Origin of the sequence: Anoxybacillus sp. UARK-01 (assembly GCF_002075365.1) — a bacterium.
Taxonomy (GTDB): Bacteria; Bacillota; Bacilli; order Bacillales; family Anoxybacillaceae; genus Anoxybacteroides; species Anoxybacteroides rupiense.
In genome coordinates, this window is record NZ_NASY01000047.1 from 1 (window position 1) to 57671 (window position 57671).

52 protein-coding genes, 1 other RNA gene and 1 other annotated feature are annotated in these 57671 nt (G+C 43.6%); of the genes, 43 read left to right on the forward strand and 10 right to left on the reverse strand.

Features of this window, described 5'->3' with window-relative positions:
• The first annotated feature begins 1377 nt into the window (after positions 1 to 1377).
• Positions 1378 to 2025: an RHS repeat-associated core domain-containing protein gene (locus B6A27_RS19125; protein ID WP_236631842.1), complete on the forward strand. Its 648-nt coding sequence runs from the start codon at positions 1378 to 1380 to the stop codon at positions 2023 to 2025.
• A 525-nt stretch (positions 2026 to 2550) separates the two neighbouring features.
• Positions 2551 to 2787 (forward strand): hypothetical protein, encoded by a 237-nt coding sequence (locus B6A27_RS19130; RefSeq protein WP_066146151.1) that lies wholly within the window; start codon positions 2551 to 2553, stop codon positions 2785 to 2787.
• A gap of 194 nt (positions 2788 to 2981) precedes the next feature.
• Here B6A27_RS19130 and B6A27_RS12120 read toward each other — a convergent pair whose 3' ends face one another.
• Both B6A27_RS12120 and B6A27_RS12130 read right to left on the reverse strand, forming a co-directional pair.
• A complete protein-coding gene (locus B6A27_RS12120) occupies positions 2982 to 3209 on the reverse strand; it encodes a hypothetical protein (RefSeq protein WP_080862231.1) in 228 nt (75 codons plus the stop codon).
• 747 nt (positions 3210 to 3956) lie between these two features.
• The gene (locus tag B6A27_RS12130; RefSeq protein ID WP_201722562.1) at positions 3957 to 4712 is read right to left on the reverse strand and encodes a MerR family transcriptional regulator; all 756 of its coding nucleotides are present in this window, start codon (positions 4710 to 4712) and stop codon (positions 3957 to 3959) included.
• Positions 4713 to 4891: 179 nt separating this feature from the next.
• On the opposite strand from B6A27_RS12130, the gene uvrA reads away from it, so the two are divergent.
• On the forward strand, positions 4892 to 7345 hold the full coding sequence (uvrA, locus tag B6A27_RS12135) for an excinuclease ABC subunit UvrA (RefSeq protein ID WP_080862232.1): 2454 nt from the start codon (positions 4892 to 4894) through the stop codon (positions 7343 to 7345).
• A gap of 359 nt (positions 7346 to 7704) precedes the next feature.
• Here the strand turns inward: uvrA and B6A27_RS12140 are convergent, their stop codons facing one another.
• The 3 genes from B6A27_RS12140 to B6A27_RS18680 all read right to left on the reverse strand — a co-directional run bounded on the left by B6A27_RS12140 (position 7705) and on the right by B6A27_RS18680 (position 10227).
• Complete coding sequence (locus B6A27_RS12140; RefSeq protein ID WP_044744675.1) at positions 7705 to 8892, reverse strand: efflux RND transporter periplasmic adaptor subunit; 1188 nt, start codon at positions 8890 to 8892, stop codon at positions 7705 to 7707.
• Between the two features lie 29 nt (positions 8893 to 8921).
• Entirely contained in the window at positions 8922 to 9572 is a 651-nt protein-coding gene (locus tag B6A27_RS12145; protein WP_080862233.1) for a hypothetical protein, read from the reverse strand.
• 490 nt (positions 9573 to 10062) lie between these two features.
• Positions 10063 to 10227 carry a hypothetical protein gene (locus B6A27_RS18680; RefSeq protein WP_156450479.1) on the reverse strand — a complete coding sequence of 55 codons (165 nt, stop codon included), beginning with the start codon at positions 10225 to 10227 and terminating at the stop codon, positions 10063 to 10065.
• Between the two features lie 347 nt (positions 10228 to 10574).
• On the opposite strand from B6A27_RS18680, the gene B6A27_RS12150 reads away from it, so the two are divergent.
• Positions 10575 to 11396, forward strand: coding sequence for an undecaprenyl-diphosphate phosphatase (locus B6A27_RS12150; protein ID WP_044744673.1), 822 nt, complete (start codon positions 10575 to 10577; stop codon positions 11394 to 11396).
• Between the two features lie 464 nt (positions 11397 to 11860).
• On the opposite strand, the gene B6A27_RS12155 is transcribed toward B6A27_RS12150, so the two are convergent.
• Positions 11861 to 12400 carry a transcription repressor NadR gene (locus tag B6A27_RS12155; RefSeq protein WP_080862234.1) on the reverse strand — a complete coding sequence of 180 codons (540 nt, stop codon included), beginning with the start codon at positions 12398 to 12400 and terminating at the stop codon, positions 11861 to 11863.
• 5 nt (positions 12401 to 12405) lie between these two features.
• Positions 12406 to 13539 (reverse strand): IscS subfamily cysteine desulfurase, encoded by a 1134-nt coding sequence (locus tag B6A27_RS12160; RefSeq protein ID WP_080862235.1) that lies wholly within the window; start codon positions 13537 to 13539, stop codon positions 12406 to 12408.
• 102 nt (positions 13540 to 13641) lie between these two features.
• Here B6A27_RS12160 and nadB point away from each other — a divergent pair, with 102 nt between their 5' ends.
• From nadB to yajC, 16 genes are all read left to right on the forward strand, one after another.
• On the forward strand, positions 13642 to 15189 hold the full coding sequence (gene nadB, locus B6A27_RS12165; RefSeq protein WP_080862236.1) for an L-aspartate oxidase: 1548 nt from the start codon (positions 13642 to 13644) through the stop codon (positions 15187 to 15189).
• Positions 15186 to 16019: a carboxylating nicotinate-nucleotide diphosphorylase gene (gene nadC, locus B6A27_RS12170; RefSeq protein WP_044744669.1), complete on the forward strand. Its 834-nt coding sequence runs from the start codon at positions 15186 to 15188 to the stop codon at positions 16017 to 16019. The genes nadB and nadC overlap by 4 nt, the downstream gene beginning before the upstream one ends.
• 18 nt (positions 16020 to 16037) lie before the next feature.
• Positions 16038 to 17141: a quinolinate synthase NadA gene (nadA, locus tag B6A27_RS12175; RefSeq protein WP_080862237.1), complete on the forward strand. Its 1104-nt coding sequence runs from the start codon at positions 16038 to 16040 to the stop codon at positions 17139 to 17141.
• Between the two features lie 142 nt (positions 17142 to 17283).
• Complete coding sequence (gene safA / locus B6A27_RS12180; RefSeq protein ID WP_080862238.1) at positions 17284 to 18711, forward strand: SafA/ExsA family spore coat assembly protein; 1428 nt, start codon at positions 17284 to 17286, stop codon at positions 18709 to 18711.
• On the forward strand, positions 18683 to 19627 hold the full coding sequence (locus B6A27_RS12185) for a phosphotransferase (RefSeq protein ID WP_080862239.1): 945 nt from the start codon (positions 18683 to 18685) through the stop codon (positions 19625 to 19627). Before safA ends, B6A27_RS12185 begins: the two co-directional genes overlap by 29 nt.
• A gap of 35 nt (positions 19628 to 19662) precedes the next feature.
• Positions 19663 to 20403 carry an NAD(+) synthase gene (gene nadE, locus B6A27_RS12190; protein ID WP_066146119.1) on the forward strand — a complete coding sequence of 247 codons (741 nt, stop codon included), beginning with the start codon at positions 19663 to 19665 and terminating at the stop codon, positions 20401 to 20403.
• A 260-nt stretch (positions 20404 to 20663) separates the two neighbouring features.
• On the forward strand, positions 20664 to 21377 hold the full coding sequence (locus B6A27_RS12195; RefSeq protein ID WP_080862240.1) for a YhcN/YlaJ family sporulation lipoprotein: 714 nt from the start codon (positions 20664 to 20666) through the stop codon (positions 21375 to 21377).
• Between the two features lie 298 nt (positions 21378 to 21675).
• On the forward strand, positions 21676 to 22413 hold the full coding sequence (locus tag B6A27_RS12205) for a YebC/PmpR family DNA-binding transcriptional regulator (protein WP_080862242.1): 738 nt from the start codon (positions 21676 to 21678) through the stop codon (positions 22411 to 22413).
• 373 nt (positions 22414 to 22786) lie between these two features.
• Positions 22787 to 23797: a DUF3231 family protein gene (locus tag B6A27_RS12210; RefSeq protein ID WP_080862243.1), complete on the forward strand. Its 1011-nt coding sequence runs from the start codon at positions 22787 to 22789 to the stop codon at positions 23795 to 23797.
• 324 nt (positions 23798 to 24121) lie between these two features.
• Complete coding sequence (locus B6A27_RS12215) at positions 24122 to 24604, forward strand: intercompartmental signaling factor BofC (protein WP_080862244.1); 483 nt, start codon at positions 24122 to 24124, stop codon at positions 24602 to 24604.
• A gap of 114 nt (positions 24605 to 24718) precedes the next feature.
• Entirely contained in the window at positions 24719 to 25318 is a 600-nt protein-coding gene (gene ruvA, locus B6A27_RS12220) for a Holliday junction branch migration protein RuvA (protein WP_044744660.1), read from the forward strand.
• A 12-nt stretch (positions 25319 to 25330) separates the two neighbouring features.
• The gene (gene ruvB, locus B6A27_RS12225) at positions 25331 to 26332 is read left to right on the forward strand and encodes a Holliday junction branch migration DNA helicase RuvB (protein ID WP_080862245.1); all 1002 of its coding nucleotides are present in this window, start codon (positions 25331 to 25333) and stop codon (positions 26330 to 26332) included.
• Positions 26329 to 26535: a DUF2905 domain-containing protein gene (locus B6A27_RS12230; RefSeq protein ID WP_044744658.1), complete on the forward strand. Its 207-nt coding sequence runs from the start codon at positions 26329 to 26331 to the stop codon at positions 26533 to 26535. Before ruvB ends, B6A27_RS12230 begins: the two co-directional genes overlap by 4 nt.
• Positions 26536 to 26559: 24 nt before the next feature.
• Positions 26560 to 27591, forward strand: a complete 1032-nt coding sequence (gene queA / locus B6A27_RS12235; RefSeq protein WP_044744657.1) for a tRNA preQ1(34) S-adenosylmethionine ribosyltransferase-isomerase QueA — start codon at positions 26560 to 26562, stop codon at positions 27589 to 27591.
• A gap of 16 nt (positions 27592 to 27607) precedes the next feature.
• Entirely contained in the window at positions 27608 to 28747 is a 1140-nt protein-coding gene (gene tgt / locus B6A27_RS12240; RefSeq protein ID WP_080862246.1) for a tRNA guanosine(34) transglycosylase Tgt, read from the forward strand.
• A 15-nt stretch (positions 28748 to 28762) separates the two neighbouring features.
• Positions 28763 to 29032, forward strand: coding sequence for a preprotein translocase subunit YajC (yajC, locus tag B6A27_RS12245; RefSeq protein WP_080862247.1), 270 nt, complete (start codon positions 28763 to 28765; stop codon positions 29030 to 29032).
• 145 nt (positions 29033 to 29177) lie between these two features.
• Here the strand turns inward: yajC and B6A27_RS12250 are convergent, their stop codons facing one another.
• Positions 29178 to 29561 carry a TIGR04086 family membrane protein gene (locus B6A27_RS12250; RefSeq protein ID WP_044744654.1) on the reverse strand — a complete coding sequence of 128 codons (384 nt, stop codon included), beginning with the start codon at positions 29559 to 29561 and terminating at the stop codon, positions 29178 to 29180.
• A 76-nt stretch (positions 29562 to 29637) separates the two neighbouring features.
• Positions 29638 to 31191: a stage V sporulation protein B gene (gene spoVB, locus B6A27_RS12255; RefSeq protein ID WP_080862248.1), complete on the reverse strand. Its 1554-nt coding sequence runs from the start codon at positions 31189 to 31191 to the stop codon at positions 29638 to 29640.
• Between the two features lie 111 nt (positions 31192 to 31302).
• On the opposite strand from spoVB, the gene B6A27_RS12260 reads away from it, so the two are divergent.
• The 7 genes from B6A27_RS12260 (at position 31303) to dtd (ending at position 40879) form a co-directional block, all read left to right on the forward strand.
• Positions 31303 to 31605 carry a post-transcriptional regulator gene (locus B6A27_RS12260; RefSeq protein ID WP_139788122.1) on the forward strand — a complete coding sequence of 101 codons (303 nt, stop codon included), beginning with the start codon at positions 31303 to 31305 and terminating at the stop codon, positions 31603 to 31605.
• A 106-nt stretch (positions 31606 to 31711) separates the two neighbouring features.
• Complete coding sequence (gene secDF / locus B6A27_RS12265; protein ID WP_080862249.1) at positions 31712 to 33964, forward strand: protein translocase subunit SecDF; 2253 nt, start codon at positions 31712 to 31714, stop codon at positions 33962 to 33964.
• A gap of 107 nt (positions 33965 to 34071) precedes the next feature.
• Positions 34072 to 34968, forward strand: coding sequence for a cation diffusion facilitator family transporter (locus B6A27_RS12270; protein ID WP_236631843.1), 897 nt, complete (start codon positions 34072 to 34074; stop codon positions 34966 to 34968).
• A 226-nt stretch (positions 34969 to 35194) separates the two neighbouring features.
• Positions 35195 to 37552 (forward strand): single-stranded-DNA-specific exonuclease RecJ, encoded by a 2358-nt coding sequence (gene recJ / locus B6A27_RS12275; protein ID WP_080862472.1) that lies wholly within the window; start codon positions 35195 to 35197, stop codon positions 37550 to 37552.
• Positions 37552 to 38064, forward strand: coding sequence for an adenine phosphoribosyltransferase (locus B6A27_RS12280; RefSeq protein ID WP_044744650.1), 513 nt, complete (start codon positions 37552 to 37554; stop codon positions 38062 to 38064). Before recJ ends, B6A27_RS12280 begins: the two co-directional genes overlap by 1 nt.
• A 149-nt stretch (positions 38065 to 38213) precedes the next feature.
• Positions 38214 to 40412 carry a RelA/SpoT family protein gene (locus B6A27_RS12285; protein ID WP_066146097.1) on the forward strand — a complete coding sequence of 733 codons (2199 nt, stop codon included), beginning with the start codon at positions 38214 to 38216 and terminating at the stop codon, positions 40410 to 40412.
• Between the two features lie 14 nt (positions 40413 to 40426).
• Positions 40427 to 40879 (forward strand): D-aminoacyl-tRNA deacylase, encoded by a 453-nt coding sequence (gene dtd / locus B6A27_RS12290; RefSeq protein ID WP_044744648.1) that lies wholly within the window; start codon positions 40427 to 40429, stop codon positions 40877 to 40879.
• Positions 40880 to 41262: 383 nt separating this feature from the next.
• Here the strand turns inward: dtd and B6A27_RS12295 are convergent, their stop codons facing one another.
• A complete protein-coding gene (locus B6A27_RS12295) occupies positions 41263 to 42678 on the reverse strand; it encodes an N-acetylmuramoyl-L-alanine amidase family protein (protein ID WP_139788123.1) in 1416 nt (471 codons plus the stop codon).
• Positions 42679 to 43055: 377 nt separating this feature from the next.
• On the opposite strand from B6A27_RS12295, the gene B6A27_RS18845 reads away from it, so the two are divergent.
• The 16 genes from B6A27_RS18845 to B6A27_RS12370 all read left to right on the forward strand — a co-directional run bounded on the left by B6A27_RS18845 (position 43056) and on the right by B6A27_RS12370 (position 57605).
• Positions 43056 to 43232, forward strand: coding sequence for a hypothetical protein (locus tag B6A27_RS18845; protein WP_044744704.1), 177 nt, complete (start codon positions 43056 to 43058; stop codon positions 43230 to 43232).
• Between the two features lie 64 nt (positions 43233 to 43296).
• Positions 43297 to 43526, forward strand: a binding site (T-box leader).
• 57 nt (positions 43527 to 43583) lie between these two features.
• Positions 43584 to 44861, forward strand: coding sequence for a histidine--tRNA ligase (gene hisS, locus B6A27_RS12305; protein ID WP_080862250.1), 1278 nt, complete (start codon positions 43584 to 43586; stop codon positions 44859 to 44861).
• 12 nt (positions 44862 to 44873) lie between these two features.
• A complete protein-coding gene (gene aspS / locus B6A27_RS12310; protein WP_080862251.1) occupies positions 44874 to 46658 on the forward strand; it encodes an aspartate--tRNA ligase in 1785 nt (594 codons plus the stop codon).
• Positions 46659 to 46708: 50 nt separating this feature from the next.
• Positions 46709 to 46892, forward strand: a non-coding RNA gene (ssrS, locus tag B6A27_RS12315) — 6S RNA.
• Between the two features lie 454 nt (positions 46893 to 47346).
• Complete coding sequence (locus B6A27_RS12320; protein ID WP_044744645.1) at positions 47347 to 48111, forward strand: tRNA threonylcarbamoyladenosine dehydratase; 765 nt, start codon at positions 47347 to 47349, stop codon at positions 48109 to 48111.
• Between the two features lie 18 nt (positions 48112 to 48129).
• Positions 48130 to 48303 (forward strand): hypothetical protein, encoded by a 174-nt coding sequence (locus tag B6A27_RS18685; RefSeq protein ID WP_156450478.1) that lies wholly within the window; start codon positions 48130 to 48132, stop codon positions 48301 to 48303.
• A gap of 89 nt (positions 48304 to 48392) precedes the next feature.
• On the forward strand, positions 48393 to 49265 hold the full coding sequence (locus B6A27_RS12325) for a TetR/AcrR family transcriptional regulator (protein ID WP_066146083.1): 873 nt from the start codon (positions 48393 to 48395) through the stop codon (positions 49263 to 49265).
• 62 nt (positions 49266 to 49327) lie between these two features.
• Complete coding sequence (locus tag B6A27_RS12330; protein WP_044744643.1) at positions 49328 to 50617, forward strand: replication-associated recombination protein A; 1290 nt, start codon at positions 49328 to 49330, stop codon at positions 50615 to 50617.
• Between the two features lie 58 nt (positions 50618 to 50675).
• Positions 50676 to 51314 (forward strand): YczE/YyaS/YitT family protein, encoded by a 639-nt coding sequence (locus B6A27_RS12335; RefSeq protein WP_080862252.1) that lies wholly within the window; start codon positions 50676 to 50678, stop codon positions 51312 to 51314.
• A gap of 10 nt (positions 51315 to 51324) precedes the next feature.
• On the forward strand, positions 51325 to 51741 hold the full coding sequence (gene cymR, locus B6A27_RS12340; protein ID WP_044744641.1) for a cysteine metabolism transcriptional regulator CymR: 417 nt from the start codon (positions 51325 to 51327) through the stop codon (positions 51739 to 51741).
• A gap of 23 nt (positions 51742 to 51764) precedes the next feature.
• Complete coding sequence (locus tag B6A27_RS12345) at positions 51765 to 52910, forward strand: cysteine desulfurase family protein (RefSeq protein ID WP_066146075.1); 1146 nt, start codon at positions 51765 to 51767, stop codon at positions 52908 to 52910.
• Positions 52911 to 52922: 12 nt separating this feature from the next.
• Positions 52923 to 54038 (forward strand): tRNA 2-thiouridine(34) synthase MnmA, encoded by a 1116-nt coding sequence (mnmA, locus tag B6A27_RS12350; RefSeq protein ID WP_080862253.1) that lies wholly within the window; start codon positions 52923 to 52925, stop codon positions 54036 to 54038.
• Positions 54039 to 54114: 76 nt separating this feature from the next.
• The gene (locus B6A27_RS12355) at positions 54115 to 54777 is read left to right on the forward strand and encodes a tetratricopeptide repeat protein (RefSeq protein ID WP_080862254.1); all 663 of its coding nucleotides are present in this window, start codon (positions 54115 to 54117) and stop codon (positions 54775 to 54777) included.
• Between the two features lie 19 nt (positions 54778 to 54796).
• Positions 54797 to 57154, forward strand: coding sequence for an SF1B family DNA helicase RecD2 (recD2, locus tag B6A27_RS12360; protein WP_080862255.1), 2358 nt, complete (start codon positions 54797 to 54799; stop codon positions 57152 to 57154).
• A 103-nt stretch (positions 57155 to 57257) separates the two neighbouring features.
• Positions 57258 to 57449 carry a hypothetical protein gene (locus B6A27_RS12365; protein WP_044744703.1) on the forward strand — a complete coding sequence of 64 codons (192 nt, stop codon included), beginning with the start codon at positions 57258 to 57260 and terminating at the stop codon, positions 57447 to 57449.
• A gap of 21 nt (positions 57450 to 57470) precedes the next feature.
• The gene (locus B6A27_RS12370) at positions 57471 to 57605 is read left to right on the forward strand and encodes a DUF3918 family protein (RefSeq protein WP_183186568.1); all 135 of its coding nucleotides are present in this window, start codon (positions 57471 to 57473) and stop codon (positions 57603 to 57605) included.
• The last annotated feature ends 66 nt before the right edge of the window (positions 57606 to 57671 follow it).

Consider the following 57671-nt stretch of genomic DNA (forward strand, 5'->3'; position numbering starts at 1 on the left):
AATCTGCATTTAAAAAAATAACCAAAGGATATAACTGGACAAAAAAATCTATATTCTACACAAGTTTAGTAGTTCCAAATCTAATATTTAGATATTAGATACTGAATTTGGTTAATATTGTAAATTATTAAGTTGTTTCGGAATAGAATGGTCGTTTTTTGCAATTTTAAACGGGTTTTTGCGAGTTAATGCAGCGAACATCTGGAGTATCGTGCAAAACTCCTTTCTTCAGTTTACAGAAAAAACGTTTAGTGGCTTGACATAGAGCCTCTACGGACAGTTTTCTAGGAGAAGGTACAAGGCACTAATCCCTGTTTTACTAGGCATTGAACCTAACATGCCCACTATTCCATGCAGAGCGGATATATCTAATTTTATTTTAAGGTTATACTCCAAATTAAAGTGATTGACTGACATACAAGGGAAGTAATCTTTAAATTTATATTGCCATGATTTTTGGACGGCCTGTTTTATGCACACTTATAATCTGTTTTTTTATGTTGAGTAAATAAAGAGCCGTTCGAGTATAATCAGTCCCTCATCCAGTACACGAACTTTTGTAAAACTATCTCCTAACCGAGGAAAAGAAGTAATTTGAATTAAGAAAATGGAGTGTTTAATTTTGGGAAACACACTGAGTTCACACAAATGGAAATTGATTTAATTAATAATTTAGTGTGCCATATTACGGTGATTATGGTTAAACTAAGAAATGGTTGAAATGTCCCTTGATTGAAACTTTTAGATTTCAATAAATTAGCCATAAGGATGGTGTGAAAAATGGAGTTCATCTTGATGTCAATCATTTTTATTTTAATAGGGTTGTCTGTAATGTGGCTATCTATTTTTGGATCTAATGTAAAAATTAAAGAGTCTTCCTCTGGAACACCAACAGATGTTTCTGACTTTTTCCTTATGATGATTTATAAACTTTTCCCTCCTATAATTAGAAGGATATTTTTATTTTTGTTAGGATTAGGTATTGTAATTGGATTCATATATTTACTGTTTTTAAAATCCTAGCTAATGGATACGGTTAGGAACATCTAGCAGATTCATCGCTCAACTGTAGAAATCGAACAATCGCCTAAAAGAACATATTGATATGCATATAAACTGAAGTTTTATTTCATACTCTGGTTTTTTGTATACATGTACGGCGAATTGGTTTATTGCAAACCAACTTTGGAAACAGTGATGAGGAGATTCTTTTATTGCAATTTATACAAGTAGGGATGGGGCTTGTCGCTCGTCAATATCATGTAGAATCCCCCAGCTGCGTAAAATGCGGCTGGGGGTGTTTGTAAGGTGAGTACCTGTCACCTAGCTTATGGAATGAAGTAATATACATAGGACATATTGGGCCGCCCGGTCACGATGACGAAAGGCGGAGTCACTTACTACTATCATTTGAACGGCCATGGAGATGTCGTGGCATTGACGGATGCAAGCGGAAATGTCGTCGCGCAATACGAGTATGACGCATGGGGCAATATTGTGTCTAAAACCGGTGCGCTGGCAACAGCGAACCCATACCGTTATGCCGGTTATTATTACGATGAGGAAACCAGGTTATACTACCTAATGGCACGGTATTATGATGCGAATATGGGACGGTTTATTACAAGAGATACGTTCCATGGGTTTGAAAATGAGCCGCAAAGCTTGAATCAGTATGCGTATACGAAAAATAATCCGGTGATGTATATTGACTCAAGTGGGCATTTAAGAATAATAGGAGTGAACTTGGCAGGCTCAATTTTTAATTTTGCTATCGGCGCAGCCGTTGGTGGTGGTACTGGTGCAATCCAAGCCTTTATTATTAAAAAAGGAAAAGAGGCAGCGAAAAGGCTGTTTTATAAAACCGTAGTGTCCCGTCTACAAGCTTGGGGAGCAAATAAATTAGCTTGGATTGTAGGCTTTGCAGTGGGGGTTGCACTTGATTATTTAGATATAGGTACAATGATTGCAAAGGAAATTGACAAGCGGGATAAACATCCTAAAAACGGGTGGATTGATATTTAATGAAAAATTGGATGAAATCTATTACTTTATTTATATGGGGGACTCTTTTTCTATATCTAGTCAATTTCTTTGGTATACCTAAAAACATTTACTATTTTCTAATAGGTGTTCCTTTTGCTACCGGGATTGGTTTACTCATTATATTTCTTTTTGAAAAAAGTGATGATACAAACAAAAAATAATTATATCACTCGTGATACTAGGTGATCGTTAGGAACCTGCCATTTCTCGATATCATGTAGAATCCCTCCAGCTGTAACTGGAGGGGGTTATCGGATGACCATCTGTTTCGAAGCGGGTACCTAGCACCTGTCGAATTAATGTCCAGAAAAAGTGTTCCAACACACCAGACAGGTAGTTATATAGGAAAATTAATCTGAATCTATGTAATAATTTAACGGACATATCGAATCGATTGATCGGATGATATATTTGATTTTAGAGCATTTTTCTTCGAGAATACAGCATAGAAGTGAGTGCCTGTCACTTATCGAACTTGTCTGAAATGCGCTCATCCAAGAGGTAATGAGGAATTCGGAAAAAACGGGAGTGATCGTTGGCGTCGAATCGGTCGTCCATTATGGGTTGAATCTCATCTATTTCCTAAAGGAAATAAGAGTCCCGTTGGGGGCAATCCGATGCGTGCAAAATGGTCCAAACAACTCGGACAATTTGACAGATGAAGAACGAGGCAAAAAAGCACTGGTGATCGCAAAACTGCTCAAAGACGGATGTTTAGCTATTCTCTCATTCTTCACCTAGAGTCCCCGGGAGAATTTCATCAGCCTCTGCTTAGTGAAGGAATGTCGGCACATGGATACCCAGAGACATGAGAGAACTCGTCCTCATCAGCCGCTCAGAGATCCAAAGTGAATTCTCCTTCCACTGGATTGGATATACAAAAATACTCAGTAAATGTGGAGCGCGTTTATGAACGGTTAGAGATTCTATATTACTTAACGCTTTTTTACAAAAAATATGGCAAGCAATATAGGAATGAGAGGATAAAACATCATAAACTTCCAAGCATTCTCTGCGCCCCTGAAATAATAAGCGACAGGAAAAAATAGTAAAGCACTAAATACAAAATGGATTCTCCTGTTTTTCATCAATCCCAACATAAGAAAGAAAACAGAAAACCCCATTAATAACCAAAATAATAACCCTATCCAAAAGAAATCCATTTTCTCCCTCCTTTTTTGAATTGTAACATAAATTTTGGGGAATGAGATCAGTGTTTATCACTTGTCGAATATGATGGAAAATCTCCCTAGCTGTGCAAAATGCGCCTAGAGGGAGAATCGGATGAGTACGTGGCTTGGTTTATGGGATGAAGCCGCTGCCCATAACAACATAAAAGAAGCAGCCACACAAGGATATTCTATAAATCAGTCAAGAAACTTTGAATGGTACGAGCCACAAAATAGATGTAGCATTCAACGATATTGAATAGGCGCTATACTATTGGATGGAAAACAAAATAATGGATAGGTTGATGTCTGATGAAAAAAATTAATCTTTCTTTTTATATGTTTATTTATTTGGAAAAGTATTTACAATTATTTAGATGGTCATTATTTAGAAACCTTACTTGGTATTAATCGACCTAGCCTTTTATATTATGTTGTTGTTTTTCCCGTAGGTTTGGGAAGCGAATTGCTGATCCTTTATTTTTTCATTAAACGTATGTTGGATCCTCGTGATAGAAAAAAATAATCGACTGCTTCACGAGTGTTACTGAGCCATGATTTTACTAAAAATATGGAATGATTGAGCTAGACGCCGAGCGGCAAGCGAATGGCTTGCCGACTGCGGCAGAAAAGCGAGGAAATCAAGCCATGTCAATGGGTTTTTATTGGATCATCAACACACCTGATACTGCATATATTTTCACGAAACATTTTGGAGCCATGGGGAAAAATGACGACTCGTTATTCATACAAGGAACTATTGGTTTTATCATCTTTCTTGATTAGAAATGGCGCTTTTTTGTCAGAAGCAATTTTCGCACATAGCTTATACAAATAATACATTCCGCGCAGTTGTTCCGTAATTAAGTGATCCATATATAAAAGGGAGTCTTTTGCGATTTTTTCTGCTTGGGCAATATTGTTATTGTCAAATTCAGCGATCATTTCTTTGACCGTATCGAGTGAGTAAACGGCTGCGCGTAGTGTGCGAATAATCAATAATTTGCGGATATCGGCACGGCTATATTTTCTGTATCCGTTCTCCTCGTCCCGCTCCGGGATGACCATTCCTTCCTTTTCCCAATGCCTTAGTGTGGAGCTAGGCACTCCCACCACTTTAGCTACTTCCCTGATGGTAAACCAAGCTTGTTTTTTCTTTGGTAAAAATTCATCGCTGTCACTCATTTTTAATGCTTTCAAAACTTGTTCAGCCCGTTGCCTTTCATGGTATAAATTCGCTTGTGCTTCATTGACAAGCCATAGAGCTTCTGTAATTTTGTTTTCATGTAAAAGGGGCATGATTTTTCTGATCAGTTCCATGCCAAATCCCGGATACATCGCGCGAATGCATTCGAAATAGGCGACATGTGTTTCCGTGTAGATTCTATAACCATTTGCTTTCCTCTCAGGGGGAGGGACAAGCCCCCATGATTCATAATGTCGAAGAGCGCTCGTACTAATATTTAATTTGCGGGCAATGTCAATTGGGCGAATCATTTGGATCTCTCCTTCTTTTATGCACATCGATAGAAAGTTTATAAAAAAACATTAAACCATGGATGACGGCTTTTTGTGAAATAAACCTTATTATTTCAATGGTTAATTTATCAAACTTTAGGACTTGCATCAATGTTATATAATGGGGGTGAATTGCCTAAATTAAGGGAGGTATTGATGTGCACGACCATATTATGATAAAGGGTGCGAGAGAAAATAATTTAAAAAACATTTCTGTAAACATCCCCAAAAACAAGCTGGTAGTTTTGACAGGGCCGTCGGGTTCAGGAAAGTCCTCACTGGCGATGGAAACACTGAATCAGGAATGCCAAAGACAATATATGGAATCTTTAGGCATGACCGTTGATTTTATTAAAAAACCGAAAGTGGACTTCATGATTGGATTATCACCGTCCATTAGTATCAGCCAACAAATAACGAATCGAAACCCTCGCTCAACAGTAGGAACAGTGACCGGCATGTACACTTATTTGCGGTTGATCTATGAAAAACTAGGAGAACGCAAATGCCCCAATTGCGAAACAATCATATTACCGATTATAGAAAATGAAGCCAATGTAGATGAAGCATTACAACATGTCACTTGTCCTAACTGCCACAGACAATTGGATAAATTCACCATTTCTCATTTCTCTTTCAACACTCCCCAAGGTGCTTGTCCGACTTGTGATGGATTAGGAAAAGTAAATGACATTCGGGTCGATTTAGTGTTTGATGAGGGGGCAAGCTTAAAGGAACAATGCGTGCGAATATGGAATAGCACTTACGGTGAATATCAGAAGCAAGTATTTAAAGCAGCTTGCGACTATTACGGGATCCAGATAGATGAAGATCTGCCGTTAAAGCATTTTAGCGATGAACAGAGAGCTCTATTGTTTTATGGCGTCGAAAGCAAGGAATTTACAGCTTATTTTCCTGATAAAAAGCCTCCTAAGACGGTGGCGGCGGGAAAATTTGAGGGAGTGCTTACCGGGATGAGAAGGAGATACAACGAAAAAGGCGGCAACTCAGGGGAAGCCCACCTTTTTTATTCACGACAATGTCCCGATTGTGAGGGAAAACGGTTGAAAAAAGAGAGCAGGGAAGTGGTCGTAGCGGGTGTCCCAATTACGGATCTTACCAATATTTCGCTTGAGGAGCTGTTATCGTGGGCCCAATCATTACAGAAAGCGTTATCTAGTGATAAACTGGAAATTGTTGAATCATTTCTGCAAAGTCTCATTGTCAAAATAGAGCGGTTGATCCATGTCGGCTTAGGGTACCTATCCCTTGACAGGCAAACCATCACTCTTTCCGGAGGGGAAGCGCAGCGCTTAAGACTGGCGACCGTCATTGGCTCGGCACTGACCGGTGTACTTTACATTTTAGATGAACCGACTGCGGGACTTCACCCAAGAGATACAAAAGGTCTCGTTCAAGTGATGAAACAGCTGAGAGACTTTGGGAACACGCTTCTGGTCATTGAGCATGATGTGGATGTCATGAAGGAAGCGGATTACATTATTGATATGGGGCCGAGTGCTGGACATCTTGGAGGAGCGGTAGTTGGAGAGGGAACTTTGCTTGAATTAATGGAGCAGGAAGCATCGGTTACCGGCGCCTTTTTACGAAATCGATCAGAACGTAAATGTCAGCGAAGAAAAGGGACTGGCGAGTATTTGACCGTTTATCATGCGCACAAACATAATTTAAAAAATATTACTGTGTCTTTTCCATTAGGCTGCCTTGTTAGTGTGACCGGGGTCTCCGGGTCAGGAAAGTCGACGCTCGTTTTTGATGTTCTGGCGGAAGGGGAAAGCGGTTTTCATCAAGGGTGTGAAAAAATGACCGGTTTTGAAGCAATTGATAAAATGATTACCGTCGGCCAATCGCCGTTAAGCAGGATGAAACGCTCAAATATTGCCACATACACGGACATATTTACACATATTCGCAACCTTTATGCGAATTTGCCGGAAGCCAAAAACAATCACCTAAGTGCAAAAGACTTCTCCTTTAATAGTCCAGGAGGCCGTTGTGAAAATTGCCAAGGAATGGGGATGGTTTCTTTAGTCATGCATTTTCTTCCGGAGCAAGAAGTAGAGTGTCCAGTTTGTCGCGGGAAAAGATTTGAAGAAAAAGTGTTAAAAGCAAAGTATAAAGGATATTCGATTTCTGATATTCTCGACTTATCGATTGAAGAGAGCCTGCCAATATTCGAAGATCATCGAAAAATCTCATCGGTGATTCAATTATTATGTGAAATCGGTCTCGGTTATTTAAAATGGGGGCAATCGCTCACAACGTTGTCCGGGGGAGAAGGGCAGCGTTTGAAATTGGCAAAAGAATTAAAGAACCAAACTACTAATAGGACACTTTTTTTATTGGACGAGCCGACCGTCGGGTTACATCCAGCCGATGTACACAAGCTGCTTGTTTTGCTCCATAAGCTCGTTGATGCGGGAAACACGGTCATCGTTGTGGAACACAATAGCGAAATCATTCGCTCCTCCGATTGGGTGATTGATCTAGGACCAGAAGGAGGGAATGATGGAGGAATGGTGATGGCTGAAGGGACACCTGAGGAAATTGCGAGTAATCCAAACTCTTATACAGGCAGATTTTTGATATAGCAGAGGTGCTTGTCACTTGTCGAAGAAATAAAGATCCTGTTCTGGTTGGTGTTAGGGAATGTTTCTCGCTCAGATAGGTGAGTGAGTTGGTAAGAAATGCGAACAGTGAGTGTTTTTTGACGGGAAATCAATCATAGCCAAAGTAAGCCAGTCATGTATATCGATGAAGAGGTTGGCTTTGCTCTCTTATTTTCAAATGCCTATCGCGAAGTCTTTCACTTCTTAACGGCATGGAGGTGGGAGGTTCATATCCCGGTATATGAAGGGGAAAAAGAGCACGAATCTTTGGATTAAGAAGGAAGAAAAACAGGCCTTTCCTGTGTTTATGGTAGGAAAAGGCCTGTTTTTTAAAACGTATATTAATAGAGCGCACGGAAAAATCCATCAAGGAAGTGCTTAGCAATGACCCATTTAGATAATTGCTTCATCGTTTCCTTTTTTGGTGTTTTCACTTCAAGCGGGACGATGATGTCCATTCCGTGCTTCATCTGTTTCGTTGGATGGGACACAATCGTTTCATTTGGGCGAAGACCGCGTTCAATTTCTTGTTTCTTTCCATGTGAAATTCCAAGTGTTACCTTTCGTTTTTCGAGTTTGCCGCGATGAATCACATAGACAAATGACTTCGTTTTTTCATGCCACACCGCTTCGGCAGGAACAGTCATCGCTCCGTTTTTTTCTTTTGTCACGATTGTGATGTTGACGTGATATCCGAAAGGAAGGGATTTGGGCTGTTCGTTCAACTGCACGGTAAACGGATATTCGCTTTTTTCTTGAAAACTTGTTTCGGTGACTGGAAATTTGCCGATATCCATAATCGTGCCGGTAAAGGCTGCTTTTTCATTTGGAACATGGACCACTGCTTTTTGTCCAACGGCGATTTCTCCGAATCGTTTCTCTTTCACTTTTCCACGGATAACTGCGGAAGGGGAAGCAATGGTGATCAGCGGTTTGGAAGGATGATCGCTGATTTCTTCGACCCAACCGGCTGTTTCACTTTTGACAACGAGCTCCTCTTTTTTCTCTGTTAGTTGGCTCTGTTCTGCCTCGTATTCCTGTATTTTTGATTCGAGCAATGCTTTTTTCTGCTCTGCTTCCCGCGCTTTTTCCTCCCATTGTACCTTCTCCAGACGATCTTCCGTAACCGAAGAGGCCAGCGTTGTATAATAATCGACATCTTCCGAAAGCTGCTCCATTTGTGTGCGAAGTTGTTCTTGTTTGCTTGCGATGCGCTGCAGCTCCCGGTCAATTTCTTCGTTGGCATAACGGATAAGCGGTGTGCCTGCTTGTACTTCTTGTCCGGGTGTGACAAGGATTTCAGCAATGGTGCCGAACTGTGGATGATCGTAAATGAATTTTCGTTCCGCTGGCGCCGTCATGCCGGTCGTGTCAACCGTCTCTTTTATATTGGTTTTGGTTGGTTTGCTCCGTTCGTTCACATAGACTGATTTTGGAATTTTGCTATGCTGATGAAACAAAAGATAAAAGTTTGCCCCTATAATACATAATGCGAGGACGATCAATATATATGGTCTCCAACGTTTCATCCGTTTCCCCTGCCTTTCATTACAATTCACTAAATAGAAAGTTTGTATAAGCTACTAATCATTATGCCGAAAAAGAGATAAACGGCGATCACAATCATCGCAACGCGTTGGACCGGCTTTTCCGTCAAGGAGCGAAGAGCGATGATTTGTATCGATATGGCCCAGATCGAAAAGACGGAAACGGTTCGCAAAAGAGCCCATATAAAGGTGTGTTTCGTGATATAAGGTCCCCACACTCCAAGAGAAAAAGGAGAAAAGAGATTTTTTATCCCGAGAAATAGCTGAAATGGAAAGAGAATCATATTTTCAAGTAAGAAAATAGATAAAATTGCTAGTTGAATGGTGAATAGTTTTAGAAAATGAATATCAAAAAACAAATAAAAAATGATAGAAGAAATGAATAAAAAGAACAGCGGGACGCATATCCCTCCTAAAACATGGCCCAATGCGAATAAAAGCTGAAGAAACGCAAATTGCTCACCTGTGTATTGGTCAAGATATTTAGTCAGTTCCTCTCCATCCATACCAAAATAACCACGAAGCAATGAAAGAATGACATGAAAAAATAAGAGAAGAAAGGCGACAATCGCCACATGTTTTAACCGTTCCGCTTCCCTAAGCTGGGCAAACGCAATTTTCGGCTGAAAAATTTCTTTAAGCGGATTGCTTTTATATACCATCAGTAAATCCCCCATATGTATCAAAGTAGACATAAGCCTATTGTAATATAAAGGTAAAGAATTTGTCATCTAAGGTATTATTTTCAATGGTTTCCTTATGAACATATTTAAAGTATAGATGGGAGAGGCTCGTGAAAAGCCTCCATTATCATTGTTCAATGAACGGGCTAGGATCATTGGAGGAAATTTTTTTATTTTTATCGCTTACTTTTGAAAAATTTAATAAACCCAAGTATAATACCAATAGCCAAAATGATAGTCCCGATTGTTAATGGAATCCATCTTAGCAGCAACGAAATGAAAGAATACGGCTCCTAAAAAATAAAGACTGGTGCTAGAAATAGCATGATATCAAGCGGGGCTTACCATTTTTGTGCCGTTTAAAGGCCGTAGCATTCAGTAACAACAGAATGAAACGGAATGACCAAAAAGAATAAGGCCCATCTTTGTCCATGAAAAAATGAAACATATATAAAAGTTTATTTGAGTATTATAGGTTGATATCGTTTAAAAGCTCTTGTGCAGCTGGAGTGAATCTTTCTTTTAGCGGTGCCATCCAATGAAGCGTGTCACCATTTTCTCGGCGTGACCGAGACAAGTCCGTGACTTGTCTCCGACCGTCGAAAACAGCAATTTCTGCTTGGGAATGGGGCATCTATGCCATCCTTTCGTAGGATAGAGATCTTTCGCAAACGGTGGATTCAGTGTCGAAATCATCATGGAACAAGCCATAGAAAAGATCTAAAAAATGGGTTCCTTAAAATATCATCAAGAATGTTGGACAGAGCAAAAGGAGCTCATTCTTTATTGCGCGCTTATCGACCCCTCTGCTTATGGCGATTTGGGGGCTATGCGTTTTTTGGCGATGAAGGGGGTGCTTTTGCTTTAAGCGTGCCTTGGTGGGCCTATGCGTCTTTAGCATACGGCCGTTTTTATGGGCATTTGTAAGGAAGCGTTCTATAAAAATGAATAAGCAAAATAAAAGGTAAGGAGACTAAATCTATGAGCTTATGGGAACTACTTGTCGGACTTATTTTAGGTGCTGTGGAAGGCCTAACAGAATTTGCCCCTGTTTCTTCAACTGGCCATATGATTATTGTGGATGATATGTGGCTTCGCTCTCAAGATTTTTTAAATGAAAGAGTAGCGAATACCTTTAAAGTTGTCATTCAGCTTGGTTCGATTCTGGCGGTGGTCGTTGTGTTCCGAAATCGATTTATTGAGCTATTAGGGTTGAAAAAAGGGACAAGCGACCGGCCGAACCGGCTTCGCTTAACCCATGTGATTGTTGGATTATTGCCTGCAGGAATTTTGGGTGTTTTATTTGAAGATTATATTGATGAACATTTATTTTCGACAAAGACGGTTTTGATTGGTCTGGTCATTGGGGCCCTATTAATGATTGCCGCGGATTTATTCGGTGGGCGCAAACAAACGGTTGAGACAGTGGATCAGATTACATATAAACAAGCCTTTTTCATTGGGCTAATTCAATGCTTATCGTTGTGGCCTGGATTTTCTCGTTCTGGCTCGACCATATCAGGCGGTGTGCTGCTTGGAATGAGCTACCGGGCGGCGGCCGATTTTACGTTTATTATGGCGGTTCCGATTATGGCAGGGGCGAGTTTTTTGTCTCTCGTAAGCAAATGGAAGTATTTCACCGTAGATGTGATACCATTTTTTATAGTAGGGTTTATTAGCGCTTTTATTTTCGCGTTAATTTCCATAAAGTTTTTCCTTCAATTAATTAATCGCATTCGGTTGATTCCTTTTGCCGTTTATCGAATCGCATTAGCGTGTTTGATCTATATTCTCTATTTTTAACAGATCGAATTGGGAAGCTTCCTATCTCTAAACAGAGTGTAGGGGGGAGAGGTGCTTTTTGTTTTAACACCGTTCTAAACAAGAACGGTGTTTTATTATGGGTGAAAGCTAGCCTGTTGTGGAGATGTTGTGACCGCTAAATAAAACTGAACAGAATTTGATTGATTAAATTGAACAGTTTTTTACCAGTTAGAAGCGTGCACTTTACATGGAGTGGCGTACATGATAGCCTCGTTTCATGCGGCTGATTCTTGTTGTTGCTCGCTTTTTAGGAAATATCTTGTACGCAGAGGCTCCATGTCAAGTGATAGGGATTACGCTGGAATTTCCAGAAAAGTGTTCACTCTTATTTAGCGAAAACTGTTCAATTTTACTTGACGGTTACAGATGTCACTATAAACGATAAAATGAAAAATGGTTGTAGACAAAATCAAAATGGACTTTGCCTACAACCTGATTTCGCATTACGATTCAATTAAAAAACCAGCTTTTTGCAGCGCTTGGCAAGCGGCGTCAAGCTTGGCCAGCGAATCGGCTTCGAGCGTATGAAGATGCGTGCCGTCTGTGAGCTGAAGCAAGTAGGAGGAGTTGGTTTGTTTAATTTTTTGAATGAACTGATCCACTTCTTGACGACTGCTGACCATGACAGAAGCCGTTAAATCGCCGTAGACGGGGTGTTCAATTTTTACATCCTTCATGGTCACTCCATGATCGACAATTAAGTATAGCTCTTCTTTTGTTTGTTCCGGTGTATGGTAGCAGGCTATGGTGCGCGTATAAATTTGGTTAGGAGCCGGCGTTTTTAAGTAGAGATAGCCTTGGCTTGTGGCGATAATCGGTTCGTTACGCGCTTTAAGCAGCGAAATGTCTTGGACGATGACTTGACGGCTGACGTTCGCTTTTGCCGCTAGCTCCGCTCCGGTCAGCGGCAGTCCGCTTTCTTTGAGCCATTTTAAAATCAGCTCTCGCCGCTTCTCCCCTAAAATTTTCTTCTCGGTTTTCATAGGCTCTACTCCTTTCGTTGTTGACAAATGGTTTCCAACACGGTTAAAAGACGGTCTATTTCGTTTAGTGTCGTCCACTTGCCAAATGAAATGCGGACGAATTGCTTCGCTTCATCTTCTTCCTTTCCAATTGCGATCATTGTCCGTGAAGGAGCTTGTTTTCCAACCTGACAAGCACTCCCTGTCGAAATGGCGATGCCGTAGCGGTTGCACTCAAGCATTGCATATTGCCCCTCCATTCCTTGTACTGAAAGACCGAGGATGTTTGGCAAGTGGGCGTCGGGATGTCCTTCAATGGCAACAGGCAGCCGCTTCTCATGAATTCGTGAAATTGTATACTGACGAAGGCGTTCAAGCCGCGCATGTTCATCGGCTAAATGTTCGCAGGCCTGCTGCGCAGCGGTGACAAATGACGCAATGCCTGGCACATTCACAGTTCCAGGGCGAAACCCAAATTCGTGTGTTGCCTGGAGGAAGCAAGAGGTCCATTTGATGCGCGGATCAATATAGACAGCCCCGACCCCTTTAGGGCCATAAATTTTATGCGAGGAGATAGATAAGCTGTCTATCCCCATTTTTTGTACATCCACTTGTATTTTACCAAAGGTTTGTACACAGTCGCTATGAAAGATGACCCCGTGTTTTCGCAAGCGTTTGGCGATCTCTTGAATCGGCTGAATGGTGCCGATTTCGGAGTTTGCATGCTGAATCGAAGCCAAAATTGTTTGCGGAGTGATGGCATTTTCCAACTCAGCCAGATCAATTTGGCCGAAGCGATCTACAGATAAATACGTGACTTCATAGCCTTCCGTTTCAAGCTGTTGAAATAAATGATATAACGATGCGTGCTCGGTTGCTGTTGTAATTAAATGATTTCCTTTATGGCGATGGGCCTCAATCATCGAACGGACGGCAAGAAGATTGGATTCTGTACCGCCGCTTGTAAAATAAAGACCTCTTTCATCGCCGCCGATCAATTCGGCAAGCTGCTGGCGGCAAATGTGCAGAAGCTGGGCTGCGTGGCTGCCGATATCATGTAAGCTACTTGAATTGCCGAAATATGATGAAGCCGCCTTTGTATAAGCGGTTAATGCTTCTTCGCTCATGGGTGTTGTCGCTGCATAATCAAGATAAATCATATAATCATTCCCTCACATTTGGAAAAATAAAAGTCTTGTCATCAGTTTAATTATGTGTCAATATAGGTGTCAAGACAGTAAATAATAACAGGGGGCTTTTGTATGCCACAAGCGGATGTGATTATTGTAGGCGGAGGCCTAGCATCGCTCGTAACGGCTTATCATTTGTTTGAGCATAAAAATGTGATGATTTTCACAAAAGCGAAAAAAGAAGAGAGTAATTCTTGGTTAGCGCAAGGAGGTATCGCTGCTGCTTTGTCTGGCCAAGATCATTGGCATTTTCACTATCAAGACACGATCATTGCTGGAGCAGATCATAATGATGAACGTGCTGTAGAAATTCTCGTTCAGGAAGGCCCGAAACGGCTTTTAGAGCTGGTGGAAACCGGCTTGCAATTCGATACGGATCAAAACGGACATTTTCATTTTGGAAATGAAGGAGCCCATAGCCAGCGGAGAATTTTGCATGCAGGAGGCGATCAGACGGGAAAAGCGATGACCTCGTTTTTAATGGAAAAGCTATACGGCCATGTCACCATAGTGGAAGATGAGCGCGTCATTGATTTGCTTGTCGCTGACGGGCGCTGTATCGGTGTGCGCACGAAAACAGGTGCTTATTATGCGGATGCCGTTGTATTATCAACCGGCGGCTGTGGAAGGCTGTATTCTTTCTCCTCTAATGCTGAAACGGTGACTGGAGATGGTATTGCCTTAGCGTATCGGGCCGGTGCAGCTGTGACGGATATGGAATTTATTCAATTTCACCCCACGATGCTTTATGTGAATGGCAGGGCGGTCGGATTGATTTCTGAAGCTGTGCGGGGAGAAGGGGCGGTACTGGTCACAGAAGATGGGAAAAAATTGATGGAGTCCATCCATCCACAGCAAGATTTAGCGCCAAGAGACGTCGTAGCTCGGGCGATCCATGCCGAAACCGCCAAAGGCGGCCGTGTCTATCTCGACATTTCGATGATTAAAAATTTTGCGGAGCGATTTCCAACAATAGCGAAATTATGCGAGTCTCACGGTGTTGGTTTGCAGGATGGCCGGCTTCCTGTTGTACCAGGCGCTCATTTTTTAATGGGAGGAATCCAAGTTGATTTATCGGGACAAACATCGCTTGCGGGCTTGTATGCAGTCGGAGAAGTGGCTTGTACTGGAGTACATGGCGCTAACCGCTTGGCGAGCAATTCGCTGCTTGAGGGACTGGTGTTTGGCGCTCGTTTAGCTGAAGTGTTGAAGCAACGCGGGAGTGCAGAAAAGGGGCGACGCTTTCCGTTTGTCAAGCCGAATTCGGTTAAAAGCTTTACAGGCTCGTTGCCGGATAAGGGACAAATTCAAGAGATCATGATGCGATATGTAGGGATTGTGAGAGATGAACGAAGCTTAGCGACCGCAAGAAAGTGGCTGGAGCAATTTTCTATTCCGGAGCTTGTCAAGACCGACGTCACTTCATGGACAGAAGAAGAAATCACCGTTGCTTACATGCTCATTACTGGATGGCTGATCACTACCTCAGCGCTTAAGCGTACAGAAAGCCGCGGCGGCCATTACCGTTCGGATTACCCGACAGAGGCCATGCATTGGAAAAAGCGGCGGATTTTACGAACAAAAGAGGAATTTTTCGCGAGAATAGGAGGAACAGCATGAATATCATCAAGCTGCAACAAATGCTGCAACAGTTTTTTTTAGAAGATATTGGCGAACGTGATGTGACTAGCGAGACGATTTTTCCTCATCATCATTTAGCTTCTGGTTCATTTCTTGTTAAGGAAGCCGGTATTTTCTCTGGCGCTGACATTATGAAAACCGCGTACCACCTGCTGGACCCATCGATTAGCGTTACGCTATATAAGCGAGATGGCGAAAAAGTAGATAAAGGAGACGTCATTGCTTCGGTTTCCGGTCCCATTGCTCCGTTATTAACGGGCGAACGTGTCATTTTGAATTTGATTCAGAGAATGAGCGGCATCGCTACCATTACTCATCAGGCGGTGATGACGTTAAATAGCGAATATACGCGCATTTGCGATACGCGCAAAACAACTCCAGGACTTCGAATGCTGGAAAAATATGCGGTCACATGCGGCGGCGGATATAACCATCGCTTTGGTTTATACGATGCGGTGATGATAAAGGATAACCATATTGCCTTTTGCGGCTCTATTACAAAAGCGGTTCATACCGTGCGCCAGCAGCTTGGTCATATGGTTAAAATCGAAGTGGAGACGGAAACGAGGGAACAAGTAATAGAGGCCGTAAAGGCAGGAGCGGACGTCATTATGTTTGATAACCGGACACCAGAAGAAATTAGAGAGTTTGTTCAGCTTGTGCCTTCTGCTATTATTACAGAGGCTTCCGGCGGCATCACCCTTGAAAATCTTGCCGAGTATGGCGATACAGGCGTTGATTATATTTCGTTAGGCTTTTTAACTCATTCTGTGAAAGCGCTCGATATTAGTTTTAATATTGAAGGATAAAAGAGGAGGGAACGAAATATGAACGTATTGGAAATGATGCAAAAACAGGATCATATGCCAGAAGTGTATAAAACGCTTAACGCGGTTGAAATGGAGGAGCGTGTTCGGAAGATTAAGGAGAAAATGGGGGAGAAGCTATTTATCCCTGGACATCATTATCAAAAGGATGAAGTCATTCAGTTTGCGGATGCAACAGGGGATTCTTTACAGCTCGCACAGGTGGCCGCAAAAAATAAGCAAGCAGAATATATTGTTTTTTGCGGTGTTCATTTTATGGCGGAAACGGCGGATATCTTAACAGGAAACCACCAAAAAGTCATTTTGCCGGATATGCGCGCAGGCTGTTCGATGGCCGATATGGCGGATATGGCGCAAGTGGAACGAGCATGGCCGATTTTACAAGAACAGTTTGGCGATACGATTTTGCCGTTAACCTATGTGAACTCGACAGCAGCCATTAAAGCATTTGTAGGGCGAAACGGTGGAGCGACCGTGACTTCTTCGAATGCAGAAAAAATGGTCGCTTGGGCGCTTGGACAAAAAGAGCGGATCTTCTTTTTGCCGGATCAACATTTAGGCAGAAATACGGCATATAAACTTGGCATTGCGCTTAATGAAATGGCGGTTTGGAACCCGTTAACGGACTCGCTTGAGTACGAGGGAGATATCAAGCGAATTAAAGTCATTCTTTGGAAAGGACATTGTTCCGTTCATGAAAATTTTCAAGTGAAGCATATCGACTACATTCGGAAAACAAAACCGGATATGAATATTATTGTCCATCCAGAGTGCAGCTGGGAAGTCGTACAAAAATCAGATTATGCCGGTTCTACTAAATATATTATTGAGATGATTGAAAAAGCTCCTTCTGGGAGCAAATGGGCGATTGGAACGGAAATGAATCTCGTCAACCGGTTAATTCAACAGCATCCTGATAAAGAAATTATTTCTTTGAACCCTTACATGTGTCCATGTTTAACGATGAATCGCATTGATTTGCCACATTTGCTATGGGCGTTGGAATCATTAGAGCAAGGAAATATCATCAATCCAATCACCGTGCCGGTCTCCATTGCCGAAGATGCCGTACAAGCATTAAAGAGAATGTTGGCGCTCGCTTAGACATAACAAGGTCTATATGCAGACCTTGTTATTTTTTTATCATAAATTCATTTTTTGCTTCATAAGTTATGTTGAAGGATGATGATGACAACGTGCCAATGAAATAGAATGATTATTGTTTGAGTGTAGGAGGGGGAACGGAGTGAAAATCCATATTGTGCAAAAAGGAGATACGCTTTGGAAAATCGCGCAAAAATACGGAGTTGATTTTGAGCAGTTAAAGCACTTAAATGGCCAATTAAGCAATCCGGATTTAATTATGCCGGGAATGAAAATTAAAATTCCGACTGCAGGGGTTCCGGTAAAAAAAGAAGCACCAAACAAAGAGTATCCAAAGAAGGAATATCCAAAAAAAGAGTATCCGAACAAAGAACATCCAAAAAAGGAATATCCGAAAAAAGAAGAGCCGGTTCAAGAGCATCCATTTTCCAACGCTAAACCGTTTGCTTCATTCAATTTTGAAGCTGAAATCGCTCCGAACGTGAACATTAATCCGCCTGCTCAAGAAATACCGATAAATGAAGTGCCGAAGCCCAAACCGACAGCACCAATTGAGAAAAAGCCAAAGGAAACTCCGAAAGCGCCGACGGCCAATATTCCGAAAGAACTACCAAAGCAGCCGTCTTATGAGCCACCTAAATCTAATATTGGCGTGAATCAAGCGGCAGAAAAGCATGATCACAAAACACCATTCCAAGCTAATCCATCGATTTCGCCGCAATCAAATGTGAATTATCCAAATCAAATACCGGGCCTGCCGCCGATTCCGCCAAAGCCGGACAACATTTTACCGAATATTATGAAGCCAGATACGGACATAGAGCCATCAGAGAATCAGGAGCATCCATCATACGATCAACATGATCAACCGCCGGAACTGCCGACCATTCCATATGTTCCGATTGCGCAGCCACAACAGCCGACCTACCAGATGCCAGCTTACTTGCCACCTCAAGAGCAAGGCTGCATTCCGGTTACTCCTGTCATGCCAGGTTATGGATTTTATTATCCGCAGGCTCCGGTAGCGCCGATGGCTGCGCCGTTCTCGCAGCCTGCCGCACCATTCTACGGGGAGAGCGGCTCGCATCCGTTTCCTGGAGTACAGGAAAGCATCGAATCGCATGAGTGGGGACCGCCAGCACCGCCGGCTTCATCAGCGAATATACAGCCCAATGCTTCCCCGAACCTTCAGCCTAATGTATCACCTAATGTATCGCCTAATATGAATATGCCGCCTAATGTTCAACCACCTGAAGAACCAATGATGGTATCTCCGCAGCAGATGTCAGGAGGATGTTACACGGTTCCGATGATGCCTTGCTATGGTTGGCCTGTACAAACCTATCAACCAATGTACGGATCAACGGCTCCTGGCTATTATTCGCCGTATCCGCAACAGCAGCCGTCAAGCTTTTCACCATATCCAGCCGCGGCACCAGCTTATCCGTATGCACAAGGGCCGGGACAGCCATCTTATTACCAGTCGCCACAACCTGCCGCTTTCCCACAAAATCCACAACAATTTTTTATGATGCCAGAATATGGGGAAAGCAGCGACTACGAAGAATAGCCATATAGGAGACGGTGAGAGCCATCGTCTCTTTCTTTTGCTTCAAGCGGAATATGGGTTGTGCGTGGAGGAAGCGGCGGCTATTAAGCCACATGTACAAATAATTGATACAAATAAAGGAAAATGGATTGTGAAAAAATATCGCACCTTTTTTGAAGCGTCGCGGCAGCAGATGTTTATTCATTTATTAAAACAGGCAGGCTTTCAAGCCGCCCCCTCTATTACTGGGGTGGCCGTTTCTGAAAATGCCTGTTGGACGCTGCAGGAGTATATTCCGCATTCCAATCCGTTTGTTTTTACAAGCGAGAAAGATCGAAACGAAGGCCTTTGCCTGCTTTATGAGTACCATATTTTTTCGCAGCGTTTGCTGCAGCAGCCGTTTTTTGCCACTATGCTGCCTTATTATCAGCTGTGTGAAAGATGGAAGCAAAGATATTTATCTTTTCTTCATGATTTGCCGGTATGGCAGCAAATCATGAGGCATGAGGAGCTTACTTTTATTTTGCAATGTGCCCAATATAGCTTAGAAAAAATTCCTTTATTCATTCCTTCTTTATTAGCAGAACCGATGACCATTATTCATGGCGATGTCGCTTCACACAATTTTTTGCGGGCTGAAAACGGAAGTGCCTATTTAATTGATTATGACTTAATAGCGGTCGCTCCAAGCGGCATCGATTATTTGCAATATGCCAATCGCATATTGCCATATATGCAATGGTCTTTTGCTTTATTGAAAAAATGTCCTATATTGGAAGATTTTTTAGAAAAGCCATGGTTTTTAATGGCCTTGATTTTTCCAAGCGATATATTTCGCGAATGCCGATCATTTATGAAGAAGCGAAAGCCTTTCGCGATTCCATACTTTGAACATCGCAAACAGTTTGTGCAAAAAATCGCCAATATGATAAGATAACGTATATCTTATTTTTCGTGAAAGGAAGTTGAATCATGGAGGAGAAAATTGAAAAGTTAGTGGCCTGGCTTCGCGAACAAGTAAGCAAAGCTGGATTGAACGGGGCGATTGTCGGGATTAGCGGCGGAATTGATTCGGCTGTGGTGGCGCATCTTATTAAACGGGCTTTTCCGGACAACTCTTTAGGATTAATTATGCCGTGCAAGAGCAATCCAAAGGATCAAGAGGATGCATTAAAGGTCGTTGAAAGCTCGGGTATTCGCCACTTTGTGATTGATTTAACAGAGACGCATCAAACATTATTTGCAGAAATCGAAAAACAGCTTAAAGAAAAAGGAGAATGGAATGAGGAGGCGGCGCGTCTTGGCGATGCCAATACGCGAGCGCGTTTGCGGATGACAACGCTGTATGCGGTCGCCAACAATTATGGGTATATCGTAGTTGGAACTGACAACGCGGCTGAATGGCACACAGGTTATTTTACCAAATATGGAGATGGCGGTGTCGATCTTGTTCCGCTTGTTCATTTTACAAAAGGCGAAGTTCGCGAAATGGCCCGAATTCTTGGTGTGCCTGAGGAAATTATTACAAAAGCGCCAAGTGCGGGTCTTTGGGAAGGCCAAACGGATGAAAATGAAATGGGAACAACTTATGAAATGATTGATAAATATTTAAAAGGGGAAGAAATTCCGGAAAAAGATCGGTCCATCATTGAGAAGCTACATCATCGTTCACATCATAAACGCCAGTTGGCCGCTGCGCCGCCAAAATTTTAATGTGCATGGGCCAAAAAACTTCCCGGTTTCTCTAAAAAACCTCTTTTTGCTTTCAATAGCATAAGCCATATTCAAATGAGATGAACCAAATATCATGCTTTCGCCTGTCTTTATGGATAGGTTGGTTGTTCAAAAGGAATTATACCGATATCAGAACTTGATTTTTACCGCTAACTAACAGCGATAAAATCCCCTCTTATTTGCCAAGCTAAAAATGGGTCAAGGTGCTTGACCCAAGGCAAATAAAGGGGGTTTTTCCGTTGAGAAAAACAATCGCGGCAATAGGCGTTTTTTGTTGTGTGAGTGGGCTTGCCGCATGCGCAAATTACGATGCGGAAGATCGGGCAACACGCTATCGAGATGAAACAAGACCGATCGGTTATTATTCAACGGATCGGACGAATACTCCATATACGTATGGCCGTTACGGAACAAATATTGAGAATGACGGAAATGCCTATATGATGGACAACCAAAATGGTCCAGTTGCGGATTTTTTCGGTACGGATGCGCTTCGTCGAGATCGTTACGATCGGTCGACTCCATCGCTGCCTCTAGAAGCGAATTTCGGCAAAGCAGACCAAAATTATCATGGTCACTTGCAAAATAATAAAACACATCCTTCTTATTACGACCATTATGACGGACGTTTTGCCGAGCAGGTAGCCAAAGAAGCGGCTAAAGTCAAAAATGTCAGCGATGCCCGGGCGCTTGTATATAAGGACCATGTATTAGTAGCCATTCAAACGGGAGGAAAAGATGCAAATCGTACGGAGCAAAATGTAGCGAAAGCGATCGCTCCATATACGAAAGGAAAGCATGTGCGCGTCGTTTCGAATCCAAGCATGTATCAGCGCGCTCGCGTCATTGACAATAACATACGTTACGGCCGCCCGTTTGAAGAAATTAACCGGGATTTAAAGACGATTTTTTATAAAGGGAAAATAATGGAAACTCCAACCAATACACGATAAATGCTGCAGGGAGATGCCGGCAAATGGCATCTCCTTTTTCTTTTCAAACGGTCTAGACCTCCTCACGAAAAAACGGTATCGTCCTCCAATTATGAAGTTAGCTGGTACAGCTGGGCTTTCATTAAGCGAATGTGCGATGGGAGCAAAGTGTGACATTGAATTATTAGAAACATCTGTTATTTTGTTAATTTATACACTCTTCAAGCTGCATCTATATCGCTTGGCAGCTGTTTCATGCTTCCGCTATTTTTGGTATAGTAATATCGAAAATTTGATATGATGAGAGGAGAAATGGAAAGTGGCTGGACATTCCAAATGGAAAAATATCCAACGTCGAAAAAATGCACAGGATGCCAAACGCGGCAAACTGTTTATGAAATTGGCGAAGGAAATTTACGTTGCAGCCAAAACAGGTGGTGGCGATCCAAATGTCAACGCCGCGCTGCGTCTCGTCATTGAAAAAGCAAAAGCGGCGAATATGCCGAGCGACAATATTGAAAGGGCCATCAACAAAGCGGCAGGCAATCAGGAGCATGCCAACTATGAAGAAATTCGTTATGAAGGGTACGGTCCAGGTGGCGTGGCAGTCATGGTCGTTTGTCTGACGGATAATAAAAATCGCACAGCGGCAAATGTTCGCGCAGCATTTTCGAAAAACGGCGGAAATCTTGGAGAAACAGGATGCGTGTCCTATTTATTTGCAAGAAAAGGATGGCTTGTCATCGCTCGCGAAGGGTTAGAGATCGACGAGGATGAGATGCTTCTCCAAGCGATTGAAGCAGGAGCGGAAGAAATGGAAACAATGGACGACTCATTTGAAATTTATACAGCACCTGAGCATTTTGAAGAGGTGAAAAACAAGCTTCAGGAGAATGGATTAACGTTTGTAAACGCTGAAATCACGATGATCCCGCAAACCTACACAACGCTGGAAGGCGATGACCTAACGAAAATGCTCAAGCTGATTGATATGCTTGAAGATGATGACGATGTTCAAGAAGTGTACCATAATTTAGATGAAACGGCGATACCATAAAACGATCATATTTCCCGTTCTTTGCAAGAGAGAACGTGATTTCTCTGCAGAGAATGGGATTTTTTATGAGAGGATACAAAATGTTCATCAACATCATGACTCAGTGATAGAAAAAATAATTGAAAACCCATGGTGTTAGGGGGAATTTATATGCAACGATCATCCATATCACTTTCTCCCGCAAGCTTTATCCCCCTGTAAGTATGCAGATGACGCTATAGTACGAGGAAGATAAATGAACCGATTTTATCTAGCACCACAGGTAAATCAAGAATGGTAAGGTGATATTCCTTTTTTTGGGGTATTCAGATGACCGATTTTTTACATACTTCATTTTGGGAAGGAACATAATATGTTCCATGGAGGGATCAGTATGAAGAAAAATGAAGTCCGCTTAACAAGCGCTGAAATTGCAAATATGTGGAATACCTATATATATGATAGCATGGTGGAAAGCGTTATCACGCATTTTAAGCTGACAGCAGAAGATGAAGAAGTGCGCATGCTTCTGGAAGAAGGATTGAAAGTTGTCCAAAATCATCTCCAAAGTCTAGAGCAACTATTTAGCGAGGAAGGAATTGCTAAACCAGACGGGTTTCCGGTCGATCAGCATGTGAATCGTCAAGCGCCAAAGCTTTTTTCCGATACATTTTATTTAGAGTATCTTAACCAAATGAGCCAATTTAAAATCACTTCACATGCTACTTCCATTGTGATGGCTTCTCGAGATGATATCCATCAGTTATATAAACAATTTAGCGAAGATGCGATTCAATTAAATAAGCGTGTGCGCGCCATGATGAAAAGTCAGGGTATATATATACGTCCTCCTTATATGGCTTATCCAAAGCAAGTGGATTATGTTGAAAAGCAAAGCTTTCTTACTGGATGGCTTGGACGCAGACGACCGCTTTTGGCGATTGAAGCAGCCTATTTAGTGATGAACTCCATTAACAATGAAATCGCGAAGGCTACGTTAATCGGATTTGCGCAAGTAGCGAGGGATCCTGAAATTCGCAGCTTCTTTTTAAGAGGACAAAAAGTATGCAGTGAGATCATGACCTCCATTTTTGAGGTGCTGCAGGAAGACAATATTCCAGCTTCGATGACATGGGACACAGTCGTCAATGGATCAACAGTTGCGCCATATTCAGAGCGATTAATGCTGTTTTTAGTCAATTCCTTATCAGGGCTTGGGATTGGTGTGTATGGACAGGCCATGGCGTTTTCATTAAGAAGAGATGTAGCGGCTCTCTATGCTTCTTTTATCGCGAAAGCGGGAGCCTATGCGGAGGATGGAGTGAATTTAATGATTGAGCGCGGATGGCTTGAACAACCGCCTCACTTCCTTGATCGCGAACGGCTTGTAGTGGAGTCGAAATAAAAACACTGATTTCTTGAGTGAGTGTCAGACCGTTGTTAAATGCTTTCATCCTGCGTCACTGGCCGCATTCGTCTGCTCATGAATTTCTTTTGTTCGATTTTTGTCTTTGTTCGGCTGCGTTTCTTGTCTGCCAAGCGTTTTCCACTCAGGCTGATGTGGAACACCATAAATAGAGGATGAGAATGGTTGTAGACAAATCTCATTTTTGACTTTGTCTACAACCGGACACTCACTTCTTGAGTGAGTGTTTTTTATGGATAAAATTTTCTTAAAAGGTGAAACTATAAATAGCTTTCATTATTTACCGAGAAAGAGGGGAAGACAATGAAGCTTTTGATGGCTTGCTTGGCTATCGCGATTTCATTTATAAGTTCCTCAGCTGCCTTCGCTAAAGAGCCGGCCACTCAAATGACGATTTTGTTAGAACGAATATACGTGGACGGAGAAGTGAGTGAAGAAATTAAACAAGAAACGATTACATCGATGAAGGATATATGGAAAAAGTATGAAGGCTGGCAGCTTGTCAATCTTGATGATGAACAAATTGTGTTCCAGAAAATGGTTCAAGATATTTCACCTTTGTCAAAAGCGAATGGATATTTTGGCTTAACAAAGGATGGAACTTTATCTATTTTTGAAGGCAAGCCAGGAAAATCATCACGCGTGATTCAATCGTTTTTCCAGCTCGATATAAAAAAGCTAGAAAGCCATCAACAAGAACGGCTGAAAAAAGGTATTCGCGTGATTTCGAAAGATCGTTATAAAGAGGTCATTGAAGCCTATCGGCCATTTGCCGTTACTCAGTAAAAGACTTATCCAGACGATAAGTCTTTTTGTTTTGCAAAAGAGGAATATACATTCGTTTTTTTATTATCATATGGTACAATGAGAAACAGTACGGATAAGGGAAGGGGAAAAACGTTGATTGAGTTTGTTCGCGGATACATTGAGTATGTTTGTCCAGAATATATTGTCATTGAAACGGCCGGAGTTGGCTATCAAATTTTCACGCCAAACCCATTTTCGTTTCGGCCCAGTCATGATACAATCGTGACGGTCTATACATATCAATATGTGCGCGAAGACCTCATGGCTCTTTATGGGTTTCGGACGCGCGAAGAACGAACGCTATTTGCGAAACTGCTTCAAGTTTCCGGCATTGGCCCGAAAGGAGGGCTTGCTATTTTAGCCTCAGGAGATGTACGTCAGCTCGTGCAGGCGATTGAAGAGGAAAACGAAGCCTTTTTGTGCAAATTTCCGACCATCGGCAAAAAAACAGCGCGACAAATGATTCTTGATTTAAAAGGGAAACTGCAGGGAGTCATTCTAGGAGCGACGAACGACTTATTTACAAGCTGGGAGGATGAAAAGCAGGAGAATGCCTTTGACGAGGCGCTTGAAGTGCTAAAGGCTCTCGGCTATGCAGATCGTGAAATTCAAAAGGTGGCGCCTGCTCTAAAAAAGGAACCGATGTCTACCGATCAATATGTGAAGCGAGCGCTGCAATTACTATTAAAATAGGAGGGAAGGACGATGGAAGAGCGTCTTGTTGCCAGCGATGCCTCCGGCGAGGATGTATCGCTTGAATACAGCCTCCGCCCGCAACGCTTGCAGGAATATATCGGACAAGAGAAAGTAAAAGAAAATTTACAAGTTTTTATTGAAGCGGCAAAGCTGCGTGGCGAAACGTTGGATCATGTGCTTTTATACGGACCGCCCGGACTTGGAAAAACAACGCTGGCCGCCATTATCGCAAACGAAATGGGGGGGAACTTGCGCACCACCACTGGACCGGCGGTCGAACGCCCCGGAGACCTGGCGGCGATCTTAACTTCTCTTCAACCTGGAGATGTATTATTTATCGATGAAATTCATCGCCTTCACCGCTCGATTGAAGAAGTGCTGTATCCAGCTATGGAGGATTACTGCCTAGATATCGTTATTGGCAAAGGACAAACGGCTCGTTCGGTGCGTATTGACTTGCCGCCATTCACGCTTGTGGGCGCAACGACACGAGCTGGTGCTCTTTCTGCACCGCTCCGGGATCGCTTTGGTGTGCTCAGCCGGCTGGAATATTATGAGCCGGAGCAGCTTGCGCAAATTATCAAACGAACAGCAGATATTCTGGAAGTTAGGATTGACGAGGCGGCTGCTGTTGAGATCGCGCGTTGTTCGCGCGGCACTCCGCGCATTGCCAATCGCTTGTTGCGCAGAGTCAGAGATTTTGCTCAAGTAAAAGGCAACGGAGTGATTACACATGCCTTATCAACAGAAGCGCTGGAGTTGCTGCAAGTTGACCGTTTAGGATTGGATCATATTGATCATAAATTATTAAGAGCGATGATGGAAAAATTTTGCGGAGGTCCTGTCGGTGTAGATACGCTTGCGGCCACCATTGGTGAAGAAGCGCAAACAATTGAAGATGTATATGAGCCGTATTTGCTGCAAATCGGCTTTTTGCAGCGGACTCCTCGCGGGCGCATCGTCACTTATCGCGCCTATGAGCATTTTGGAATGGAGGTGCCAAAATCATGAGCAGTCTTCCTAAAATGATCATGATGATCGGAGCCATTTTGATTGTTGTGGGGTTTCTGATGCAATTTATTAAGCTGGGCAGGCTTCCTGGCGATATTGTCATCCAAAAGGGGAATACAACATTTTACTTTCCAGTTGTGACTTCTATTATTTTAAGTGTAGTGCTTTCGCTTGTGTTTTATTTTATCGGTCGATTTCGTTAACAACAATAGAAATGGGTGAACGCGATGAAAATAGATTTATTTGATTTTCATTTACCGGAGGAATTAATTGCACAAACACCGCTTGCGAACCGAGAAGCATCGAGATTGCTTATGCTCAATAAAAATACAGGAGAAACGAAACATCATGAAACCTTTCGAGCGATTTTATCGTATTTGAATGAAGGGGATTGTCTCGTATTAAATGATACAAGAGTATTGCCGGCGCGCCTTTATGGAGAAAAATCAGATACGGGCGCAAAAATTGAAGTGCTTTTATTAAAGCAAGTGGAAGGAGACCGTTGGGAAACGCTCGTGAAGCCAGCGAAGCGCGTGAAAGAAGGAACAAGCATTTTATTTGGTGACGGCCGTTTAAAAGCAACGTGCAGACAGGAGTTGGAGCACGGAGGAAGAATACTGGAATTTGCTTATGACGGAGTATTTTATGAGGTGTTGGAATCCTTGGGGGAGATGCCGCTCCCTCCATATATTAAAGAACAGCTCGACGATCAGGAGCGTTATCAAACCGTGTATGCCCGTGAACGCGGTTCGGCAGCAGCGCCGACAGCAGGGCTTCATTTTACGGAGCAGCTGCTTGAGGATATTCGTCAAAAAGGAGTGCATCTAGCTTTTATTACCCTTCATGTCGGACTTGGTACCTTCCGCCCCGTCAATGTTGAGAATATCGAAGAACATGATATGCATGCAGAATTTTACCAGATGACAGAAGGGACAGCGCGATTGTTGAATGAGGTGAAAGAGAAGGGCGGGCGAATTATCGCAGTCGGAACCACATCAACACGTACGCTTGAAACGATCGCATCGCGCCATAATGGAACGTTTATTGCCGAGAGCGGATGGACGGATATCTTTATTTATCCAGGCTATCAGTTTCAAGCGATTGATGGAATGATTACGAATTTTCACTTGCCTAAATCAACATTAATCATGCTAGTTAGCGCCTTAGCAGGGCGTGAAAATGTTTTGCGTGCTTATAAAGAAGCGGTGGAGAAGCGTTATCGTTTCTTTAGCTTCGGTGATGCGATGCTGATTATTTAAGAAAGGAGCTATTGATTTGACCCCGATTCGTTATGAACTTATCAAAACATGCAAGCAAACAGGAGCACGTCTCGGAATCATTCATACGCCGCATGGCTCCTTTGAAACGCCGATGTTTATGCCAGTCGGCACATTAGCGACTGTCAAAACGTTATCGCCTGAGGAATTAAAAGAAATGGGTGCAGGCATTATTTTAAGCAACACCTATCATCTATGGCTTCGTCCAGGGCATGATATTGTGAAAGAAGCGGGCGGATTGCATTCGTTTATGAACTGGGATCGCGGCATTCTGACTGATTCTGGCGGCTTTCAAGTATTCAGCCTGAGTGAATTTCGCAAAATTGAAGAGGAAGGCGTATATTTTCGCAATCATTTAAATGGAGACAAGCTGTTTCTTTCGCCGGAAAAAGCGATGGAAATCCAAAATGCGCTCGGCTCTGATATCATGATGGCGTTTGATGAATGCCCGCCGTATCCTGCGACATATGAATATATGAAAAAATCGGTTGAGCGGACAAGCCGCTGGGCGGAACGCTGTTTAAAAGCGCATGCCCGTCCAAATGAACAGGGGCTGTTTGGCATTGTTCAAGGCGGTGAATTTGAGGACTTACGCAGACAGAGCGCGCAGGATCTTGTGTCTCTCAATTTTCCGGGCTATGCGGTCGGCGGTTTGTCGGTAGGAGAACCGAAAGATGTTATGAATCGCGTGCTTGAGTTTACAACGCCGCTTTTACCAGCCAATAAACCTCGCTATTTAATGGGAGTTGGTTCGCCGGACTCGCTCATTGACGGCGCCATCCGCGGAATTGACATGTTTGATTGCGTCTTGCCGACTCGCATTGGACGAAATGGAACGGTGATGACAAGCGAAGGGCGCCTTGTCATCAAAAATGCGCAATACGCCCGTGATTTTACGCCACTGGATCCGAACTGCGGCTGCTATACATGCCGCAACTATACGCGCGCCTATATTCGTCATCTTATCAAATGTGATGAAACGTTTGGTATTCGCTTGACTTCTTATCATAACGTTTACTTTTTGATAAAATTAATGGAGCAAGTGAGACAAGCGATACGTGAAGATCGGCTTGGCGATTTTCGCGAAGAATTTTTTGAACGCTACGGATTTAATAGACCGAATGCGAAAAACTTTTAGAAAGGGGTGAAATCTATGACAACGCTTATGAATCTTTTGCCGCTTCTTATCATGTTCGCGATTTTCTATTTCCTGCTGATTCGTCCGCAGCAAAAACGGCAGCGGGCTGTTCAGCAAATGCAAGCGAACTTGAAAAAAGGCGATAAAATTATTACGATCGGCGGTTTGCATGGCATCATCGATTCCATCGATGAGAATAAAGTCGTGATCCGCGCGGGAGACGGTTCTCGTCTTACATACGATCGCTCTGCTATTCGCGAGGTTGTGGCAGAGAACAACCAATAGAATAAAAAAGGCTGCTTGGCAAAAAGCAGCTTCAGGCTGTAGACAAAGTCCGTTTTGACTTTGTCTACAATCATTTTAACCGTTTCACATCAGACTCGCTTGAAATCGCTCTTCTCAAAATGAAATGGGTGGGGAAGGCTGTATATTAATCTGCGTGCCGATTGGATGACGACAAATTGACTCCCATGACTCCCCCAAGCATGGCTGCTAATAAAAAGCCGAGATGATAAATCCATTGCTTTGTTGAAAATGTTTGCTCAAGTCCTAAAAACTGAAAGAAAAAGACGAGGAGTGTAAACACTAAGCTGGTGGTTCCACCGATAAGCCATCCGCGTTCCTTGCCTTTGCCTCCTGCGACAAATCCACCGATAAATACGGATAGAACAGATGCAGCAAAAATAACCCATGTTAATGAGGATTCTTGGATATCGGTCCATTTCAAAAGAAGTGATAATAAAAAGCTAATGATCAACGCTAGTAAAAAAATGGTTAGAACTCCGTAGACAACACCTTTGCCAAACCTAGCCATCTCGTTCATTCCCTCCGTTTAAGCCATCTTTAGCAAGAGTATATTCAGGCCCGGACATGTTTAGAATCAAATGAAGTTAGTTTTTACGAAAAAAGCCGCGAACAAATGGGATGCGTACTAACTCTTCTCGTTTAACCAGCTTGAAAATGACTAAAAGAATGACGTATACCACTGTTGTAATGATAATGGCGGCGATGGTCCTCATACTTATTGGAAGTGAAGTCAGAGAATGATAAAAAGCAAGATGTCCAACAAAACCTGCTGCAAGCATGACGAAAAATGTGTGAATATATTCGAATATGTAAATGGAATAAGAAATGACCTTCATGATTGTTGCGAAATGGAGAAGCGTAACAAGCACCGTACCAATCGCGATAGACAGAGCTGCTCCCATAATCCCTAAATTTGGCTGAGTGGCTAGCGCAAAGATACAAGCTGTTTTTACAACAGAGCCGATTAAGCTATTCATCATAGCCGCTTTCGCTAAATCCAGCCCCTGTAAAACTGCCTGAAGAGGCCCTTGGCAGTAATAAAAAAGGAAAAATGGTGCCATTACTTTAATAAAAACGGCAGAATGGCTTGTGCCATACATCAGCTGCATAATGGGATCGGCAAATACATACAGGACCACAACGGCCAGGCCTCCTGTAATCATGGATAATCGCATGGCTTGCTGAACGCGCCGCTCGATGAGAAACATTTGCTGCTGTGCCGCCGCTTCGCTAATAGCTGGAACGAGAGAGGTTGATAGTGAGTAGGTAATAAACGATGGCAGCATGAGCAGAGGTAAAGCATATCCTGTTAATTCCCCATATTGCCTGGTCGCTAATGAGGCAGCAACTCCTGCAAGCGCTAAGCTGTGGGCTACCACAATCGGTTCAAAAAACCAGGCGATTGAGCCAATGAGACGGCTTCCTGTTGTTGGCAAAGCGATGCGCATTAAGCTCATAAAGGTTTCTTTTCCGGCTTTAGCATAATGGAAAAATTGCGGACGAATGTTGATTCTTTTTTTGCGTTTGAACATGTAAAACAAATAGATGAGCGACCCTAATTCGCCGATCACGGATGAAAGCATCGCTCCCGCCGCAGCATATTCGATTCCATATGGTAAGAAGATGCTCGTGCAAAAGGCAATTAAACTAATACGAATGATTTGTTCAAGCAGCTGTGAATAGGCATATGGCTTCATTTGCTGTTTTCCTTGAAAATAACCGCGCAAAACGGAAGAAACAGCAACAATGGGAACAACAGGTGAAATCGCTAACAGCGGATAATAGGTGCGAGCATCTGTAAATAAGGTTGTCGATAAAAGCGGCGCAAGCAATACCATTGCCGGAAAAAAGATGGCGCTTAGCACACCTGTAGTGGCTAAAGAAACGACGAGAATTTTTTTTACTCTTCGCTGATCTCCTACCGCTTCCGCCTCCGCTACTAGCTTAGAAATAGCGACAGGCAAGCCCATTTGCGTAAGCGTTATGGCTAAGGCAAGCGTAGGCACGGCCATCATATATAAACCGACCCCTTCTTCACCAATGGCTCGGGCGATAACAATGCGATTGATAAATCCGAGCACTCGTGTGATAAGGCCGGCAACGATTAGAATAAGTGTGCCTTTCAAAAATTTAGACATCCTGTATTTCCCTCCCTTCTCAAATAAGACGATCTTTTATACAATTAACTATATGCAAGAGATGTGAACAAGCATGACAAGTATTGTGGGACAAAACGGGGAGCGATGGTCATGGCAAATGAAAAAGAAAAAATGGAAGAACTGCGTGAACAATTGATGCCGGCGGTGCAAAGCAAGTATGAAGAGTTTCGCTTGCTTGGCTACGATCACGTAACGATCGAACAAATTTGGGAGTGTTTAGTGAGAAAAAAATGGAAAAAATATAATGACGAAAGAAGGCTATATGAGCGTGTAAATGATATTTTATCGCTTTCAATTGGAGAATATATGGCTTTCTTGACAACTGAATCATATCGTGAGCAGCGGGCCACTAAAGGTGATGATCTCGAAGAGCTACTAAATGAATTATTATAGCTATGTAGAAAATTGACAGCATTTGCGAACTGATTCATAATTAGGAATGTTGAAGCATTTCGAGAGGCTATAGCGAGGTTTTCTGATGACATAAGGAGGATTTTTTATGGTAAAAAGAAGTCGCATTCTGGCGTTTTTCTTAGTGCTGATTATTTTAGCAGGCACGCTAGGAACAACGACGAAAGGGATTATACATAATATCAAGCTCGGGCTTGATTTGCAAGGCGGCTTTGAAGTTTTATATGAGGTAAAGCCGGCGAAAAAAGGGGATAAAATTGACAAAACGACACTGACAAGCACCGTCAGTGCACTGAACAAGCGAATTAATGTACTGGGAGTCAGTGAACCAAATATTCAAGTAGAAGGAAAAAACCGGATTCGCGTCCAGCTTGCCGGTGTGAAAGATCAAAATCAGGCGCGGCAAATTTTATCGACCCAAGCGAAGCTGACCTTTCGCGATGTGCATGACAACGTCTTAATGGATGGAAGCGACCTGGCCGAAGGAGGAGCCAAGCTTTCGTTCGATGAGCATGGCAAGCCGAGTGTCGCCATTAAACTCAAAGATGCCGACAAGTTTAAGCAGGTGACGGAAAAAGTCTATAAAATGGGCGCGCCAAACAATTTATTAGTTATTTGGCTTGATTTTAAGGATGGCGTTGATTCCTATGCGAAAGAGGCGGGAAAAGCAAAGCCGAAGTATATTTCAGCAGCGGCGGTAAACCAAGTATTCGATCAAACGGATGTATCGATTGTTGGAAATTTCACGGTGGATGAAGCAAGACAGCTGGCTGACTTATTAAATGCTGGCGCGTTGCCGGTTGAGCTGAAAGAAGTTTATTCCACATCGATCGGTGCACAATTTGGAGAAAACGCCCTTCAGAAAACTATTCTTGCCGGTATTATTGGCGTGGCGCTAATTTTCCTCTTTATGATCGCGTTTTATCGCTTGCCTGGTGTGATTGCGGTCATTACGTTATCCGCTTATATTTATTTAATTTTGCTGATTTTCGATTGGATGAATGGCGTTCTGACATTGCCGGGGATAGCGGCGCTTATTTTGGGTGTCGGGATGGCCGTCGATGCCAATATTATCACATATGAGCGGATTAAAGAGGAAATCAAACTTGGAAAATCGATTATGTCCGCGTTTCGCACAGGAAATAAAGGATCGTTTGCGACAATCTTAGATGCGAATATTACAACCATTATTGCCGGTGTTGTGCTGTTTGTGTATGGAACAAGCTCTGTCAAAGGGTTTGCGACCATGCTGATTATCAGTATTTTAGTCAGCTTTATCACGGCTGTTTACGGCACGCGCCTGCTCCTTGGTTTGCTTGTGAATAGCCGCGTTTTACAAAATAAGCCAGGATATTTTGGCGTGAAAAAATCGGAAATTCTCGATATTGCTCAAACGAACGAGCATACAGAGGTGCCGACAAAGTTTGATCGTTGGGATTTCGTCAAACATAGCAAAAAATTCTTTATCTTTTCCGGCGCGTTAACGGTTGTTGGGATTGTTGCGCTGTTGACGATGAAATTAAATCTTGGCATTGATTTTGCGAGCGGCACACGCGTGGAAATCATGAGCGATTCTAAATTAAACGCGCAGCAATTGGAGGATCAGTTCCAGAAATTAAACTTACAGCCAAAAGATATCGTTTTATCTGGAAAGAATGAAGAAGTTGGCGTTGCGCGTTTTATCGGCGTTTTAAACAAACATGAAATTTCTGAGCTCAAGCAGTATTTTAAGGAGCAATATGGATCGGAACCGAACGTCAGCACCGTATCGCCGACTGTAGGAAAAGAATTGGCGCGCAACGCGTTGATCGCTGTGCTGATTTCATCGCTTGGTATCATCATTTATGTGACGATCCGCTTTGAGATGTATATGGCGCTTGCGGCTATTGTCTCACTTTTACATGACGCTTTTATTATTGTGATGTTTTTCAGTTTCACGCAGCTAGAGGTCGATTTAACATTTATTGCCGCCGTTTTGACGATCATCGGCTACTCGATTAATGACACGATTGTGACATTTGACCGGATTCGCGACTTGATGAAAAAACGGAAAGTCAAAACGATTGAGGATTTGCAGCATGTAGTGAATCGAGCATTGCAACAGACGCTGACCCGTTCCATTAACACCGTTCTGACCGTGATTTTTACGGTTGTCGCATTATTGATGTTTGGAAGCGAGGCGATTCGCAACTTTAATCTAGCCTTGCTAGTTGGACTTGTTTCCGGCGTATACTCTTCTCTGTTTATTGCCGCACAGCTATGGGTGGTATGGAAAGGAAAGCAATTGAAAAAAGGAAAAACGAAAAAGCCGGATCATCAGGATGCAGAACCACAAGTATAACGGTATAAGAATAGAGTGGCGACCAAAAGCGCCGCTCTATTTTTTTGAAGAAGCGAAAAAATGGATAAACTAAAACGGCGTGATGTCTTGATGAAAGGAAGAGAATCGTGGAGAAAGAAGAACGCTTCAAACAGGCCGAGTTTGCCGCGATGATTGGGATTTTAGGAAATATTGTATTAGCCGCAGTGAAAGGTGCTGCCGGCATCATGGGAAACAGCAAGGCATTGCTAGCAGATGCTGTTCATTCTGCTTCTGATGTTGCTGGATCGCTTGCCGTTTGGGTTGGATTGCGGGCAGCCAAGCGTCCGCCCGATGAAGATCACCCGTATGGTCATGGCAAGGCAGAATCCATCGCTGCTATTATTGTAGCGGTATTGTTATTTATTGTTGGCGCCGAAATGGGGCGTTCATCGCTACAAGCCTTTTTTCAGCCGCTGCATCCGCCGAAATGGTTGGCCATTTACGTAGTTGTCCTTTCCATTGTGGTGAAAGAAGCCATGTTTCGCTACAAATATCGCTTAGGAAAAAAATTAAACAGTCAGGCGATTATCGTCAATGCATATGAGCACCGTTCCGATGTTTTTTCTTCCATTGCTGCGCTCATTGGCATTGGAGCGGCGATGGCAGGCCACTCATTGGGGATAAACAAGCTCGTCTACGCAGATCCTATCGCTGGATTATTTGTTTCTTTTCTCGTGTTAAAAATGGCCTGGGAGCTTGGCAAACAGTCGATTCACACTACATTAGACCATGTGCTTCACGAAGAAGATACCGTTCATCTTCGCCAAGCGGTACTCCAGTTTCCTGAAGTCAAGCAAATTCATGAATTGCATGCGCGCGAGCATGGCCATTACGTCATTATTGACCTGAAAATTGCCGTTGATCCCTTGCTTACTGTAGAAGAGGGGCATCGGATCGGCAAAGCCGTGAAAGAACGATTGCTTCGCATGCCAAATATAGAAAATGTCATGGTGCATATTAATCCTTACCATCCCGAAAAATAGACGGCCCAGACTGTGAATAAATGTTTTCATCGCGCGCTGTTTGCCTCGTTCATCCCCTTATAAAACGGCTTGGCTGTATTCCTTATCCGCCAAGTACGGTTTGGGGAAGAAAAAATCGAAAGGGATGGATGGCAAAGCTCAAATGGACTTTCGCTATAATCTGACTAATATCACATTGCCCCTATTCTTCTCCTTTTGTATAATAGGAGAAGTTGAGGTGGGAGACATGTTAACGGCAAAAACTCGATGGGATGTGAAGCGTCCCGATAAAAATAAAGTGGATCAGTTAATGAAGGAGCTGGATATTGCTCCACTTGTGGCTTCGCTGCTTGTGAACCGTGGAATTGATACTGCACGAGCGGCGGCCGCCTTTTTATATCCAGAAAAACAACCGTTTCACGATCCTTTTTTGCTAGATGATATGCATCGAGCTATAGAAAGGATTCAGCAGGCGGTGCGAAATGAGGAGCATATTCTTGTATTCGGAGATTATGATGCTGACGGTGTAAGCAGCACAACCGTCATGATGAGCGCATTGTCTCAAATAGGCGCGAAAGCGGATTTTTACATACCCAATCGCTTTACTGAAGGATATGGACCAAATAAAAATGCTTTTTGTCTTGCCAAAGAAAAAGGTGTGTCTTTAATCATCACAGTGGACAATGGAATTGCTGCAGTCGAAGAAGTGGCGCTGGCAAATGAGCTAGGCATGGACGTTATTATTACCGATCATCATGAGCCGGGACCTACACTTCCTGAAGCATTGGCGATTATTCACCCGAAAAAGCCGGGCAGCACATACCCGTTTCGTGATTTAGCTGGGGTAGGCGTGGCTTTTAAGCTGGCGCATGCATTGCTTGGAGAAGTGCCAGAGCATTTGCTTGATATCGTGGCGATTGGAACCATTGCTGACCTTGTGCCGCTTACAGGTGAAAATCGTCTGCTTGCCGCAAAAGGAATCGAGCAATTGCGAGATACAAAGCGCATCGGGTTGCGTGCTCTATTGAAGCAATGCGGTACCAACTTGAGCCAAGTGAATGAGGAAACAGTCGGGTTTGCCATCGCTCCGCGAATTAATGCGGTCGGAAGACTTGGAGACGCTGCCCCTGCTGTTCGGCTGCTCATGACGGAGGATGAAGCAGAAGCGCACGAACTAGCGAAAAAAACGGAGATGCTGAATCGGGAGCGGCAAAAGCTAGTAAATGAAATGACGGAAGAAGCCGTTGCGATCATACAGGAGCAATTTCCTCCTGAGAAACAGCATGTGCTTGTTGTAGCAAAAGAGGGCTGGAATGTTGGAGTTATCGGGATCGTAGCCTCTCGGCTTGTCGAACAATTTTACCGGCCGACCATTGTTCTAAGTATCGATCCGGAAAAAGGGATTGCGAAAGGATCGGCGCGCAGCATTCAAGGATTTGATCTATTTGCCCATTTGTCAAAATGCCGCGATATTTTGCCCCATTTTGGCGGACATCCGATGGCGGCTGGAATGACCCTTTCACTTGAAGATGTCGATGAATTGCGGGAACGCCTTAATGCGTTTGCGAAGGAAGCATTGACCGAGGAAGATTTTATCCCGATCACTTCCATTGATGCAGCCTGCTCGATTGATGACATTACCTTAGGGGCATTAGAACAAATCGAAAAACTCTCCCCATTTGGGACAGAGAACCCGCGCCCTCTTATTTTAATTGAAGACGCATCCGTGCAAAGCATGCGGCGTATCGGCGCTGACCAATCACATATAAAAATCGTGTTTGAACAGGATGGGGCAACACTGGAATGTGTCGGATTTGGCTATGGATATTTGCATGATGAAATTGCTCCTAATGCAAAGGTTTCCATTGTTGGATCATTATCGGTAAATGAATGGAACCATCTTCGCAAACCGCAGCTGATGATTTGTGATGCCGCTGTGCGAGAATGGCAGCTGTTTGATATAAGAGGAATCCAGCATGTGCACTCTCTTTTTTCGCTGCTTCCCGCTGATCGGCGCCGGTTTATCGCATTTGGTCAAGAGACAATAGGAGCGCTTCGTCTGCAGTCTTATCGTGAAGAAATCGATGTCATTGAAGCGATAGAGGAAGCGAAGCGTCTTTCTTTGGATGGGAGCTATGTCGTTTTGCTTGACCTGCCGCCAACTTTAGAAATGATAAAAGTTTTATTAAGTTATAGTTTACCTGCGCGCATTTATGCGTTATTCTATCAAAGGGAGACTCATTTTTTCAGCACATTGCCGACGCGCGACCATTTTAAGTGGTTTTATGCGTTTTTGATGAAGCGAGGTACATTCCATCTCGAAAAATACGGCGATGAGCTGGCGCGCTCGCGCGGTTGGACGAAGGAAACGATTCATTTTATGGTGCAAGTATTTTTAGAATTGCAGTTTGTGACGGTGGACAATGGGATCGTTTCGCTTGTTCCAAATCCCAAAAAGCGCGATTTAGCCGAATCTCCTACGTATCGTTTAAAACAGGCTCAGCTTGAGCTGGAAAATATGCTTTTATATTCATCGTATGAACAACTTAAGCGCACCTTTTCCGAAATAAAAGCGTTGCGGACATATGAGGAGGCAAAAATGTAATGGACTTAAAACAATATGTAACGATTGTACCGGATTTCCCGAAGCCAGGGATTATGTTTAAAGACATTACAACCATCATGGATAAAGGCGAAGTGTATAAATATGCGACAGATCAAATTGTGCAATATGCGCGGGAAAAAGAAATAGATCTTGTCGTTGGTCCAGAAGCGCGCGGCTTTATTATCGGCTGCCCTGTCGCTTATGCGCTCGGGGTTGGGTTTGCGCCTGTAAGGAAGGAAGGAAAGCTGCCGCGTGAGGTCGTTCGTGTCGAATACGGTTTAGAGTACGGAAAAGATGTATTGACCATGCATAAAGATGCCATTAAACCGGGACAGCGCGTGCTGATTACAGACGATCTATTGGCCACTGGCGGAACGATTGAAGCAACGATCAAACTGGTAGAGCAGCTTGGCGGTGTGGTCGCCGGCATTGCATTCTTAATTGAGCTTACGTATTTAGAAGGGCGCAACAAATTAGATGGTTATGATATTTTAACATTAATGCAATTCTAACCATCGACATTTTTCTTTTATTTCGCTAAAATGGTAAGAAGAGATGTTTGCAAGGGGGCACTCTAACGGGTGCTCTTTCTTATTAGTTTCTTTACATTTAAAAAAATTTTCATGATAATGGTATTAAATTATACACATAAGGTGATCTCATGGCCAATGAACAGGTGTTGACAGCGGAACAAGTCATCGAGCAGGCAAGCCGATATTTGTCGGAAATGGATGTTGAATTGATCAGAAAGGCATATGAATTTGCCAGAGAGTCCCATCGCGAGCAATATCGAAAATCAGGGGAGCCCTATATTATCCATCCTATTCAAGTAGCGGGAATTTTAGTAGATTTAAAAATGGACGCGATTACGATTGCTGCCGGCTTCTTGCATGATGTTGTCGAGGATACAGCTGCCACGAAAGAAGATTTAGAGCGGGAGTTTGGCGGCGAAGTAGCTATGCTTGTGGATGGTGTGACAAAGCTCGGCAAGATTAAATACAAGTCCCAAGAAGAGCAGCAGGCTGAAAATCATCGAAAAATGTTTTTAGCAATGGCACAAGATATTCGTGTGATTTTGATTAAATTGGCAGATCGGCTCCATAACATGCGGACGTTGAAGCATTTGCCAATTGAAAAGCAGCGAAGAATCGCCAACGAGACACTGGAAATTTTTGCGCCGCTTGCCCATCGCCTCGGAATTTCGAAAATCAAATGGGAGCTTGAGGATACGTCGCTTCGTTATTTAAATCCGCAGCAATATTACCGCATTGTGAATTTAATGAAGAAAAAACGAGCCGAGCGCGAGCAATATTTGGAAGAGGTTATTCAAGAAGTGCGCGATCGGTTAAGCGAATTTTCGATCAAAGGTGAAATTTCCGGAAGGCCGAAGCATATTTACAGCATTTATCGAAAAATGGCGCTGCAAAATAAGCAATTTAATGAAATTTATGATTTACTAGCGGTTCGCATCATTGTGAACAGCATAAAAGACTGCTATGCGGTGTTGGGCATTATTCATACATGCTGGAAGCCAATGCCAGGCCGTTTTAAAGATTATATTGCGATGCCAAAGACCAATATGTATCAATCTTTGCATACGACTGTCATTGGCCCAAAAGGGGAGCCTTTGGAAGTGCAAATTCGCACGTTTGAAATGCATCAAATTGCCGAATTCGGGATTGCGGCACATTGGGCGTACAAAGAAGGAAAGATGGTCAAACCGAATTCTTTTGAAGAAAAGCTTTCCTGGTTTCGGGAAATTTTAGAATGGCAAAACGATGCAAGCAATGCCGAAGAATTTATGGAAACGCTAAAGATGGATTTATTTTCGGATACGGTGTTCGTCTTTACTCCGAAAGGCGACGTTATTGAGCTTCCAGCAGGTTCGGTGCCGATTGACTTCGCTTATCGGATTCATTCTGAAATCGGAAATAAAACGATCGGAGCGAAAGTGAATGGGAAAATGGTACCGTTGGATTATAAACTTAAGACAGGCGATATTGTCGAAATATTAACATCCAAGCATTCATACGGTCCGAGCCAAGATTGGCTAAAGCTTGCGCAAACTTCCCATGCCAAAAATAAAATTCGCCAATTCTTTAAAAAACAGCGACGCGAAGAGAATATTGAAAAAGGAAAAGAGCTTGTGGAAAAGGAAATTCGCGCTCTTGGCTTCGATGTGAAAGATATATTGACGGTTGAAAATGTCAAGAGAGTGGCGGAAAAGTTCAACTTCTCTAATGAAGAAGATATGTATGCGGCTGTTGGTTATCATGGGATTACCGCTGCGCAAATTGCTCATCGCTTAACAGATAAATGGCGGAAGCAGCGCGATTTGGAGGAGCAGCAAAAAAGATTGGCGGAGTCGGCGCAGGAGATGAAGACGCCGATTGGGAAAAAACGCGATTATGGCATTCAAGTGCAGGGAATCGATAATTTATTGATTCGTCTCTCACGTTGCTGTAATCCAGTTCCAGGCGACGAAATTATCGGATTTATTACAAGAGGACGCGGAGTCTCTGTTCACCGAACAGATTGTCCTAACGTAAAATCAAGCGAAGTAGAAGATCGGCTGATTTCGGTAGAATGGGAAAGCAATACGAAAACCAACCGCGAATATAACGTGGAAATTGAAATTTCCGGATTTGATCGACGCGGACTGCTCAATGAAGTATTGCAGGCCGTTAATGAAACGAAAACGGATATTTCCGCTGTTTCAGGAAGATCCGATCACCGCAATAAGATTGCTACCATTCATATGACGATTGCGATTCAAAACGTGAGCCATCTGCAAAAAATCGTAGAACGAATCAAGCAAATTCCAGATATTTATTCTGTGCAGCGAATTATGAACAATTAGAAAGGAACGCGGTCATGAGAGTAGTAGTACAAAGAGCCAAACATGCAAGTGTAACCGTCAATGGTGAAATAGTGGGCAGTATTGAATTTGGGCTTGTGCTCCTTGTCGGTGTGACCCATCAGGATACGGAGGAAGACGCGGCGTTTGTCGCTGATAAAATTGCCCATTTGCGCATCTTTGAGGATGAATCCGGCAAAATGAATCGGTCATTACTGGATGTCGGGGGCGCTATTTTATCCGTTTCCCAGTTTACATTGTATGGCGACTGTCGAAAAGGAAGACGACCCAATTTTATGGAAGCGGCCAAACCAGATCATGCGCTGCGAATTTATGAAGCATTCAACGAAGAATTAAGAAAAAAAGGGATTTTAGTGGAAACCGGACAATTTGGCGCTATGATGGATGTGGCATTGACAAATGATGGCCCGGTGACGCTTATTGTAGAAAGCAAAGAAAAAAGCGAGTAACTATATGGTTGCTCGCTTTTCTTTTATTATTCAACGGCACAAGGGTTGATGATCCATTATTTTACGTAAAAAATACAAAATCATTTGGTCAAATGCAAGCTTTCTGTCTCTTCCCCTGAACAACGAACGATTTGCCGGGAAATGAATGGGCTCGCTGGCGTTCTTGTTCGAGAAGGGCATGCTATAAGCCTGTCCAGCGGGCAAGCAAATCGCTTGCCCACTACGACAAAAAAGCGAGGAATCCAATATTGATATACCTGATTCAACATTTTGTTTTCCGCATGGCTTGCGATAGGAAAAGTTTTTTAAGTCACTTTTTTAGGTTAAAGAGTTTGGGAAAATACGTGCGCCTTCCTCCTTTTATGGACATGGCGTTGCCCTTATTAATTGCTGAAATAGCGTTGAAGCCCGGCAACAATTGCTTTGGTGACTTGCTTTTGGTATGAATCAGAGGCAATGATGCTTGATTCCTGCGCATTGTTCAAATATCCCAGCTCAAACAGAACAGATGGCATGCTTGTTTCTCGAAGGACGTGAAAGTCGCCAAATCGAATGCCGCGATACGCGATTGGCAGGGATTGGGACAGAAAAGGATCAAACGATAAAGCGAGAGGATAGTCATTTAATGAATGGTAATAATAAATGGTCATTCCTCTTGCTGTTCCGTCTGGCGAGCTATCGTAATGAATGCTGACAAACGCATCGGCTTTATGCTGTTCAGCCATGCTTACGCGCTCGGCTAAGGACAAATAGGTGTCGTCCTTTCTAGTGAGAATAACGGTGGCTCCAGCCGCCTGCAATTGATTTTTTAGCATCTGTGCGGTTTTTAATGTCATCGTTTTTTCCATCATTCCACCGCTGCCAATCGTTCCGCTGTCTTTTCCGCCGTGACCGGGATCAATGACAATCGTTTTGTTTTTGATTGTCCCTGTGTTTCCAGCATTGCGGACAACCGCTACCACCCAATCCGCAATATATCCGCTCTTTTGATGAGACAGTTCAATTTTGTACCAGCTACCTTCTTTAGCGATTACGCGGTATTGTTGTCCACGTTTGGCTGTCCCTTGAATTTGCGATTGAAGCGAAGGTTTTGAACGAATATTCGTACCATCTTCTAACACTGTAATGTAGAGAGTTGCCGTCATTATGTATGTGCGATAGACCCAGCCAGTCATAGAGCCAGGTGATTCGATTTGATACCAATCCGCAGTCTCGCCAATGATTCGCACCTGTTGGCCAAATGTGATTTTGCCAAGAATGGTGGCCTGTTGAGAAGGCTTTGTCCGCACGTTTAGCACATCAACGGCAACCGTTCCGGATTTTGATTGGATGGAAGTGGTCCCGGAGCCTGTAGCTGACGCGAGGTAGTCTGATGAGACCCACCCCGTAAGCGTTCCATTTTTGATTCTTGTCCAATGACTGTTGGTGTCGAGCACTTCCACCGTTTGGCCTAGCTTTAAATAACCAATTATGCTTGCTTGGCTGCTAGGAGCAGAACGAACACGGAGACGGTCAACGGTCGCTTGCATGTTTTCATTCATATCTGCAACATATTGCCGTGAAACCCATCCGGTTTCCGTAGTGCTTAGTTTAAGCTGTACCCAATCATTTTTTTCTTGGGCCACTGTGTAAATTTCTCCTTTATTCAGTTTCTTTTTTATTGGATAAGAAGTGCCTGGTCCTTCCCGAACATTGAGGTGCTCTGTTTTGGTGATCACCATTTTGGCTTCGGCGCCGTCAGAGGAAGGGAAGGACAAAAGAAACAGAGCGACCAGCAGAAAATAAGCCGCTTTTTTCACATGGCAGCCTCCTTTCAAAAGTGTGAGATGATAACAGTTCTACAAAAAGTAAAAAAACCCTTTTATTTTTTTAAAAAACGGGAAAGATAAGTAGTGCTATATTTGGCGAATCATCGGTTAGATTACGGTTGGCATTTGTTGGAACAGAATGGGCGCGGCCTCGCCTTCTGACCATGAGTTTTGACCGCTATCGTCCGTTCATCATATTGATACGGCACAAGAACTGTAAGTGAATCGATCGGATCTTCGCGCCGCGAGCAACTTACGAATGGGGCCTGTGCAAACTCGGGGTTGTTTTCGTTAAACATTTGCGTGACACATCGATGCAAATCGTAACATGTCAAGTTACTGTCTTGAAAAGAGAAAGGATGAAGCAGGTGAGAAACAGCGCTAAAGGAGAATTTGCGCACCGCAAAGCAAGCGAGCTATTTCATGTAGACTTTCATGAATTTATGCGAAAGGAAGCCGATTATACCAATTATGAGTTAGCTTCAGAATTCGGTCTAACGTTGCGGGATGTGCGAAAATTGAAAAAACAGCTCTTTCGCTCATAAATCTTTTTCGTCTTCTTGACAAAATGATGATTCATTCGTAACATAAAAGATAAAAATTGCTGCAAAAAAGCCGATGATGGAGAAGAGTAGTTAAGAGTACACATGGCCAGAGAGGAAATGCCATAGGCTGAAAGCATTTCTCCGTGATGACTTAACGAAGGAACACTCCGTAGGTTTCTCTTTGAACGCGCATGCTAGTAGAAGGGAACGCGTACCGGGCGTTATCGGGATAAAGCGGAAGCGTTTGAGCTTCAATTAGGGTGGCACCACGGGAAAACGACTCTCGTCCCTATTATTTTAATAGGGAAGGGGGTTTTTTATTTTTACATAGAAAAAGTAGGAGGATGGAGCATGTCGTTTCAAATTCCGAGAGGAACGCAAGATATTTTGCCGGGCGAAGCTGAAAAGTGGCAATATATTGAGCAAATGGCACGGGATATTTGCCGACGTTACAACTATCAGGAAATTCGCACGCCGATCTTTGAACACACAGAATTGTTTTTAAGAAGTGTGGGAGACACAACAGATATCGTTCAAAAAGAAATGTATACATTTGAAGATCGAGGAGGGCGCAGCATTACGCTTCGGCCTGAAGGAACTGCGGCCGTTGTTCGTTCTTTTGTGGAAAACAAAATGTACGGGAACCCCAACCAACCTGTTAAATTGTATTATATGGGGCCTATGTTTCGTTATGAGCGGCCACAGGCGGGCAGATTTCGTCAGTTTGTGCAATTTGGCGTTGAAGCACTTGGAAGCAGCGATCCCGCTATTGATGCAGAAGTGATCGCGCTTGCGATGGAGCTATATCATTCATTAGGTTTGAAAAAGCTAAAGCTTGTGATGAATAGCTTAGGAGATGCTCCAAGCAGAAAAGCGCACCGTCAAGCGCTTATTGACCATTTTAAAGGACGGATCAGCGAGTTTTGTGAGGATTGTCAATCAAGACTTGAAAAAAATCCGATGCGCATTTTAGATTGCAAAAAAGACCGCGACCATGAATTAATGGAAACGGCACCGTCGATTCTTGATTATCTGAATGATGAATCGCGCCTTTATTTTGAAAAAGTGCAACTGTATTTAACGAAATTAGGGATTGCATTCGAAGTCGATCCACGGCTTGTTCGAGGGCTCGATTATTATAACCATACTGCCTTTGAAATCATGAGCGAAGCGGAGGGCTTCGGCGCGATTACGACATTATGTGGCGGCGGCCGTTACAATGGATTAGTGCAGGAAATAGGCGGACCAGAAACGCCAGGAATCGGCTTTGCTTTAAGTATTGAACGTCTGCTCGCTGCCTTGGCTGCCGAGGGGATCACGTTGCCTGTAGCTCAAGGAATCGATTGCTTTATCGTAGCGTTAGGGGAAAAAGCGAAGGATGAATCGGTGATCCTTGTGAACAAGCTTCGTCAGTCGGGAATGAAGGTGGAAAGAGATTATCAAGATCGAAAAGTAAAAGCGCAGCTGAAGGCGGCGGATCGCCTTGAGTCCGCTTATGTTGCCATTCTTGGCGATGACGAGCTTGAAAAGCAAGTGATTGCCATTAAAAATATGGCGACAGGCGAGCAAACAGAGGTATCGCTTCATTCGTTTGTGCAATATATGAAAACAGTAGTTGAATCAAAGTAGGAGGGGACCATGATGTTTGGCAGGACGTATTACTGCGGAGAAATGACGGAACAAGCGGTGGGAGAAAAGGTCGTATTGAAAGGATGGGTGCAAAAGCGCCGCGATCTTGGCGGACTCATTTTTATTGACTTGCGTGATCGCACCGGTATTGTACAAATTGTTTTCAGCCCTGAAGTATCTGAGGAAGCGCTGCGTGTAGCTGAAGGGATTCGCAATGAATACGTATTGGACGTTGAAGGAACGGTTGTTCGTCGCGAAGAAAGCCAAGTCAACCCGAATTTGCAAACGGGGAAAATCGAAATTCATGTTCATCGTGTGACCGTTTTAAGCGAAGCGAAAACGCCACCGTTTATCATTTCTGACGAAACGGAAGTTGCCGAAGACGTACGGCTGAAATATCGTTATTTGGATTTGCGCCGTCCGGTTATGTTTCAAACGTTTAAAATGCGTCATCAAGTGGCAAAAGCGATTCGAGATTTTCTTGATGAAGAAGGATTTCTTGAGGTGGAGACCCCGATTTTAACCAAAAGCACTCCGGAGGGGGCCCGCGACTATTTAGTTCCAAGCCGTGTCCATCCAGGAGAATTTTACGCGCTGCCGCAATCGCCGCAAATTTTTAAACAATTGCTAATGGTTGGCGGATTTGAGCGCTACTATCAGATTGCACGCTGTTTCCGTGATGAAGATTTGCGGGCGGATCGTCAACCGGAGTTTACCCAAGTGGATATTGAAACCTCGTTTATGAGCCAAGAGGAGATTATGTCCATGATTGAGCGCATGATGGCGCGAGTCATGAAAACGGCAAAAGGAATCGAGCTATCGCTCCCATTTCCGCGCATGTCGTATAACGAAGCGATGAGCCGATATGGTTCTGACAAGCCGGATACGCGCTTTGGAATGGAGCTTGTCGATTTGTCGGAGCAAGTACGAGACTGTGGCTTTAAGGTGTTTTCAAGTGCAGTTGCGAATGGAGGACAAGTAAAAGCGATAAATGTGAAGGGAGCGGCTCAGCAATATTCACGCAAAGATATGGATGCATTGACCGAATTTGTCGCTCGTTATGGAGCGAAAGGGCTGGCATGGCTTAAAGTGGAAGAAGGCGGATTAAAAGGTCCGATTGCGAAGTTTTTCATAGAGGAAGAGCAAAAAGGAATCATTCAAGCATTAGAAGCGGAGACGGAAGATTTATTGCTGTTTGTCGCTGATTCCAAAGCGGTGGTCGCTGATGCTCTCGGTGCATTGCGTCTGAAGCTTGGAAAAGAGCTGCAGCTGATTGATGAAACCAAATTCCAGTTTCTCTGGGTCACAGATTGGCCGCTTTTGGAGTATGATGAAGAAGAAGGGCGCTATTATGCGGCGCATCATCCGTTTACAATGCCGGTGCGCGAAGATTTGCCTCATTTGGATACAGATCCGGGAAGCGTGCGTGCCCAAGCTTATGACCTTGTATTAAACGGCTATGAATTAGGCGGTGGCTCGCTGCGCATTTTTGAACGCGATGTACAGGAAAAAATGTTTCAAGTGCTTGGATTTACAGAAGAAGAAGCCCGCGAGCAGTTTGGCTTCTTGCTTGAGGCATTTGAGTATGGAACGCCGCCGCACGGAGGAATCGCTTTGGGATTAGACCGCCTTGTGATGCTGTTGGCAGGACGTACGAATTTGCGTGATACTATTGCCTTTCCAAAAACGGCTAGTGCAAGCTGCTTGTTAACAGAAGCGCCGAGCCATGTAAGCGATAAGCAATTAGAAGAATTGCATTTAACTGTGGATGTAGAAAAAATCAAAAATTTCAGTTAATTCCCTTCTTGAAAAGGCGAAAAAAATATGATATGATGCTTTCAAACCTAACAGTCCTGATGTGTTCGTCGTATAACCTATTGTTTTGACCGAACAATATGTTATACGGGAGTCCGCAGTTTTCAAGCGGCGTACATGCCTCAAACCGAGAGGACGTGCAAACCTTGAAACAGGACACCCACCTGCGTGGAGCGGGATCAAAACGAAGGCATCGACGGCACGATTGGGACTTGAGGCGATAAGTTGAAAAGCTTGTAAATCCAATAAAGATGAGTCATTTGTGCCAAATCGGACACATGTCGGGAGCTAGGCAAAAAGGAAGTGTCGGACTTGGCCAAATGAAAGGGAATGAATCCCCTATGTAAAGAGAATCCTTTACATGGGGGATTTTTTATCCATTCGTGGTGTTAGATCAAATCCATTCCCTTACTCCACGCTCTATACATAGGATCAATAAGCAGGATCTGGCAAAGCTTGCGGTCGTAAAGGCAAGCGCTCCACTTTCTTCGATGATCGAAACGTCTCTCGCTTTTTTTCTGAATTTCTAAACGGTTCATTCTATCGTTTTCCAAACAGATGGAAGTTCAACTAATGGATCATCGAAAAATAAAATCCGATTGAAATACTGAACTTTATTGTGTAGGATAATATCGATGCAAAAATGATGAAAAATTCATGGAGGGTATCAATGCTACATCAATTTTCACGTAACGAATTAGCGATCGGCAAGGATGGACTAGAAACGTTAAAAAAGGCGACTGTAGCCATATTAGGAATTGGCGGCGTCGGTTCTTTTGCCGCTGAAGCACTGGCACGTTCGGGGGTCGGTCGGCTCGTCTTGGTAGACAAGGACGATGTGGACATTACGAATATCAATCGACAAATTCACGCTCTTCTTTCCACAGTAGGTCGTCCGAAAGTGGATCTAATGAAAGAGCGTATTGCGGATATTAACCCTGAATGTGAAGTTATCGCACTCAAAATGTTTTATACTGAAGAGACGTACGAGCAATTTTTCAGCTATGGGCTCGATTTTGTCATTGATGCTTCTGATACGATCACGTATAAAATTCATTTAATGAAAGAATGCTTGAAGCGCAATGTGCGGATTATCTCAAGCATGGGAGCGGCCAATAAAATGGACCCAACTCGTTTTCGTATTGCCGATATTTCGAAAACCCATACAGATCCCATTGCCAAAGTGATTCGGACTAAGCTGCGAAAAGAAGGAATCCGCAAGGGAATCCCTGTTGTTTTTTCTGATGAAAAACCGATTATTATTCGCGAAGATGTCCGCAAAAGGGTCGGCAACGATCAATCGGCGATTCGCAAAGCGCAAATGCCGCCATCATCGAATGCGTTTGTCCCTTCCGTAGCGGGGCTGATTATGGCTTCATATGTTGTGCGCGAGCTGCTAGAAGGAATCAAAATTTATCGCGTCGGTGAAGAATGAGCAAAGCAGGGCTTGCCTATGAAGGCAGCCCTGCTTTTTACGTTTATGCTGACAAAAGCATCGGAAAGGCTAATTTCTAAAAAGCGATGGAATAAGAGGATGAACGTCGCTGACATGATTGACGCGGATGGCCGTTTCGGTCGAACGATTTTTCAGCCGTCAAGCCAAAAAGGAAGAAAAGAGGGCTTGTAAAGCTTTCCCTTTTTAGCCATTCAAATTCGCTTTTTGGTCATGTTATAATAAAAATAATTAGGATAGATAAGGCGAGGAAGGAGAGCGCATTGAATAAAAAAGAAACCATTATTCGGGCAGCTATGAAGCTATTTGCACAAAAGGGATATCACGCAACGTCGATGCAGGAAATTGCTGAACAAAGCGGAATGGCGAAAGGTTCGCTTTATAATTATTTCAAATCGAAGGAAGAAATCGCGGTATCGATTTTTCGTTACCACTATGAAATTTTGTTTCGCAAAATATTTGAAGTCAGCCAAGACAAAAATCTATCGGCAAGAGAAAGATTTGAAAAGCAGCTTTGTATTCAAATCGAAGAGTTCATTCGCCATAAAGAATTAGTGCGAATGCATATGGGGGAGCAGGCGGTGAAGGTGAATGATGAGGTTCATCAACTTGCTTTCCGCATTCGTGCTCGAATATTAAATTGGTATCGCCAAGCTATTATTGACATATATGGAGAGCCGGTTCGCCGCTTTTCGCTTGATTGCGCTGCCATCTTAAACGGCATGCTGAAGGAGTATATGTTTTATGTGGCGGTTGAGCAAAAAGAATTGCAGCGTTCCCATTTTGTTCCTTTCGTGCTTCGACGCCTTGATGCGATTGTCAAAAGTCTGACGGAGGAGGAAAAGCCGCTGCTAAACGATCAAATGATGGAAGATTATCTCTGTCTCGGACTATCAACTAAAGAGGAAGCGAGGCAGCAAATTGTCGCCTACATTCAGCAAATGATGGATATGCTTAAGGACACGAGAATGAATGAAAGCGGCATCATCGACTCCCTTGAGACGTTAGAGCAAGAGTTTACCCAAGAGGATGACGTCCGAAAATTTATGGTTGAAGCCATTTTGCTTTATTTAGAACGCTTTTCGCTGCCATTGTGGAAGGAATTGAACGAAGCGATTGCCCGCTATTTTGCATAAAGTTCTCTGCTTTTGGAGCAGAGAGCTTTCTATTTTCAAAGGAACGAAGGAGGAAGCGAAAGATGCTTTTTTCACAAGAGCCCCTGTCGATCCGCATGAGGCCAAGAACGATTGATGAAGTGGTGGGACAGCAGCATATCATCGGTCCGCATACCGCTTTATATAAAATGATTCAAAACGGCTATGTGCCTTCCATGCTTTTATATGGAGAACCAGGAGTTGGGAAGACATCGCTCGCTTATGCGATTGCTGGAACTGTCGAGCGGGAATTTTTTGCATTAAATGCAACGACATCGGGAAAAAAAGAAATGGAAGAAGTGGTCGCGGTTGCAAAAATGTCGGGAAACGTTATTCTATTTATTGATGAAATTCACCGCTTTAATAAAGCACAACAAGATTATTTGCTGCCTAATATAGAAAACGGGTTGATCACATTGATTGGGGCCACGACAGAAAACCCGTTTCATGAAGTGAATCCGGCTATTCGCAGCCGCTGTGGACAAATTAAGCAGCTAAAGCGATTAACAGTTGAAGAGGTCACGGTTTTGCTACAACGAGCGCTGCACGATGACAAAAGGGGATTTGGCACTTTACCGATTGAAATGGACGACCGTTTGCTGCAACGCATTGCTGTCGGAACAAACGGCGATGCCCGTTCTGCATTAAATGCATTAGAAGCGGTTGTGTATGCTTCGCCAAAAAGCGGAGACCGCATTGTCGTCGATGAACAAACTGTCTCACAGTGCATAGAAAACAAAGGATTTTTCCATGACAAAAAAGGGGACGTCTATTATTCGTTATTGTCTGCATTCCAAAAAAGCATCCGGGGAAGCGATGTCGACGCGGCGCTTTATTATTTGGCGAGATTATTGGAAGGCGGCGACTTATCCGCTATTTGCCGGCGTTTGCTGGTGATTGCCTATGAAGATGTCGGCTTGGCCAATCCGCTGATGGGCATCAAGGTGAATGCGGCCATCCAAGCTGTGGAACGGCTGGGGCTTCCTGAAGCGAGGATTCCGCTGTCAGTTGTGACAATTGAATTATGTCTCTCGGCGAAATCCAATTCAGCATACAAAGCGATTGACCAAGCGATCCGTGATATCGAGCAAGGAAAGCTGGGAGAGATTCCTGCCCATCTAAAGGATGCGCATTATAAAGGAGCTAGCGTTCTTGGCCATGGAATAGGGTATCAATATCCGCACGACCATCCAAATGGATGGGTAGCGCAGCAATATTTGCCAAGCGAGCTGGAAGGAACACAATATTATGTGCCGAAAGAAAACGGCGATGAGAAGCATTATGCGAAAGTGTATGAGCGTCTCTGTTCATTAAAAAGCAAGCAAATGAAGTAAGATGAAAAGTATGATATAATGATTTCCGATTTATTGATTAAAAAAGTGGGGCGTGAATATGAAAGAGTCGATTGTTCGCTGGACCGTTTACTTTCTTGGTTTATTGGTCATGTCGTTTGGGATTGTTTTAACCATTAAGGCGGACATGGGAAGCGCTCCATGGGATGTGCTTCATATCGGTCTATATCGTCAGTTTGGCTTGACGATTGGTACATGGTCTATTATTGTGGGGATTATTGTTTTGGCGGCTTCCTCGCTTCTTTCGAAACAATGGCCCCAAATAGGGGCTTTTCTTAATATGCTGCTTGTGGGCTTGATGATCGATATGTATATGATGATCCCAGCACTGCAAACTCCCCATACATTTATCGGGAAAATGGCGCTGCTCTTTGGCGGAATCATCATAACAGGCTATGGAATGGGACTTTATATTTCGGCGAAGATGGGAGCTGGACCGCGCGATAGCTTAATGCTCGTATTGATGGAGAAAACCGGATGGAGAGTGGAGTACATCCGCATTGCGATGGAAGTGTTTGTTTTGTTGGTCGGCTGGATACTGGGAGGACCTGTATCGATTGGCACGCTGGTTTTTAGTGTTACGATCGGCAAGGTCATTGGCATCGCCCTGCCGCAATGTCAGCAATGGACGGCGCGGATGGCAGTGGCGAAAACGGGAATGAATGGTTTAAGTCGTTAGGAGGAATAGGATGAAAATTTCAACAAAAGGTCGCTACGGTTTAACAATGATGATTGAGTTGGCAAAAAAATATGGAGATCGCCCGATTTCGCTCAGATCGATTGCAAAAACGCATAATTTGTCTGAGCATTATTTAGAGCAACTCGTTTCGCCGCTTAGAAATGCAGGGCTTGTAAAAAGCATCCGCGGAGCGTATGGCGGCTATGTGTTGGCCGATCATCCGGCGAAAATTACGGCGGGAGATGTGATTCGGGTGCTTGAAGGGCCCATCAGCCCTGTAGAAGAATTGGAAGAAGAAGAGCCGGCTAAGCGTGAGTTGTGGATTCGCATTCGTGATGCTGTACAGGAAGTATTAGATAGCACAACACTTGAAGATTTGGCGAAATATAGCAATGGGGATCAAGAATCCTACATGTTTTATATTTAAGCAGTGAGAAAGGAGAATTTTGGTTGGAACGTATTTATCTTGACCATGCGGCGACATCTCCCGTTCATCCTGCCGTCGCTGAGCGAATGCTGCCGTTTATGACAGAATGCTTCGGCAACCCGTCGAGCATTCATTTTTTCGGCAGGCAAAGCCGGCTTGCGTTGGATGAAGCGCGTGAAACAGTAGCAAAAAGCCTTGGCGCAAAACCTTCGGAAGTGATTTTTACAAGCGGTGGAACAGAGGCGGATAATTTGGCGCTCGTAGGAGTGGCCTTAGCGAACCGGGAAAAGGGAACCCATATTATTACTTCATCTGTCGAGCATCACGCTGTTTTGCACACGTGTCATTATCTTGAAAAACAAGGGTTTGAGATTACTTATCTTCCAGTTGACGAATATGGAAAAATTTCATTGACAGATCTGAAAAAAGCGCTCCGCAACGATACCATCCTCGTCTCGATCATGTTTGGCAATAATGAGACCGGAGTGTTGCAGCCTATTCAACAGATTGGGGAAATGCTGAAAGACCATCCGGCTTTTTTCCATACGGATGCTGTCCAAGCATATGGGCTGATCCCCATCGATGTGAATCAACTTCATATTGATTTGTTGTCTGTTTCCGCACATAAAATTAATGGGCCGAAAGGTGTTGGCTTTTTATACGCTAAAGAAACCGTTAAGCTAATGCCTCGTTTATACGGGGGCGAGCAAGAGCGAAAACGGCGGGCAGGAACGGAAAACGTCGCCGGAATTGTCGGGATGGCAAAAGCCGTTGAAATTGCGCAGCAAACGATGAGCGAAAAAGCAGAGAAGTACCGTTCGTTTAGAAAGAAAATGCTCGCTATTTTTGCGCAAGCGGGGATTTCATACGCTGTCAACGGTGATGACCAGGAGGCGCTACCGCATGTATTGAATGTCACGTTTCCGGGAACGAACGTAGAATCGCTGCTTGTGAATCTTGATTTAGCGGGAATCGCCGTATCGAGCGGCTCAGCATGTACAGCGGGTTCCATTGATCCATCGCATGTTCTTGTGGCGATGTTTGGCAAGGATTCTGACCGCATCCGCTCCTCGATCCGTTTTAGCTTTGGGCTTGGAAATACGGAAGAACAAATTGAAAAGGCAGCGTATGAAACCGTAAAAATTGTTCAAAGACTTGTAAGCAAATAGAGGAGGAGAGAGATGAACAAAGCACCAAAAGACACGCGCGTCGTTGTTGGCATGTCCGGAGGGGTGGACTCATCGGTGGCTGCCCTTCTTTTAAAACAGCAGGGATATGATGTGATCGGGATTTTTATGAAAAATTGGGACGACACAGATGAAAACGGGGTGTGTACGGCAACGGAAGACTATGAAGATGTGATGCGTGTCTGCAATCAGATTGGCATTCCTTATTATGCGGTAAACTTCGAAAAACAGTATTGGGAGAAGGTATTTACGTATTTTCTTGATGAGTATAAAGCAGGGCGCACGCCAAATCCGGATGTGATGTGCAACAAAGAAATTAAATTCAAAGCGTTTTTAGAGCATGCGATGTCGCTTGGCGCCGACTATTTGGCGACAGGGCATTACGCGCGTGTTGCCTATTGCGATGGCGAATATAAAATGCTGCGCGGGGTTGATCAAAACAAGGATCAAACCTATTTCTTAAATCAGCTGGGACAAGCCCAATTATCGAAAGTCATGTTCCCGCTTGGAGAGCTTGAAAAAGCGCAGGTACGTCAAATCGCCAAAGAAGCAGGACTGGCGACAGCAGGGAAAAAGGATAGCACAGGCATTTGTTTTATTGGTGAACGGAATTTTAAAGAATTTTTAAGTAACTACTTGCCAGCTCAGCCAGGAACTATGCAAACACTTGCTGGCGAAATAAAGGGCAAGCACGACGGAATCATGTATTATACGATTGGACAGCGTCATGGTCTCGGCATTGGCGGGAATGGCGAGCCATGGTTTGTTGTTGGAAAAAATGTGAAAGAAAATATTTTGTATGTTGCGCAAGGATTTGAGAATGAGCTGCTATATTCTGATTCAATCATCGCCACGAATGTCAGCTGGGTATCGGATCGAGTGCCGGCTGAACCGTTAAAATGTACGGCCAAATTCCGTTATCGTCAACCGGATAACGGCGTTGCGGTTCATGTCATCGACGACCGGACGGTGCGCGTTGTATTTGACCGTCCCGTTCGTGCTGTTACGCCGGGGCAAGCTGTCGTGTTTTATGATGGAGAAGAATGTCTTGGCGGCGGGACCATTGATGAAATTTTCCGCAATGGAGAAAAGCTTTGGTATGTGGGATAGCTTTGCAAAAACCTCAGCTCTTGGCGGAGTTGGGGTTTTTCCATTAAGATAAATGCAAAAGGGAGAGTTGGAAACGATGGAGAATCAAAATGCATTAGGCATTCAGCACATGCAGCAAGGGCGCTATGAGGAAGCAGTGAAATGCTTTCATGAAGCTATTGAAGCCAATCCAAACGATCCAATCGGCTACATTAATTTTGGAAATGTACTAGCGGCCGTGGGGGAAGAAGAGAAAGCGATCCGTTTTTTTAAAAAAGCGCTTGAGCTTGATCCAGAAGCGGCCACTGCTTACTATGGGCTTGGCTCTCTTTACTATAATCGCCAGCAATTTGTTTTGGCAAAGGACATGTTTGAACAGGCGGTGCAAAAAGGGATGGAGGACGGCGATGTATTTTTTATGCTCGGGATGTCGCTCTTGCTTTTAGAGCAGCCGCGTCTGGCTTTGCCGTATTTGCAACGCGCCTCCGAATTGAACGAAAACGATGCAGAAGCGCTTTTTCAGCTTGGCTTGTGCTTAGCGCAGCTTGAACTTGTGGATGAAGCGATGAACTGCTTCGAGAGAACCGTCGCTTTAGATGAAGGGCATGCCGATGCCTATTATAATTTAGGAGTGGCTTATGCTTATAAAGATGATGCACAGCAGGCACTTCATATGTTTAACAAAGCGCTTGCCATACAGTCAGATCATTTGCTTGCAGGACATGGGAAAAAATTGATGGAAAAAGCGCTGGAAAAATAAAAAAAGGCAGGGATTCCAATTGCAGCGGCAAGAATCATGGGCGTTAGGGGAAAAATCGTTTATTAAAGGGACGCATATCGTCACTATTTTTCATAACGAAAGCAACCTTTATTCCGTGGTCCGCATTCACGTTGAAGAAACGAATGAAGGGTATGACGAGCAAGAGGTTGTTGTAACTGGATATTTCCCGCGTATGAACGAACATGATGTTTATGTGTTTTACGGCGCTTTTAAAGATCACCCAAGATTTGGACGGCAATATGTAGCCGAGTATTTTCGAAAAGAAATGCCGCAAACAAAGGAAGGGTTGATCTATTATTTATCGAGCGATTTGTTTAAGGGGATCGGAAAGAAAACAGCGGAACAAATTGTGGAAGCGCTCGGGGACCAAGCGATTTCAGTGATACTAGCAGATCCGGAAGCGCTCGCGAAAGTGCCTAAGCTTCCGAAAAACAAAGCGAAAGAGCTATACGAAACGTTAAAGGAGCACCAAGGCCTTGAACAAATTATGATTGCTCTTTCTCAGTTCGGCTTTGGTCCGCAGCTGTCAATGAAAATTTACCAAGTATATAAAGAAGCTGCACTTGATGTCATTCAAAAAAATCCGTATCAGCTTGTCGAGGATGTAGAAGGGATTGGGTTTCGGCGAGCCGATGAGTTAGGCCAGCAGCTCGGCCTTTCCGGCAGCCATCCAGATCGTGTCCGAGCCGCCTGTTTATATGTCATCGAAAGCGATTGTTTGCAAGAGGGGCATGTATATGTGACAAAAGAACAGTTGCTTTTTAAAGCTAAGCAGCTGCTTGAATCGAAAAGAGGAGAGGCCATTCCTCCTGACATGATTGAGCGTGAACTGCTTGATCTAGCCAAAGAGGAAAAAGTCATTCATGAAGATGGCCGCTTTTATATTCCGACTCTTTACTTTGCGGAAAAAGGAATCATCACTAATATAAAGCGCCTGCTTGAACAAAAGGTAACAGGATTTCCAGAAGCGGAATTTTTGCTGGCGCTCGGCCGGTTGGAGGAGCGGTTGGATGTACAATATGGCCCGTTGCAAAAGGACGCGATTCAACAAGCGATTTCTTCTCCTCTGTTTATTTTGACAGGCGGGCCGGGAACGGGAAAAACAACGGTGATAAAAGGGATTGTGGAGATTTTTGCCGACCTCCACGGCGTTTCGCTTGACCCAAAGGATTATCATAAAGAAAATCCTTTTCCGATTTTGCTTGCTGCGCCAACAGGGAGAGCCGCAAAACGAATGAGCGAAGCGACAGGATTACCAGCGATGACGATCCATCGTTTACTTGGTTATAATGCTGCAGAAGGATTTACTCATCATGAAGATGAACCGATTGAAGGAAATTTGCTCATTGTCGATGAAATGTCCATGGTAGACACATGGCTAGCTAACCAATTGCTGAAGTCTCTTCCAACTGGTATGCAAGTCATTTTGGTCGGTGATGAGGATCAATTGCCGTCAGTCGGACCGGGGCAAGTATTAAAGGATTTGTTAAAAACGTCGCGAATTCCTACTATTCGCTTGACCGAAGTATATCGTCAAGCAGAAGGATCCTCCATCATTGAATTGGCCCATTGTATGAAAAAAGGGGAGCTTCCTGCTGATCTAAGCTCTCCGAAAACAGACCGTTCCTTTATTCGCTGTAAAGCTGAACAAGTGGTTGATGTCGTGAGGCAAATTGCTGATAATGCGTGGAAAAAAGGGTATTCGGTAAAAGATATTCAAGTGCTCGCCCCAATGTATCGCGGTCCTGCCGGCATCGATCGTCTCAATCGAACGCTTCAAGAGCTGTTTAATCCGAAATCGCCACAAAAGCGCGAGCTGTCCAGCGGCGAAACGGTTTATCGCGTTGGCGATAAGGTGTTGCAGCTTGTCAATCAACCCGATCAAAATGTGTTTAATGGCGATATTGGTGAAATTGTCGCCATCTTTTACGCGAAAGAGAATACGGAACAGCAGGACTTGGTTGTCGTATCCTTTGATGGAAACGAAGTCACTTATACAAGACAGGATTTAACACAAATTACCCACGCTTATTGCTGTTCGATTCATAAGGCGCAGGGCAGTGAATTTCCGATTGTGATTTTGCCGGTGGTGAAAAGCTATTATCGAATGCTACAGCGGAATTTGTTATATACAGCGGTGACAAGAAGCAAAAAATTTTTAATTTTATGCGGTGAGGAGGAAGCGTTTCGCATCGGAACGGCACGCTGTGATGACGGGGTGAGGCAAACAACATTAGCGGAAAAAATTCAACAGCTGTTTGAGCCTGCTGATGAAACGGAGCTGCCGTTGGATGATGCGGGGATCGGGATGGAAAACGTTTCACCGTATGACTTTATGATAGAAGAAACAAAATAAAACCATAAGGCACGCATCAAGCGCTCTTCCTTAGCCATGTATATTTTTACAACTGCTTGTCTAACATAACAGGTAAATGATGTGAAGAGGAGCGTGCCTTTTGGTGTTGAAATGTCCAAATTGCCAAAGTAAGGATTTGGGAAAAATAGGTGTGAATCAATATTATTGCTGGAACTGTTTTATTGAATTAACCATCAATAAAGGGATGATTCATACTCATCAAGTCGAAGAAGACGGAACGCTCAGCTCGCTCGATGATTTATTCAGCGATGAAGAACGAACGCTTTCGTCTTAAGGGAAGCGAGGAGGAATGACCATGAATCGTACAATGAAATCGCTCGCTGCTATTGGTTTGGGCGTTGCAGCTTACCAGCTTGTTCAACGCAATGGTGGTATGAATATGCGGAAAATGAAGAAGATGGGAAAGCAAATGATGCGTTCATTTATGTAACAAAGAGGGGGAGCCTATATAAAGGCCCCCTTTTTTGATGTATAATCTCCTCTCCTTCTTTTCAAA

Coding starts and splice junctions, on each gene's coding strand:
- B6A27_RS12250 (WP_044744654.1), bottom strand. CDS start 29,561: ATGGCTAGGTTTGGCAAAGGTGTTGTCTACGGAGTTCTAACCATTTTT.
- cymR (WP_044744641.1), top strand. CDS start 51,325: ATGAAAATTTCAACAAAAGGTCGCTACGGTTTAACAATGATGATTGAG.
- B6A27_RS12260 (WP_139788122.1), top strand. CDS start 31,303: ATGGCAAATGAAAAAGAAAAAATGGAAGAACTGCGTGAACAATTGATG.
- recJ (WP_080862472.1), top strand. CDS start 35,195: ATGTTAACGGCAAAAACTCGATGGGATGTGAAGCGTCCCGATAAAAAT.
- B6A27_RS12140 (WP_044744675.1), bottom strand. CDS start 8,892: ATGAAACGTTGGAGACCATATATATTGATCGTCCTCGCATTATGTATT.
- B6A27_RS19125 (WP_236631842.1), top strand. CDS start 1,378: ATGACGAAAGGCGGAGTCACTTACTACTATCATTTGAACGGCCATGGA.
- queA (WP_044744657.1), top strand. CDS start 26,560: ATGAAAATAGATTTATTTGATTTTCATTTACCGGAGGAATTAATTGCA.
- dtd (WP_044744648.1), top strand. CDS start 40,427: ATGAGAGTAGTAGTACAAAGAGCCAAACATGCAAGTGTAACCGTCAAT.
- B6A27_RS12185 (WP_080862239.1), top strand. CDS start 18,683: ATGGGGAAAGCAGCGACTACGAAGAATAGCCATATAGGAGACGGTGAG.
- B6A27_RS12335 (WP_080862252.1), top strand. CDS start 50,676: ATGAAAGAGTCGATTGTTCGCTGGACCGTTTACTTTCTTGGTTTATTG.
- B6A27_RS12280 (WP_044744650.1), top strand. CDS start 37,552: ATGGACTTAAAACAATATGTAACGATTGTACCGGATTTCCCGAAGCCA.
- B6A27_RS12215 (WP_080862244.1), top strand. CDS start 24,122: ATGAAGCTTTTGATGGCTTGCTTGGCTATCGCGATTTCATTTATAAGT.
- mnmA (WP_080862253.1), top strand. CDS start 52,923: ATGAACAAAGCACCAAAAGACACGCGCGTCGTTGTTGGCATGTCCGGA.
- aspS (WP_080862251.1), top strand. CDS start 44,874: ATGTTTGGCAGGACGTATTACTGCGGAGAAATGACGGAACAAGCGGTG.
- B6A27_RS18680 (WP_156450479.1), bottom strand. CDS start 10,227: ATGCCCCATTCCCAAGCAGAAATTGCTGTTTTCGACGGTCGGAGACAA.
- B6A27_RS12160 (WP_080862235.1), bottom strand. CDS start 13,539: ATGATTTATCTTGATTATGCAGCGACAACACCCATGAGCGAAGAAGCA.
- B6A27_RS12355 (WP_080862254.1), top strand. CDS start 54,115: ATGGAGAATCAAAATGCATTAGGCATTCAGCACATGCAGCAAGGGCGC.
- B6A27_RS12150 (WP_044744673.1), top strand. CDS start 10,575: ATGAGCTTATGGGAACTACTTGTCGGACTTATTTTAGGTGCTGTGGAA.
- B6A27_RS12145 (WP_080862233.1), bottom strand. CDS start 9,572: ATGGTATATAAAAGCAATCCGCTTAAAGAAATTTTTCAGCCGAAAATT.
- ruvB (WP_080862245.1), top strand. CDS start 25,331: ATGGAAGAGCGTCTTGTTGCCAGCGATGCCTCCGGCGAGGATGTATCG.
- secDF (WP_080862249.1), top strand. CDS start 31,712: ATGGTAAAAAGAAGTCGCATTCTGGCGTTTTTCTTAGTGCTGATTATT.
- yajC (WP_080862247.1), top strand. CDS start 28,763: ATGACAACGCTTATGAATCTTTTGCCGCTTCTTATCATGTTCGCGATT.
- nadC (WP_044744669.1), top strand. CDS start 15,186: ATGAATATCATCAAGCTGCAACAAATGCTGCAACAGTTTTTTTTAGAA.
- B6A27_RS18685 (WP_156450478.1), top strand. CDS start 48,130: ATGAAGGCAGCCCTGCTTTTTACGTTTATGCTGACAAAAGCATCGGAA.
- B6A27_RS12370 (WP_183186568.1), top strand. CDS start 57,471: ATGAATCGTACAATGAAATCGCTCGCTGCTATTGGTTTGGGCGTTGCA.
- spoVB (WP_080862248.1), bottom strand. CDS start 31,191: ATGTCTAAATTTTTGAAAGGCACACTTATTCTAATCGTTGCCGGCCTT.
- B6A27_RS12155 (WP_080862234.1), bottom strand. CDS start 12,400: ATGAAAACCGAGAAGAAAATTTTAGGGGAGAAGCGGCGAGAGCTGATT.
- B6A27_RS12230 (WP_044744658.1), top strand. CDS start 26,329: ATGAGCAGTCTTCCTAAAATGATCATGATGATCGGAGCCATTTTGATT.
- B6A27_RS12120 (WP_080862231.1), bottom strand. CDS start 3,209: ATGGATTTCTTTTGGATAGGGTTATTATTTTGGTTATTAATGGGGTTT.
- B6A27_RS12130 (WP_201722562.1), bottom strand. CDS start 4,712: ATGATTCGCCCAATTGACATTGCCCGCAAATTAAATATTAGTACGAGC.
- hisS (WP_080862250.1), top strand. CDS start 43,584: ATGTCGTTTCAAATTCCGAGAGGAACGCAAGATATTTTGCCGGGCGAA.
- B6A27_RS19130 (WP_066146151.1), top strand. CDS start 2,551: ATGAGGAATTCGGAAAAAACGGGAGTGATCGTTGGCGTCGAATCGGTC.
- B6A27_RS12285 (WP_066146097.1), top strand. CDS start 38,214: ATGGCCAATGAACAGGTGTTGACAGCGGAACAAGTCATCGAGCAGGCA.
- nadA (WP_080862237.1), top strand. CDS start 16,038: ATGAACGTATTGGAAATGATGCAAAAACAGGATCATATGCCAGAAGTG.
- nadB (WP_080862236.1), top strand. CDS start 13,642: ATGCCACAAGCGGATGTGATTATTGTAGGCGGAGGCCTAGCATCGCTC.
- B6A27_RS12320 (WP_044744645.1), top strand. CDS start 47,347: ATGCTACATCAATTTTCACGTAACGAATTAGCGATCGGCAAGGATGGA.
- nadE (WP_066146119.1), top strand. CDS start 19,663: ATGGAGGAGAAAATTGAAAAGTTAGTGGCCTGGCTTCGCGAACAAGTA.
- B6A27_RS12210 (WP_080862243.1), top strand. CDS start 22,787: ATGAAGAAAAATGAAGTCCGCTTAACAAGCGCTGAAATTGCAAATATG.
- B6A27_RS12330 (WP_044744643.1), top strand. CDS start 49,328: ATGCTTTTTTCACAAGAGCCCCTGTCGATCCGCATGAGGCCAAGAACG.